Origin of the sequence: Catenuloplanes japonicus, assembly GCF_000717135.1 — a bacterium.
Classification (GTDB): Bacteria; Actinomycetota; Actinomycetes; order Mycobacteriales; family Micromonosporaceae; genus Catenuloplanes; species Catenuloplanes japonicus.
This window is the reverse complement of the sequence record NZ_JNXY01000002.1, coordinates 115343-172422: the sequence shown is the minus strand read 5'-3', so window position 1 is coordinate 172422 and position 57080 is coordinate 115343. Positions and strand designations below refer to the sequence as shown.

Here is a 57080-nt window from a genome sequence, read left to right as displayed (position 1 = left end):
GTGCTGGAGGGCGCGCTGATCCGGACCGGGTTGCGTGACCCCGCGTACACCACGCTCAACCTGACGCTGGACGAGGACGGCGTGCCCGCCCGCCTCGACATCACGCTGCCCGGCGCCGTGATCAGCCTGGTCGTGGCCGGCACCGGCATCCGAGAAATGATCAAGGTGCCGGAGGCCGGCGCGTTCCAGCCGTTCGCGCTCTAGCCTCTGAGGCCGCATTCGCGCAGGTAGTCGTGGGTGCGCGCGGCGACCTCGGCGTGGCCACGGTGTCCGGGCGCGGGCTCGTGGGCGACCACGACGAACGCGTCCCGCCCGCGGGCGCGCAGCGCGTCGAGGACCGGGCGCAGGTCCGGGAGCCCACCGGGTGGCTCGCAGCAGGCGCCGAGCATGACCGCCTGGTCGTAGGGGAGCCGCGCGCGGTGGGCCCGGATGGCCAGCGCCGCGTCGACCTGCTTGACGTGCAGGTAGCCGATCCGGTCCGGGTGGCCGGTGATCATCGCGACCGGGTCGCCGCCGGCGTAGGCGTGGTGCCCGGTGTCCAGGCAGAGCGACACGTACGCCGGGTCGGTCTCGGCCAGGAACCGGGTGATCTGCGACCCGGTCTCGACGAACGTGTCCGGCTGGGGCTGGAACCGCAACGTCAGCCCGTACTCCCCCAGCACGTGTTTGCCCAGCTCGTTGGCGGCGCGAACGAGCACGTCCCAGCCGTCCTCGCCCGGCGGCTCCTCGCCCGGCACCGGCATGAAGATCAGGTCGCGTGCGCCGGTCGCGGCCGCCAGCTCGGCCGCGAGACGGGTGTGGGCCAGCGCGTCGCCGAACTCCCCGGCCCGGTGCAGGCCGCCGCAGCCCTGCACGGTCCCGGCGCAGACCCGCAGCCCGCGGCGGCCGAGCTCGTCGTTGAGCCGGGCCGGGTCGGTCGGCAGGTAGCCGTAGGGCCCGAGCTCCAGCCAGGAGTAGCCGGCGCCGGCCAGCTCGTCGAGGAACCGGTCCCAGCGCGGGAACGGCCCGTACCCGGCCCACTGGACTCCCCACGAGCCGGGACAATTGCCCAGAATCAGGTTGACCACCGTGCACCTCCAGCAGCCCCCGCCTCGTCGCAGAGAGCCACCTCGATGCAATAGCGCTGGACACGCTACGTCAATAGCCGGTTACGTTATGCGCACAAATTGCATGATCCAGTTCGTCTCCCAGGTGCCCTGGTCGTCGGCGTAGGCCTGCTCCCAGCGCGCGGTGTCCGGCCCGATCACGGACCAGACGAACCGGCAGCCGACCCGCACGCCGTCCACCTCGTCCTCGCCGTGGAACACGCCGGTCCCGTCCGCGCCGAACCGCCCGGTCATCGGCAGCGCGAGCCGGCCGGTGCGACTGTCCGCCCAGTGCAGCGTCCACTCGTCGCGCGCCGGGTCGTAGAGCCGCAGCGTCGCGCCCCGGAACCCGCGCGTCGGGAAGTCGATCTCTTCCACGTTGCCCGCGCCGCCGAACAGCGGCCGGCATTCGGCCGTGCCGGGAAACTCGCCGTCCGGCCGGATGTTCGTCACCCGCCAGCGCCCGGCCAGAAAATCAAAACCCTTCGCCTGTACGGTCATCACGTCACTCCACAGTGGATGTCGTTGAGATGTCGTGAGCACCGTAAACGGGCTTCCCTGACAGGGAGTGTCAGTGGAGAATCGCGGGATGCGCGCGAGCCGTCTGGTGTCCCTGCTGTTGCTGCTGCAGTCACACGGACGGCTGACCGCGGACCGGCTCGCGGCCGAGCTGGGCGTGTCCGTGCGCACCGTCTACCGCGACGTCGAGGCGCTGTCCGCGGCCGGCGTGCCGGTCTACGGCGAGCCCGGCCACGACGGCGGATACCGCCTGGTCGACGGCTACCGCACGCGGCTGACCGGACTGACCGGCGACGAGGCGGAGGCGCTGTTCCTGACCGGCCTGCCCGGCCCCGCCGCGGACCTCGGGCTCGGCGCCGTGCTGGCCGCGGCCGAGCTCAAGCTGCGCGCCGCGCTCCCGGACGCGGCCCGGACCAGGGCGGACGCGTTGCGGCAGCGGTTCCACCTGGACCCGTCCGCCTGGTACGCGGACGGGCCGCCACCGCCGGAACACCTGCCCGCGGTGGCCGACGCGGTGTGGGAACGACGGCCGCTGCGCCTGCGCTACCGCCGGTGGGCCGCACCGCAGACCGTGACCCGGACGGTGCGGCCCTACGGGCTGGTGCTGAAGGCCGGCGCCTGGTACCTGCTCGCGGACGGCCGGCACGGCGTGCGCACCTACCGCGTCTCGCAGATCGCGCGGGTGACCGTGCTGGACGGCACGTTCGCCGTACCCGCGGAATTCGATCTTGCCCTGAGCTGGCGGGCATATCTGGACGCGTTCGACGTGCGGCGCCACCGGGACCACGCCCGCGTGCTGCTCACGCCGAAGATCCTGGACCGGCTCGCGGACCTGCTGGAACCGGCCGTGGTCCGGGCCGCGCGGGCGAGCGCGGAGGCCGCATCGGACGGCCGGTGGCACGTCACCATCCCGATCGAGTCGCATCAGCACGCGCGGGAGACGTTGCTGCGGCTGGGCGCGCACGCGGAGGTGCTCGCGCCCGCCACGCTCCGGGCCGCGATGGCCGCGGAGGCCACCGCGCTCGCCCGTCGCTACCGGTGACCGGTTCCCGTCAGAGGTGGTTCTGCTGCATCGCCTGGTTGGTGAGCTGGCGGGCGAGGCGGGCCGCGACCGCGCGGGCCTCGATGTGCAGGCGCGCCACGTTGAGGCCGTCGTCGCCGAGCACCGCCAGCAGCGCGAGATCGCCGATGGCGTAGACCGCGAAGTAGCCGCCCTGGCTGCGTACCGTGCACTCGCTGAAGTTGCCCTGGTTGAGCGCGGCGCCGCAGGTGCGCCCGATGCCGTAGGCAGCCGCGGCCAGCGCGGCCAGGTCGTGCGGCTCCGCCTGGGTGATCAGGTCGTGCAGCACCAGCAGGCCGTCCACGCCCGAGATGATGCTCCCCTTGACGCCGGTGACCTGGGTACGAAGGGAGGCGAGCTCGGTCCGGGCGGGTTGGTACGGGTCATGCGGTGCGGTCATCGTCACGATTTCTCTCCGGCGGCAGGGGGCGTGGCGTCTCTGGCGTCTCTGGCGTCTCTAGCGGTGATCACAGGTTGCGCAGGGCGGACATGATGCGGTCCAGGGTCGGCGAGTCGTTCGTGAACGGCTGGTTCAACAGGCTGAACAGCGACGGCACCTCACCCTCGGCGGGCTGGACCGGCAGATCCAGGCCCGGATCGGGTTCCGGCGCCGGACCGGCCGTACGGCGCGGAAGCAGCTCTCCCCCGTCACCGGAGGTCACAAATGTGAGCGTATCCCCGGACGGGGCCCCCACGGGTCCGGACGTGGTCATAGTCTCCCCAGGCCAGGGCGGGTCCGACGGATTCCCGTCGATCGGTTGGTACGGCGGCGGCTCACTGACCGGGAAGTCAGCATCCTGCGGGACGTAGCCGGGCCAGGCCGCATCCGGCTCCTGATAACCGGGCAGGTAACCGGCCTCCAGCACGGCCCGCGCCGCGGCATCGGCGGCGGCGTGCGCGGCCTCGTCCTCGGCCGCCAGCGCACGCTCGTCCTCCGCGTCCTGCGCCGCGAGCGCGGCCCCGGGCCGGCGGGCGACGCCGTAGGGGTTCAGCGGCTGCTGCTCGGCCGGCGTGTCATAGACGGTCTGCGTCGGCAGGTCGTAGGTGCCCTGATAGACGTCGTCGTAGGCCGCGTAGCCGTCCGGCGGGTAGGCCTCCGGCGGAAAACCGTTCCGGGGGTACGCCTCCGCCGGGTAGCCGCCCTGAGGGAAGTCGTTCTGCGTGCCGGTGTCCGCGGGGAACATGTCCTGCGGGTAGGCGTCCTGCGGGTAAGCGTCTTGTGGGTAAGCGTCTTGCGGGTACGCGTCCTGCGAGTAGCCGTCCTCGGCCGACGGGTGGTAGATCGGCAGCAGCGGGACGTCCGCGACCGGCGGGGCGTCGAAGTCCGGCAGGATCTGGGCGGGCGGCGTCAGCGGCGGCTCCAGGCCCTCGCCGGACTCGGGCGTGGGGACCACGGACGCGATGCCGATCGCGGGCGGCTCCACGGCCTCCGGGATCGGTTCCGGATGCACCCCGGCCACGGGCATGTCCAGCTCGGACAGTGTGTCCAGATCCAGGTCCAGGCCGGAGGCGGGCAGTTCGAGCGCGGCGGCCGGGACGTCCAGCTCGGAGGGCGGCAGATCCCGCACCGCCGGCGATGGTGCCTCCGGCGCGAACGGTGAGGGGAACTCCAGGGCCTCGTCGTAGGACGGCAGCTCCGGCGCGGGCTCGAAGAACGGCGGCAGGTTGGGCACCGGGCGCTCGGGGGCCTCTGCCTTCGGTGCGGCGCTGTCCGACGGCTCATCACCGGTCGGCGGCGTGTCTGCGAGCGTCTCGGGGCGCTCGCCGACCTCGACGAGCGCCGCAGCCTCTCCGTCGGACCGTGGCTCCGCGGCCGGCCACAGCTCCTCGAAGGACTCACCCCCGGCAGACGCGTGCGCCGAAGGCGTTTCGGGCACGGCAAGGCTGTCGAGCGGGGCAAAGGTGTCGGGTGCGGCAGGCCCCTGCGCCGCAGGCGACTCGGACTCGACAGAGATCCCGGACTCGGCAACATCCTGCGCCGCAGGCGACCCGGACTCAACAAAGGCCCCGGACTCAGCAACATCCTGCGCCACAGGCAACCCGGACTCAACAAAGGCCCCAGACTCGGCAAGACCCTGCGCCACAGGCAACCCGGACTCAACAGAGATCCCGGACTCGGCAGAGGTGGTCCCGGCCTCGACGGAGGCGGAGGACTCGGCCTGGCCGGACGCCTGCGGCTCCCCGACCGGCCGCAGTCCCTCGGACAACTCGGAATCGGCCGCTCGCCCGGCTTCGGATTCCCCAGACAGGCCCGGCTCGATCCCGACGAACGACTCGGCCGTGAAACCGGACAGGTCCGGCCCGATCCCCACGGACGAATCGGGCGCGGAGAGCGCCTCCGTGACCGATTCTTCCCGCCCCGATCGCGACATGGGCTGCGGCGCGGCGACGGAGTCAGCGGAGGACTCGGCGAAAGGCTCCGCCGGGTCAAAGCCGATGAACGCCGCGTCATCGACTCCGGCCGAAGACCCGCCCGACGCGGACGCCTCACTCAGCGCGGCCGGCTCGGGTGCTGATGCCAGGCTCTCGCCGGCCTCCCACGCATCCCGCCCCGGCTCCGACGCCTCAGGCGCCACAGACTCGGGCGCGACAGACTCGGGCGCGACAGACTCGGGCGCGACAGACTCGGGCACCACAGACTCGGACGCGAGAGACTCGGACGCGACAGACTCGGGCGTCACGGACTCGGGTCCAACAGGCCCAGACACGGCAGCCTCGGACACAGCATCCTCGGACACCTCGCCGGCATCCGGCACCGCGCCCGTATCGCCCTCTGCCGCCCCGGCCTCGATGATCGTGACCGCCTCCGCCGACGGCGCCGCCCCAGGATGCTCTCCGCGCGGATGGACGCCCCCGCCCGTACCCTCCGGCATCGCCACCGCGCCCACGACCAGCGGCGCCGACGGCGGCACCGTGATCCCCGCGGCCCCGGGCGACGCGCCGAGCGCGTAGGGCCCGTCGCGGTAGACCGTCGCCGCGCGCCGGAACTCGTGCCGCGCCATCGCCAGGTTCGCGCCGGAGCGCTGCAGCGTCAGGTGGACGACCTCCGTGCCGCGACCCGGCTTCTCGACCAGGCGCAGCACGTGGAAGTAGTCGGCGCTGGTGAGCAGCACGTCGTCGACGTCGCCGCCGGCGGTGAGTCGCAGCAGCTCGCGCGCGGCCTGCACCATCACGACCGCGACGGTGGCCGTGCCCTCGATCGGCTCGTCCGGTCCGCCGGGTGTGGAGGACCAGGCCGGCACGCTGGAGCCCTCCGCGACGAGCGCGACCCTGGTCGCACCGGGGATCTGCAGCGCCTCGGCGAGCGCGCGTATCGGGTGGTCGCCCAGGCCGCCCGCGTCCGCCGCAGCACCCGTCATCGCCATCGCCGTCCCGCGTCCGTCCGTCTCGCCACTTCGAAAGCCGCAACAAAAGCCGTCACCGGCACGTCGTTCCCCCGCGTACAGGCCCGGACGCCGGGCCGGGCAAGTCGCCGGGGCCCGCGTACCGCCGCGAACCCCGGGTGTGAAGTGAACTGCCCCGCACCGGCCGGCCCGTGGGCCGGCCGGAACCCGGGTCAGGAGGCGGAGTTGTCCTCCACCTGCTTCATCACCATGCGGGCCTGGGCGAACAGCATGCCGATGTTGACCTGCCGGCGGCAGACGACGACGGCGACCAGGTCCTGGTTCGACGCGCTGCGCATGAACAGGTGCACCAGGTTGTCGCTGTTGACCAGGATCTCCTGGAAGTAGTGGCGGTCGGACTGGACGCCCCGCTGCTGCTTCCAGATGTCCTCGATCATCGTCACGTTGCGGCCCTGGAACAGGTCGAACGTCGCGGCCGCCAGGAGGTCGAGAACCTCCGACGGGTGTTCGTCCAGCGTGTCCGCCACCAGGAGCATGCCGGTCGACATGTCGACCCAGCCCGAGGCGATGCACTCGGGGACCTGGCTCCGGAAGTCCCGGACCGTGTCGGTGACGATCTGGGACAGGCTACGTTCTGCCACTACGTTCCTTCTCTATCGCACCACGGCCTTGCCGCCGCGGTGTCCGCTCCGCGGCCTGACGGCCGCGTCCCCTCACAGCGGTGCGAGAGGCTCAGATCTCGAGCTCGAGCTCGATGCGCTTGAGCTGGTGGCGGGCCATGCCGAGGTTGGCGCGGCTCTTGGCGAGCGCCAGGTACATGAACAGCGCCTCGCCCTGCCGGCGCGGCTGCAGCAGCCGGATCAGGTGGTACTGGCTGTCCAGGGTGATCAGGATGTCCTCGATGCCGTCCGGCAGGCCGAGCATCTCGAGCGTGCGCAGCTTGCTGCGGACCACGTCGGTGTTGCCGGCGGCGGCGATCGTGACGTCCATTCCCGGTCCGCCGCCCATCACGCCGAGCGTGAGACCGCTGGTGTAGTCGACCAGCGCGACGCCGATGGCACCGTCGATCGACATCGCATCCTTGAGGGCGGTATCGATGTTTGCCACTTTTCCTCCGGTTGTTGCGACGGTCCCGCTCGCCAGACGGCGAATACGGAAGGTGGTTGGATCATGAGCGACCAGTGAAGCTTCGCACGGATTACGCGAGATTCGGAAAGCCGTCTCGAGTTATGCCTGACCAGGCAAGGCGATGATCGCCCGAATGACCCGGAGCAGAGCGGAACGGGCGGTTGCGCTATAGACTCCGAGTTGGTAGCGACTACACCGAGTGACCTCCTTTGACACTCTTAGTCAGCTCTCAACTCAACTTTGATTTAACACCACGAACCGGCTGACCGAGCGGTCCATCAGACAGATCGGAAAAAGCCCGGCAGCCTGGAATCGGCTGCCGGGCAACAAAAGCGACGGAATATGACAAACGTCAGCGACCGAGCCAGCCGCCGTCCACCGGGATCAACGCCCCGTGCACGTAGTCCGAGGCACCGCTGGCCAGGAAGACGGCCACACCGGCGAAATCCTCCGCGCGGCCCCACCGCCCGGCCGGGATCCGGTCCAGGATCGCCTTGCTGCGGTCGGGATCGCCGCGCAGCGCCTCGGTGTTGTCGGTCGCCACGTAGCCGGGCACGATCGCGTTGACGTTCACGCCGCGGCCGGCCCACTCGTTGGCCAGCGCGCGGGTCAGCCCGGCGATGCCGGACTTCGCGGCCGCGTACCCCGGAACGTTGATCCCGCCCTGGAAACTGAGCAGCGACGCAGTGAAGATGATCTTCCCGTGGCCACGCGCCACCATGCCGCGGCCCACCTCGCGGCTCAGCACGAACTGACTGGTCAGATCGACCTGGACGACGGTGTCCCAGTACTCGTCCGGATGCTCGGCCGCGGGCGCGCGCAGGATCGTGCCGGCGTTGTTGACCAGGATGTCCACCGGGCGCTCACCGTCGTGCAGCTCCGCGGCGAACGCGGCCACCGCGGCCCGGTCCGCGAAGTCGACCTGACGCACGGCACAGGTGCGGCCGAGCCGGGTGACGCGCGCGGCGACCTCGCTGCCCTCGGCCTCGATGTTGGCGCTGACCGCGATGATGTCCGCGCCGGCCGCGGCCAGCGCCTCCGCCATCGCGAGGCCCATGCCACGACGTGCGCCGGTGACGACGGCCAGCCGTCCGCTGAGATCAAACACCCGAGCTCCTCACATCATCCGGGGGTACGTCATAGACGATCACAGATCTAAGCCTCGCACGCGACCAGGACTTTCATCACGCCTCCGCCCTCGAGCGCGGTGAACGCGTCCGCGACGCCATCCAGCGGCACGACCCGGGAGATCAGCGCCGCCGCCGGGATGTCGCCGGCCGCTACCAGCGCGACCGCCTCCTCGAAGTCGGACCGGTCGTAGAGCCGCGCGCCGATCAGCGTCAGTTCGCGCCAGAAGAACCGGTGCAGGTTCACCTCGCGCGGCTGCCCGTGGATCGCGACCAGCACCAGGCGCCCGCGCACGGCCAGCACGTCCACCGCGGTGCCCACGCCCGCGGCCGCGCCGGAGACCTCGAACGCCACGGCCGCGCCCGCCCCGCCGGTCCAATCGGTCACGTAGCCGGGCGCGTCGGCGGGCGCGACCGTGCGCAGCCCGAAACCGTCGGCCACGCCGCGCCGGTACGCGTCCGGCTCGACCAGCAGCACGTCCGCCCCGGCCCGGCGCGCGACCAGCGCGATCAGCTGCCCGACCGGCCCGCCGCCGACCACCACCACGGTCTCCCCCGGCCGCACCGCGCCGCGCCGCACGTCGTGCACGGCCACCGCGGTCGGCTCGACCAGCGCCGCATGGTCCAGCGCGAGCCCGGCAGGCAGCCGGACCAGCGCGGACGCGGGCACGATCCACCGCTGCTGCAGCGAGCCGGCCGAGTCGATCCCGATGAAGTTGAGCCGGTGACAGATGTGCGTGTGACCGTTCGTGCAGGCGGGGCAGTCACCGCACCACGCGAGCGGCATCACGGTCACCGGATCGCCCGCGGACCAGCCCTCCACGCCGGGTCCCGCGGACGCGACGCGGCCGGACATCTCGTGGCCGATCACGGCCGGGCGGGTGACGCGCGCGTCCATCACGCCGTGCTTGATGTGCAGGTCCGTGCCGCAGATCCCGGTGTACGCCACGTCGATCTGCACCTGGCCGGGACCGGGTGGCGCCGGTGCGTACCCCTGGATCCGGAACGTCTCGTCTCCGATGTAGACGACTTGCCGCATGGCGGGCTCCTAGAGGTCGAGGCGGTAGACCGTGCGCGCGTTCGTGTCGAACACGGCGTCGTGGTGTTCCGGGGGGACGAACCGGCGCACGAGGCCGTGCCACTGCCGGTAGTCGGAGGCCAGGTTCAGCACCGGCCAGTCGCTGCCGAAGAGGCAGCGGTCCGGGCCGAAGAGCGTGAGCGCGTCCTCCAGGTACGGCAGGATCGCATCGGGCGTCCAGCTGTCGAACGACGCCTCGGTGACCAGGCCGGAGAGCTTGCAGGAGACGTGCGGCATCGCGGCCAGCTCCGCGAGCCCGTCCCGCCACGCCGCGCGGCCCTCGCCGGTCGCGACCGGTGGTTTGCCGAGGTGGTCCAGCACGATCGTGGTGCCGGTGCAGTCCGCGGCCAGCGTGATCAGGTCGCGGATCTGGTGGTGCCGGATGCAGGCGTCGAAGACGAGCCCGGCCTCGCCGACCGCGCGGACGCCGTACCGGAAGGCGTCCGTCACGGCGAAGCCGGGTTTCTCGCTCTGGATGTTCCGGCGGATGCCGACCACAAGGGGATCGCGCCGATATACCTCCACAAGAGACAGGTCGCCGGTCTCCAGTGGTGCGTAGGCGACGATCCCACGGACGCGTGGGTGCAGCGTGCGCACCCACTCCACCTCCGCCCGCGCCTGACTCGCCGCACAGTCCGCCTGCACCATGATCAGCTCCGGGACCTCGCCCGCGTCGTGCGCGAGGTCGTCCGGACCGTAGCGGCGGTCCAGCTCCGTCCCGGCCAGCCAGTCGTAGGTGAGCGCGGCCGGGTCCCAGAAGTGCACGTGCGAATCGATGGTCATGGTCGCTGATTCTCCGGCAGACCGCTGGTCCAGCCCACGTCCCGCACGCCGGCGAGGATGGATTCGACGCCGGCGAGCAGCTCCGGGTCGATCGGGTCCGCGATCCAGGAGACGTTGCGCGCGACGTTGGCCGGGTCCGCGGAGCCGACCACCGTGGTGGCCGCGCCGGCCTGGTCCGCGGTCGCCACCGCGAACTGCAGCGCGAGTTTCGCCAGGTCGGCACCGCGCGAACGGCAGTAGGCGGCGGCCTCGTCGCAGGCGCGGAGCACGTCCGGCGGCGCCGGGTGCCAGGACGGCGCGCCGCGGCCGCTGAGCGCGCCCATGCCGAGCGGCGACGCGTTGAGCGACGCGGGGAACCGGTCCTTGAACAACGCGAGCCGCCGGTCCTGCAGCGTGTACTCGCAGTACGTCATGACCGTGTCGATTCCGCCCCGGTCGACGAGCCAGGCCAGTGCCGGCAGGGTGTAACCGGTCACGCCGACGAACCGGACCTTGCCGGCGTCGCGCAGCGCGTGCAGCGCCGGGACGGTCTCGTCCGCGATCCGCCGCAGGTCGCCGAACTCGACGTCGTGGCACTGAATCACGTCGATGCGGTCGGTGCCGAGCCGGGCCAGGCTCTCGTCCACGCTGCGGGTGACCCGGTCCGCGCTGAAGTCGAAGTCGCGCTCGCCGTACCGGCCGACCTTCGTGGTGAGCAGGTAGTCGTCCCGGTCGACGCCGCGCAGTGCCCTGCCCAGCGCGGACTCCGCCGCGGTGAGGCCGTAGAACGGGGCGGCGTCGAACAGGTTGATGCCCAGGTCGAGCGCGGCGCGGACCGCGGCCTCGCCGGTGGCGGCGTCGACCGTGCCGTAGACGTTGCCGAGCGGCGCCGCGCCGAACGACAGCTCCGACACCTGCAGGCCGGTCGTACCGAGCGGGCGGCGCTTCACGCCGGGTCCCAGGGGCGCCGATAGGAGGGCTGCCGCACGCGCATGGCCAACGTCAGCGTCAGCGTGACCTCGGTCCCGGCCGGCAGCACCACGTCCAGCCAGGGGCTGTCAACGTTGAGGTGTGCGAGCGAGACGGCCGGCGGCACGTGCGTGTAACCGGTGTCATGGCCGGACCACGCGGTGTCCGTCGCGTCGAACGCCACGGACACGATGTCGTGCTCGCCGAACGCGCCCGCCTGGACCGTGACGACACGCTGCTCGACCGCGGACAGGTTGACGAGGGTCAGCACGGTCGCGTGCGGGTCGATCGCGCTGACCAGCGCGGCCACGTCCTCGGGCAGGCCGGGCCGCTGCCGGTCCGCGTCGAAGTACCGCACCCGCGCCTGCGCCAGCCCGCCGTTGTAGACGACCTGCGGACCGCCCCAGGTGAGCTGCGCCAACGCCTCCGTCACGACCGGATTCACGTTCTGCCAGAGGTGGATGTCCTCCTCCGGCAGGTCGCGGCCCGCGTTCTCCTCCAGCAGCGCGAGCCGGCGCCGTGCCTGCACGTGCGCGGCCTCCAGGATCGCCAGCGGGTAGCCGGGGTTGTCGCCGCGCAGGTAGGCGTACCACGGTTCCTCGTGGCCGGCCTCCTCCTTGTCGCGGAACGGGCGCACGATCGACCAGTCGTATCCGCTGGCCGCGCGGATCCGGTCCAGGCGCGCCGCGTCCTGGTCAGAGGCGCTGAAGTGCCAGATCGCCATGGGTACGGAGGTCTGCACCGGATTCCAGTCGAACCAGCCCTTGTCGCTGTGCCGGTAGGGCACCAGCAGCGTCTCCGCGTCCACCGCCTCGCCGAGGTGCGCGTGCCAGCGGGCCTTGATGCTGGAGTCCGAGTCCCGGAACCGCATCGTGCGGCCCTGGTCGAGCACCCGGTCGAGCAGGTTCCGGGCCAGGTCCAGATAGGACTCGTCGTCCGCGGCCAGCGCCGCGCAGATCGCGCCGACCACGGTGGCCTGGCCGATGCTGTAGAGCCCGTGCGGCCAGGTCCAGCCGTAGTGGCCGCCGTACCAGCGCCCGTCCAGGTAGCCGCCGACCGTGCCGTCCAGCGCCACGTTGTCCGGCACCAGCCCGCTGTTCGCGGCCGCGCGGTCGCGCCACGCGCCGACGTACCCGATGAGCCAGGTCTTGAATCGTTCTTCGCCGGTGGCGAGGTAGGCGTTGAGGACGAGTCCGGCCACGCTCAGGTTTCCCGCCGCGTCGCCCCGGCCGAGCCGTTTCTGCATCTCCGGGCCGAGTCGCGGGTCGGCGTCCAGCGGGAGCGCCGCGGAAGGCGAGATCCAGTCCAGCGGATAGCCGTACTGATCCGCCTCGCGCTGCAGCCACGGGTAGTACGGCGTGTCGGAGACACCGTCGCGGGCGCCGCCGCTGCCGTTGTGCGGCGCCTTGATGATCCGGTGCTCCGGGTCGTAGTTGCCCGCGGCCGGGTCCAGGTAGAGGTCCGCGAACCGGGCGGCCCGGTCCCGCCACGCCGCCGGGTCCGCCATCGTGAGGAAGTACGTGAAGAGCAGGCTTTCGCCCTGGTGGAACCAGTCGTAGCCGATCTCGAACTCGTCGCGGAACATGCCGAGCCGCGTCATCTGCGCGCTCAGTCCGTGCCAGTGCTTCGCCGACTGATCGAGCAGATCGTCCGCGCCGCCGAGCAGATAGAGCTGCGGCCAGTTGAAGAACGGCTCGAAGAAGTCGTCCGCGCCGTCCCGCGTGGTCAGCTCGCCGGAGTACCGCAGGGAACCGTCCGGCTCGGTGTAGACGGCCGCGAACCGCCGCCAGCCGGCGTCGAGCAGGCGGAACAGGGAGCGCTGCGCGAGGGCCCAGCCGGGCGGGCGCAGGCACGGCACGGTGGCCGTCAAGCGAGGGGTGGTCACGCGAAGCTCCTAGGACTTTGTCGCACCGGCGGTCATGCCGGCGACGAGGAAGCGCTGCGAGAAGAGGAAGACGATCAGCACCGGCGCGACCGAGAGCAGCGTGGCCAGCACCAGCGTGGGCGGCTGGACCTCCGCGTTCGCGCCGACGACCGGGTTGAACGTGGGCGTGGACGCGAGCATCTGGGTCAGGCCGACCTGCATCGGGTACGCGTCCGAGACCGGCAGCATCACGTACGGCAGGAAGAAGTTGTTCCAGTTGTTCGTGAAGCTGAAGAACGCGACCAGCGCGACCACGGGCTTGGCCAGCGGCAGCGCGACGCGCCAGAACGTGCCGGCCTCGGAGCACCCGTCCAGCCGGGCCGCCTCCAGCAGCTCCCGCGGGACCGCGGTGCCGAAGTAGATGTAGGTCAGGTACACGCCGAACGGGAAGAACGAGAACGGCAGCACCACGGACCACGACGTGTTGATGAGGTCCACGTAGGACAGTTCCAGGAACGTGGGCAGCACCAGCGCGGTGGCCGGCATCAGCATCACGACCAGCGTGACGATCAGCAGCAGGCGGCGGCCGGCGAAGCTCATCAGCGCGAGCGCGTAGCCGGCCGGGATGCTCACCACCATGGTCAGGACCAGCGCCATCAGCGCGTACTTCACCGAGTTCCCGAGCCAGGTGAGCACGGCGCCGTCCTGGAACGCGATCAGGCTGTTCCAGTTGTCCGTCAGCGACCCCAAGGACCCGGGCGCGTAGGGCGAGCTGTCGATCAGCTCGGCGGGAGACTTCGACGAGGCCAGCAGCAGCCACAGGATCGGGATGGTGAAGAACAGCGCGAACAGCGTCAGCAGCGCGCCGGTCAGGGCTTTAGTCGACATCGAACAGCCTCCCCCGGGCGACGAACAGCGCCGCGCAGGCGACCGAGAAGATCAGCAGGATGATGGAGAGCGCGGCCGACCCGTTGAAATCGTTCTGGTTGAACGCGTACAGGTAGGCGAGCTGATTGACCGAGTAGTCGGTGCCGACCACGCCGAAGCTGGCCTGGGACACCAGCTGCGGCTCGACGAACAGCTGCGTGCCACCGGCGAGCGAGAGGATCAGCATGTACGCGATCCACTTGCGCAGCATCGGCAGCTGCACGCGCAGCGCCGTGGTGAGCGCGCTCGCGCCGTCCATCCGCGCCGCCTCGATGACCTCGTGCGGGATCGTGTTCAGCGCGCCGTAGAGCACCACGATCCAACTGCCCGCGCCGGTCCAGAACGCGATGACCGTGAAGATCAACGGCAGGTTGCCGGGCGCGATGACCTGGTTGAACGTCTGCAGGTCGAACGCGGACAGCAGCCAGGCGACCGGGCTGACGGACGGATCCAGCACGAACAGCCAGAGCAGCACGCTCGACGCCCCCGCCAGCGCGCCCGGGATGTAGTAGAGGAAGCGCAGCGCCGAGCCGGCGACCCGGTTCCTGACTGAGTGCACGACCAGCGCGAGCGTGACCACGAGAACGGTCAGTGAGACGAGCCAGAGCACGAGGTAGGCCGCGACGTGCCCGACCGCGGGCAGGAACCGGAAATCCGCGAACGTCTTCGTGAAGTTGTCGATGCCCGCCCAGTAGCCCATGTTGGTGGTGAAGGCCAGGTAGAGCGCGTACAGCGCGGGCCCGATGCCGAACGCGACCAGCAGCACGACGTAGCCGGAGACGAAGAGGTGCCCGGGGGCCGGGCCGAAGCGCCGGCCCCCGGAGGTCACAGACCTCATTACTTCGTCACCGTGTAGCCGAAGACCTGCGCCTCCTGCTCGATCGCCTTCTGCCAGTCCGGCAGCAGCGACGTGACCGTCTTCCCGGCCGTCATGCCCGGGATCACCGTCTTCGCCCAGACCGACTCCGGGGAGAACTCCGGGGCACCCCAGCCCGGCCAGACCGCACCGGCCGCGGCCGTGATCGGCGCGCCGATGTCACCGGCCCAGTAGCCGCTGGCCTGCTGCTTCGCCAGCCACTTGACCGCGGCCGCGGAGTAGGCCGGGTAGCCCGGCGCGAGTTCCGCCTGGTAGGCGTCGTTCGTGGTGACCCAGGTGACGAAGTCCTTCGCCGCGTCCAGGTGCTCGCTGTGCGAGGAGACCCACCAGGCGCCGCCGCCGACGTTGCCGGTCACCGGCGCGGGCTGGTCCGCCCACTTCAGCGCCGGGGCCACGCCGATCTCGCCGGCCGGCGTCTTGATCGTGCCCTGGAAGACGGCGCCGCCGTACCAGTTCGGGCCCGGCAGCATCAGGACCTTGTCGCCCTGCGTCTTCGCGAAGTCCGCGCCGAACAGCGACAGCGTCGACATGGTCTTGTTCGCGATCAACGTGTCCAGCATCGAGGCCGCGCGGGCGCACTTCGCGTCCGTGGCCTTGACCGTGATCGCCTTCGCGCCGGTCACCTGGTTCGCCGGGCACTCGCTGCCCCACATGTAGACCTCGGGCGCCCACGCGTCCCCGGCCGTACCGATGATGTATCCGGGGTGTTCCGCCGCGACCCGGGCGCCGAGCGCGGTGTACTCCTCCCAGGTCGCCGGCACGGTGTAGCCGAACTGGTCGAGCAGTTTCTTGTTGTACCAGAGGACCACGTGCGCGAGGTCGTTGCGCAGGCAGTAGACCGTGCCGTCGACCGTGCACGGGTCCAGCGCGCCCTTGGCGAAGCCGTCGAGCGTGGCCTGGTCCAGGTAGCCCTTGTTGAGCGGCGCGGTGAACCCGGAGCTCGGCTGCGACGCCCACGCCGCGGTGTTGTTGTCGGTCGTGAAGGCCACGTCCGGCCAGCCCGCCTTCGCCTTGTCGAACAGCTGGACCTTGGTCTTCAGCGTGTTCGACCCGTTCGCGTTGCCGTCGTAGGTGACGATGTCGAGCTTCGCGTCCGGGTGTGCGGCCTGGTATGCCTTGGCCGCGTCCAGCCGGGTCGAGTCGACCCAGACCAGCAGCTCGCCGTCCTTCTGCGCCGCGGTGGTGAAGCCGTAGGGGCTGTTCGCGCCCGCGTCGTCCGTGGTCTTTCCGTTGCCGACCGGCTGGCCGCACGCGGAGATCGTCAACAACGCCGCCAGGGCGATAAATACCTTTTTAGGGGACATTGGGGCCTTCCCATCTACCCGCCGGTCGGTGCCTGATCCGGCGCGTGAGCTGATCGGTGGAGGCAGCGGGTCTGCCACGAACCCGCTTGTCGTACGTGTTACCGGCCCATTGCCGGGTATGACATCACACATATGACGTCGTAGCAATGGCCTATAGTGAGGCGGGTTCGCGTGGCGCGCCGGAGGGATCGATCATGAGCAGTCAGGTAGTCCCGCAGCCCCGTCGCCTGCCCCGGCCGGTCAAACTCGGCACCGCCGTGGTGGAGGGCCTGGTCGACGACATCGTGCGCGGCGTCATCGCGCCCGGCAGCTCACTGCCTCCCGAGGCCGACCTGTGCGCCGAGTTCGGCGTCAGCCGCACCGTCATCCGCGAGTCGATCAAGATCGTGCAGGAGAAGGGCCTGATCCGCATCGAGCACGGCCGCGGCACCCAGGTCACCGACCCCCGCCAGTGGAACCTGCTCGACGACCAGATCCTCACCGCCGTCATCCGCCACGACGAGAGCTCCCAGATCCTCGACGAGCTGGTCTCCGTGCGTACCGCCCTCGAGGCCGAGATGGCCGCCGCCGCCGCACAGCACGCCACTCCCACCGAGCGGGCCCAGTTGGCCGCCGCGCTCGCCGACATGGAGTCGCTGGTCGACCGCGCCCCCGACTTCTCCGCCGCCGACGTCCGCTTCCACGACATCGTGATGGCCATGTCCCGCAACCGCCTCGGCCGCACCATCGTGACCAGCATCCACGACAAGGCCCGCACCAGCATGAAGTACCACGGCGAGTACAACACCCCGGTCATGAAACTCACCGTCGAGGAGCACCGCGCCGTCTACCAGGCCATCCTGGACGGATCTCCCGACGCCGCCGCCTCCGCCATGCGCGCGCACATCACCGGCTCCTGGGCCCGCCGCCGCCCGTCAAACCCATAAAAATGCATATATGCCGATTTGGTCTCACATCACCTGCCGAGGCCTCCCGGCGACACCGGTCGTCGCTGGCGCTCCTCCCTGCCATTGCCGTGGCCGCAAGACCCCGACGGGCCTCCACCGCTGACGGCACACCCACAGCGGGATGCCCCGCCATCGCCTCGAACGCGTCGGCCGGCGCGGCCACACGGCACGAAGGTCACGGCGAGCAGCCAACGCACAACGGGGCCGCATGCACGGGGATTCGCCGCAGGCCGATCACACCTCACCCGGTCGGGCGACGCGGGGCAGACATCGCCAACCTGATCGATTAGGTTTGGTACCTGTCGGCTCCGACGATCCGGTTCCGCCGATCCTGGCCTGTCATAGAGGAGATGCTCATGCCCCGCCCCTCCGACCGCCCCGCGACTCGCGCGACCACGCCCGGTTCACGGCATCGGCGCTACCCTGAGGGCATGACGACACCCGCAGAGCACCAGCCCGCCGGCGGCGCCGACGACCTGCTCGCCGCCGCGGGCATCACCGTCACCGAGGAAGGCAAGCGGCGTGCCCGCGCCCGGCGCCTCGCCGCGGCCGCCTGGTGGACGCCGGAGCGCCGAGCCGCCCTGCGCGCCAAGCTTGGCCGTGACTCCGTCGCGTGACCGGCCGACCAGTAAAGTTGGTTCTCGACACATCGGCCATCGTCGCCTACACCCGCGGCTCCGTCGCCGTCGGTGAGATTCTCAGCGAACTCGCCGACGAAGGCGCGGTCGCCGGGCTGCCCGTGCTCTGCCTGGTCGAAGCCCGCCCTTCCGTCGTCGACACCGACCTGCTCGACCTGCTCGTCATTCACGACCGCACCGAGGTGCTCGGCCTGGCCGCCGACGACTGGCAGGCGCTCATCGCCGCGACCGAACTCGTCGGCCGCCTCGACATCGCCTCCGCGGTGCTGGCAGCCGACGAGCACGAGGACGCGACCATCATGACGGCACGGCCCTCGTGGTACGGCGGCCTCGACGGCGGCGGGCCGGTCCTCCCGATCTGAACCGGCAGCCTTCCCCCGCGACGGTGGGCCAGGGACTGAATCGGGTGACGGAGGCACGGGGGTCCGTATAGTTCCCGGGTGGGTTATTGGGGAACGATCGTCGTCGCGCGGCCGGACGGGCTGTTGAGCCGGGTACGAGAGCTCGGGTTCCGGGACCGGTGGGTGCGGGAGCTCGGGGACGGCTGGCAGCTGCTGGAGACCACCGGGTGGAACGATCCGCCGGACCTGTGCGGGCCCTCGCGGGAGCTGGCGGACTCGACCGAGTTTCCGGCGTTCACGGCCTACGTCAGTGACGGATCGTGCGCGGTGATCTCCGCGTCGGTGCCGGGACGGACCGGCGCGCTCACCCATCTCTGGGACACGGACGGGCCGTGCGGAGCGTTCACGCACTCGCCGGACGGCAAGCCGGAGCCTGCGGGCCGCACGGTCGGCGCGGTCGCGGACGAGCTGCGGGAGTGGGCCGCGGCCGCCGGTCTGACGCCGGACGCGGCGCGGCTGCACGCCGTGATCGCGCAGGACGGCGAGCGGACGGACGCGGACGACCTGGTGTTCGCACTGGTCAAGGCGCTCGGCCTGCCCCGGATCGGACGCACGTTGCCGTGGGCGTTCGACATCGACACGCGCCCGTTCCGGCTGGTCACGGACGAGACGTTCGGGCTCGGGCTGCAGGCCAGGTCACGGGCGCTGCGCACGGACACGCCGGAGGCCTGGGTCCCCGCGACGATCGCGCTGGAACGTGACCTGTGGGACGCGCTCTACGACCGGGACACGGACGTCGACGCGCTGGCCGGCCGCCTCCTGGACGTGCTGGACCTCTACGACGACCGCGACCCGTCGTCCGAGGGCGGCGTCCTCGGCGAACTGTTCCCCAGCCTCCGCGACGGCACCCTCAACCCGGACTCCCCCGGCAACGACCGCCAGTGGGCGGACGGCCGCGCCACGGGCTGACCCCTTTCCAGAGGGCCACGCCTTCGCGCCCGGCAAGGGCAATGCGCGCGCATTGCCCTTGCGCCCACGGATCCCGTTGCCCGCGGGAGCACGCGGAAGGTGACCCGCGACCAGCGGGGCATATCCAATGTGTTGATTGTCAGGTGATATCGGTCGCCCGCAGGCTGATCGCGGCCGCGATGCCGCTGATGCCCGGCCCGACGACGAGGGCGCGCGCCATCAGTGGATGGTGCCGAGCGCGGCGGGCGTGAACGCGGTGATCTCGCTGTCCCGGCCGGAGATCACCTTCGCCGCCCACTCCGGATCCGCGATGAGTGGCCGGCCGACCGCGACCAGGTCGAACTCGTCGGCCTCCAGCCGGTCCAGCAGCCCGCCGATCCCGGTCGTGGCCGCGTCCCCGCCGGCGAGGCTGGTCCAGAACTCGTCGGCCAGCCCGACCGATCCGACCGTGATGACCGGCAGCCCGGACAGCTTCTTCGCCCAGCCGGCCAGGTTCAGGCCGGAGCCGTCGAACGCCGGCTCCCAGTACCGCCGTGTCGAGAGGTGGAACACGTCCGTGCCCGCGTCCGCCATCACGCCGAGCGCGATGCCGAACTCCTCCGGCGTCTCCCAGTTGCGGGTGGTGAAGTTGTTGTTCTTCCACTGCGACAGCCGCATGCTGATCGGGAAGCCGGGCGAGACCGCGGCCCGGATCGCGGCGACGACCTCACCGGCGAACCGGGCCCGCGCCGCCACGTCACCGTTGTAGGCGTCCGTGCGACGGTTCGTACCCGGCCAGAAGAACTCGTCGATGAGATACCCGTGGCCGGCGTTCAGCTCGACGCCGTCGAAGCCCAGACGCTCCGCGGTCGCGGCCGACCCGGCGAACGCGCGCACCACGTCGTCGATGTCCGCCTGCGTCATGATGTGCCCGGCCCGCGGCGCCACCTCCACCGGCGCGCCGGAAAAATCGGTCGCGTAGTCCATCGGCACACCGGACGGGCCGAACGCGGGCGCGTCCGGGTGCGGAAGGTCGCCGGCCTTGCGGAACATGCCGACGTGCTGCAGCTGAGACCAGATCAGCCCGCCCTCCGCGTGCACGGCCTCGACCGCGCGGGACCAGCCGGCCAGCGGCCCGTCGCCGTACATCCGCGAGCCGTTGTCCATGTTCCCGGCCGTGGGGTGGTCGATGTACGTGCTCTCCGTGATGACGAGCCCGACCCCGGCCGCCGCGCGCCGGGCGTAGTAGGCGGCCAGGTCCCTGGGCGCCTCGCCGCCGGTCGAGCTGAACCGGGTCATCGGCGACATCACGATGCGATTGGGGATGGTGAGCCCGCCGACGGTGAACGGGCGGGAGAAGGCCTGAGCGGCGCGATTTGTCATGGAAAGTCTCCTTACGAGTGGCTCGCTCCCTACGCTAGGATCTGACGCGCACGTCAGATTCAAGTCATCGTGATCGGGACCACACGCGAGGAGATCCAGATGAAGATCGGCGAGCTCGCGACCAGATCGGGCGTCAGCGTGCGCGCGCTGCGCTACTACGAACAGCAGGGCCTGCTCGGCTCCGAGCGCAGCTCCGGCGGCACGCGGCACTACCCCGAGAGCGCCGTCGACCAGGTCTGGCTGATCCAGCAGTTCTACGCGTCCGGCTTGGCCAGCAAATCAATCCTCACGCTGCTCCCCCACATCGAGAGCGGCACCGTCGCCCCGGAAATGCTCGCGCTGCTCACCACCGAACGCGACCGCATCAACCAGCACCTCGCCGACATGACGGCCGTCCGCGACCGCCTCGAGGCCGGCATCGCCTCCGTCACGTCCGCCATGGAAAAAGGCCTGTCCTGCCGCCCCGCGAACAGCGCCTGGAGCGAGGTCTGAACTCCTCGCCAGAGGTCGCCCTGCCGCCGAACCCTCCTGCGATCGACAAGGACCCGGACCCGGCCTCCGCCACATGAGCGCCGGCGGCTTCGCCTGCAAACTCCCTGGCCTCATACTCAGAGCGCCCATCAGCAGGCCACCCGCCGCCGTCCCAGCACGGGCGCTCTCGCGACCGACGTTTCGGTATTCAGCGCCCGGGTGCACCCGACGGACCTCCAGGCACAACGAATCTGGCCGAACCGACTGTGCGCCTGTCGCCGGTCACGCTCACCCCTCCGTAACGACATCCGCAAAAACCACGATCAAATTCTTGATCTTCCCGCTTCCAGCGTGGTGGCGGTCCGCATGCTCCCGCGGGCCAACCTCGCTACGCGCCAAGGCTCCGCTAACGCTCCGCTTGCCGCTGCGCATCGGAGCCGGTTCCGCCGTGGCCGGGGAAGAGCACGCGAGTCCGGTCGTGCTCGGGCCGCGCGAGGCGCGTCCCGCGCCGTCGGCCGGGGCGTTTGCCACCCGGGGTGTGGCTGCGAAGCCGGCCCTGCGGCGCGGGAGGGGAATGCGCGATTCCCTGTCACATCCGCGGCACGCCGAGACGTGTCCCGCGCAGCTCACACGGGCGGCTAATTAGCGGATGGGTGCGGCTCTGAGCCCAGCCCCGCGCGGGACCGGCAGGGAGAAGCGCCGGCGACGACCAGTACCCAATGCCACTTAGCTTAAGTTGATCATGGGCTCTGAACTGGACTTTTGCAAAGCACTCAGTTGCGCTCGCGCTGCGCCACCCAGACTGAACACGGGGGCGTTCTCGCCGGTCAAGGGCTCGCGGCGCGCGCCGCGCCTCTTCAAGATCAAAATTAGCCAAGTGGCATTGGACCGGTGCCCGCGGGAGCGTGCGGACCGCGACCACGCTGGAAGTGAGAAGATCCGGATCTTGATCTTCGCGTTTGTGAGCATGGCGGAGATTTGTCAGGCGGCGGTCCAGCCGGCGTCGACGGCGAGGACGGCGCCGGTGACGAAGGAGGCGTCGTCGCTGGCCAGGAAGGCGATGGCGGCGGCGACCTCGTCGGGGCGGCCGATGCGTGGGATGGCGTGGTGGGCGTCGACCATGGCCTGCATGGCGGATTGGCCGCCGAGGTCGCTGCCGACCTTGCCGCCGCGGATCAGCGGTGTGTCGATCAGGCCGGGGGCGACGCAGTTGGCGCGGATGCCCTGGGGGCCGTGGTCGAGTGCCATGGCGCGGGTCAGGTTCTCCACGCCGGCCTTCGCGGCGCAGTAGGCGGAGCGCTGCCGCTCGCCGACCGTGCCGATCGCGGACGAGACGGTGACGATGGCGCCACTGCCCTGCGGGATGAAGACCTCCAGTGCGGCGCGGGCGGCGAAGTAGACGCCGTCCAGGTCGACGGCCATGATCGTGCGCCATTCGTCGAGCGTGGTGTTCGGGACGGTGTCGCACCGGTCCACGCCCGCGGCGGTGACCAGCACGTCCAGCCTGCCGAACGTGTTGACGGTGTGCTGGACGGCCGCGACCATACCGGCCGGATCGGTCACGTCGCCGGTCCAGAACGCGGCGCCCGGCACGTCGAGAGCGGCCAGCGCCGACTCGTCGCGGTCCAGCAGCATGACGGCCGCGCCCTCGCCGATCAGGCGCTCCGCGGTGGCGAGGCCGATGCCCGAGGCCCCTCCGGTGATGAGGGCGACGCGGCCCTCGAATCGCTCCAACGGCATGACGATGCCTCCCGGTGCTCAATGTATCGGGGACGTTAAGCGCCGCGCGGGGACGAGGGCAAGATTTGTCGTACAAATAAATTTTCTTGTCCGACAAATCCTTGCCGGGCCGCCGGGGGCGTGCCTACGCTCACCGCACCGCAAGCCACGGCGGCGTTTTCCCGGCCCATCCGAGGACAACCACATGACGCACGGCTACCGACAGGACCGGCTGCACGGACGTCTCGTGCACGACCTGGGAGCCAGGATCGTGCGGGGCGAGCTGCGTCCCGGCGCGCCGCTCCCCACGGAGGAGAAGCTCGCGGCCGAGCTCGGCCTGAGCAGATCCGCCGTCCGCGAGGCGTTCCGGGTGCTGGCCGCGAAGGGGCTGGTCGTCGCGAAGACCCGGGTCGGCACGCTGGTCCAGGACGAGTCGCGGTGGAGCCTCCTCGACCCGGACGTGCTGGGCTGGCGGTACGCCGCCGACCCGACCGACCGGCAGCTCGACGAGCTGAGCAGTCTCCGTTCCGCGCTGGAGCCGGAGGCGGCCCGGCTCGCCGCCACGGTCCGCGACCGGGCGCCGATCACGGCCGTCCGCGAGGCCTACGAGCGGATGGCCGCGTCCGTGACCCGGACCGACGAGTTCATCGCGGCCGACCTCGACTTCCACCGCGCGATCGTGGAGGCCGGCGCGAACCAGCTGCTGGTCCACCTGAACACGCTGATGTCCCTGGTGCTCGCGGCCACCCGCGAGATCCACACCCGCAACACCCGGCGCAACCGGCGGACGCTGCCGCAGCACCTCGCGGTCCTCGAGGCGATCGAGGCCCGTGACCCGGCGCTGGCCGCGTCGCTCATGCACGAGCTGGTCGAGGGCGCGCAGCGCGACATCCGGCGGGACCGGGGGCGCACCACGTAGAGAGGCATGGAACATGGGAGTGCTGGACGGCTATCGGGTCCTGGACCTGTCGATCGCGATGGCCGGGCCGCTGGCCGCGATGCGGCTCGGCGACCTGGGCGCGGACGTGATCAAGGTAGAGCCGACCGGCGGCGAGTGGCAGCGGCACGTGTCCGCCGGCGGCGCCACCGGCGTCGAGGTGAACGCGTCGTTCCTGTCCCTCAACCGCAACAAGCGCAGTCTCGCGGTGGACCTGAAGTCGGACTCCGGGCGCGCCGTCCTGCACCGGCTGATCGAGACGGCCGATGTCTTCCTGCAGAACTACCGTCCGGGCGTGGCCGCGCGGCTCGGTGTCGACTACGCCTCGGTCGTCACGATGAACCCCCGCATCGTGTACGTGTCGATGTCCGGCTACGGCGAGACCGGTCCCTACGCCGCACGCCCGGGGCAGGATGTGCTGCTGCAGGCGATGGGCGGCGCGCTGCACAGCTCCGGGCGGGCCGGTGAGCCGCCGCAGCCCGCGCCGTACTTCCTGGCGGACGCGATCACGGCGTACTCCGCGTTCGAGGGCGCGCTCGCCGCGCTGCTGCACCGGGAGCGCACCGGCGAGGGCCAGCTCGTCGAGGTGAACATGCTGGACGCGCTGGTCGCCATGCAGATGCAGGAGCTGTCCGTGCACACGGTCGGCGGCGTCCCGCAGACGCGTGGCGACGAGATCCATGCACACACGTACATTCGGGCGCCCTACGGGATCTTCCCCACGTCGGACGGGCACATCGCGCTCGCGTTCGCGGACCTGGCCGTGCTGTCGAGGCTGCTGGACGTGCCCGCGCTGGCGCGGTTCGACGCGGAGCGGGACGGGTTCGCGCACCGCGACGAGATCTCGCGCCTGGTCACCGACGCGCTGGCGACACGGGCGGCGGCGGAGTGGCTGGAGGTGCTGGGCGAGGCCGGCGTGTGGGCCGGGCCGGTCTACTCCTACGCGGACCTGGTCGACGATCCGCAGGTCAAGCACAACGGCACGTTCGTCACCTACGACCATCCGACCGAGGGCACGGTCACCACGCCCGGCTTCGCGTTCCGGATGAGCGCGACCCCGCCGGCCGTCACCCGGCCCGCGCCGCTCACCGGCGAGCACACCCGGGAGCTGCTGTCGTCGCTCGGTCTCAGCCCGGCCGACATCGACGGACTGATCGATCAGTCGGCGGTGACGGCCCGATGAACGCGCCACCGCACAACGCCGAGGGCGCACCACCGCGCGGCCCAGGAGACACGCCGGCGCGCGACCCGGCAAGCGCACCGCCGCACGGCCTGGGTGCCCCACCGCCGCCGGGCCCGGTCAGCACGCCACTGCGCGGCATGACCTGGGATCATCCCCGCGCCTGGCGACCGCTGGACGCGTTCGACGCGACCACGGTCACCTGGGACCGGCAGCCGCTCGCCGGCTTCGAGGCGCACCCGATCACGGACCTGGCCATCCGGTACGACCTGCTGGTCATCGACCACCCCGGGCTCGGCGCGGCCGTGGCCGGGAACGCGCTGCTCCCGCTCGACGAGGTGTTCACCCCGGCCGAACTGGCCGCCTGGGCCGCGACCAGCGTGGGCCCGACCTGGGACAGCTACCTGTTCGCCGGACGGCAGTGGGCGCTGCCCATCGATGCGGCCACCCAGGTCACCACGCTCCGGCCGGGCCTGTCCGCCCCCCGCGCCTGGGACGAGGTGCCGGACTTCGCGGCCCGCCATGCCACCGCGCTCTGCCTCGCCGGGCCGCACGCGTTCCTCGGCCTGCTCGCCATGCACGCCGCGTGGACCGGGGCCCCGACCGGCTGGACACCCCGCCTCGACGTGCTCACGGACGCGATCGCGCTGCTGCACCGGACCTGGCAGCACACCGACGGCGCGATCCTCGACCCGATCGACATCCACGCGCGCATCGCGGCCGGCACGCTGGACCACTGCCCGCTCGTCTACGGCTATGCCCAGTACGCCGGCCCGGTCACCTGGGCCGACGCACCGTCCTGGGGCGGCGCCCGTACGCCCGGCACCGTGCTCGGCGGCACCGGCCTCGCGCTCGCCCGCCGGGCCGCGGACCGCCTGGACGACGTGCGTGACTACATACGCCGGTTCATGACGGACGCGGTACAGACGGAGCTGATCCCCGCACACGGCGGCCAGCCCGCACACACGAGCGTCTGGGACGGGCCGGGCTACTACGCCGCCACGCGCACCTCTGTCGAGGCCGCCTACCGCCGTCCGCGCTTCGACGGCTGGATCGGCTTCCAGGACGAGGCGTCCGCGCTGACCCGCGACGCGATCACCGGTGCGCGCGCGCCGGAAGAGACCGCACGGACGCTGATCGACCGGTATAACGACCTACGGAAGGAGAGCACCGATGAGTGACGGCACGGTCCGCTTCGACGTCAGCGACGGCGTCGGCGTGATCACGCTCGACCGGCCCCGCAAGCTCAACGCGATGACCCGGGCGATGAGCGCGGACCTGCTGGACCTGGTCCGCCGCATCGACGCGGAGAGCCTGGCGCGGGTGGTCGTGGTGACCGGCGCGGGCGACCGCGCGTTCAGCGTGGGCAGCGACGTCGGCGAGGTCGGCGACTACGCGGCCCCGTGGGACTTCCGGAACCGCCGCGACTACTGCGACGCGCTCCGGGCGCTGCGGGTGCCCGCGATCGCGGCCGTCAACGGGTACGCGTACGGCGGCGGCCTGGAACTGGCCCTGTCCTGCGACATCCGGCTCGCGGCGGACACCGCGTCGTTCGCGGCCGCGGAGATCAAGCTCGGCTGGATCGGCGGCGGTGGCGTGTCCGCGCTGCTCTCCGCGACCGTCCCGGCCGGCGACGCCGCGCTGATGCTGCTCACCGGCGACCCGGTGCCCGCGGCCGACGCGCACCGGATGGGCCTGGTCAGTCAGGTCCACCCGTCAACACGTGTCCTTTCGGTCGCGCTGGAGCTGGCGCGCACGATCGCGTCCCGCGCACCGATCGCGGCACAATCCGCGAAGGCGAACCTCCGGGCCGCGCGGTCGATGGGCCTGGAGGCCGCCATCCAGTACGAACGCGAGATGCAGGCGATCTGCATGGCGACCGACGACGCCCGCGAGGGGCGCGCCGCGTTCGCCGAGAAGCGCACACCGACGTTCAGGGGGCTCTGAATGCTGATCATCCGGTACGAGACGGACGGCGCCACGCACGTCGGTGTGGCGGACGACGACGGTTCCGTGCGCCGCCTCGGCGTACCCACGCTGGGTCTGCTCCTGCAACGGCCGCTGGAGGAGATCAGATCCATGGTGGTCGAAGGCGGAACGCCCGAGCCCGGCCCGATCCGGCCGTTGCCGCCGGTGGACGGGCGGACCGAGGTGTGGGCAAGCGGCGTGACCTATGTCCGGTCGCGGGAGGCGCGCCGCGAGGAGAGCCAGGTCGCGGACGTGTACTCGCTGGTCTACGAGGCGGAACGGCCCGAGCTGTTCCTGAAGAGCGCGGCCTGGCGGGTGGTCGGCGACGGTGAGCCGATCGGCATCCGCCCGGACTCCACCGTGGACGTTCCCGAGCCGGAGCTGGCGCTGGTGCTCAACGCGCACGCGCAAACGGTCGGCTACACGGTCTGCGACGACGTGTCGTCCCGCTCGATCGAGGGCGAGAACCCGCTGTACCTGCCGCAGGCCAAGGTCTACGCCGGCGCGTGCGCTGTCGGCCCCGGCATCCGCCCTGCCTGGGAGCTGCCGGATCCCACCGCGCTCGCCATCACGCTCTCCATCCGGCGGGACGACACGGTCGCGTTCGAGGGCGCCACCTCCACCTCACTGCTGCACCGCCCGCTGGCCGGCCTGGTCGAGCACCTGTTCCGCTGCACGCACTTCCCCGAGGGCGCGGTGCTGTCCACCGGCACCGGGCTGGTCCCGGACCTGGACTTCACGCTGGCCGAGGGCGACGAGGTGGAGATCGGCATCGAGGGCATCGGCACGCTCACCAACCCGGTCGTCGCCGCGCTGCCCGCGGACTTCACCTGGCTGGCCACCCGATGAAGGAGCTGCGCGACGGCTGGCTGCGGCTGGAGACCGACTACCTGGACGTCTGCAACACTCCACTGTGGCTGCACGCGATCCGGCAGGACGGGCGGCTGATCCTGCTGGACAGCGGCGTCGCGTCCACGCCGGAGGCGGCGCTGCGCGGCGAGCTGGCCGCGGCCGGCCTGGACATCGCCGGCCTCGACCTGGTCATCAACAGCCACGCGCACCCGGACCATCGCGGCGGGAACGCGGCCCTGAAGAAGCTCAGCCGGACCGAGTTCGCCGCACCCGCGGCCGAGGTGGCGTGGATGGAGTCGAACTCCACGCTGCTGGACGAGCTGTGGGGCGCGAACCCGGCCGACTTCTCACTCAGTGAGGCGGATCGCCGGGACGTGACGACGATGCTCGGCGACGACGTACGCGTCGACCATCTGCTGCGCGACGGCGACACGCTCCACGGCCTCACCGTCGTCACCACCAGCGGCCACTCCCCCGGCCACATCGCGGTGCACGACGCGGATCGCGGCCTGCTGTTCACGTTCGACGACGTGCAGGGCCGCGGCACACCGCTGCCGGACGGCCAGCCACTGCTCGGCCCGCTCTACCACGACGTCGACCGATATCGCACAGGCCTGCGTCGTCTCCGGAACCTCGACTTCGACCTGCTCGTCCCGTCCCACGGCGAGGCGCTGGACCGCGAGGCCGGCCTCGCCCGGATCGACGAGAGCCTGGCCTGGGTCGACGAGGCCACGGAGTTCACCCGCGATTTCCTGGAAGACCGGGACGAGGTCCGGCTGCGCGACCTGGCCCACGCGCTCGGCACCACCCTCGCCCACTTCGGCGGCGTGAACCTGCAGACGATCTCGATGGCCCGCGCGCACCTGGACCACGCGGTCAGGCAGGGTGCGGCGCAGCCGGTGTGGCGGTCACGCCGGCCAGCGCCATAGCGAAGACGCGCTCGCGCTGGGCGTCGTCGACGTACGACCCCGCGGTGATGCCGCTGACCATCCGCAGCACGTCGTCGAAGCTGACGTCCGCGCGCACCGCGCCGGCGGCCTGCGCGCGGTCGAAGAGGGGCTGACCGGCCGCGTACATGTCCGCGCGGCAGCTCACGAACATGGCGGACTCCATGGTCAGCGCCTCCTTGATCGCGCGCTTGGTCGCGGCGTAGCCGACGAACGCGCGCAGCCAGGCCTGCATCGCCTCCCACGGCGGCCGGTCCGCGACCTCGCCCGCGAGACGGCAGAGCTGCTCGACCTCGCCGACGTACACGGCCTCGAACAGGTCCTGCCGGGCCGGGAAGTTGCGGTAGAGCGTGCCGATGCCGACACCGGCCCGCCGCGCGATCTCCTCCAGCGAGGCCTCGGTGCCCTTCTCCGCGAAGACCTCGCGCGCGGCGCCGAGCAGCGCGTCGTAGTTGCGCCGGGCATCGGCCCGCTGTGGCCTTGTCCGCTCCATCACGTCGCCCTTCCGAGGACCGGGTTGAATCCGGAGGCACCCCTCCGCTAAGGTGGAGGCGTGCCTCCACTTTAACAGGCACCTCTCTGTCTTCCGAAGGGCCCGCCTCATGGCAACCACCTCATCCGGGCGCGTATTCGCGATCCTCGCGTCCGCGGCCGCCACGGTCTCGCTGATGCAGTCGCTCATCACGCCGGTCCTGCCCACCATCCAGCGCGACCTGCACACCGACGGCAGCACGGTCACCTGGGTGTTCACCATCTGGCTGCTCGCCGCCGCGGTCGCCACGCCGCTGCTCGGCCGCGTCGGCGACCTGATCGGCAAGCGCCGCGTCCTGGTCGGCGCGCTGCTCGCCCTCGCGGCCGGCTGCCTGCTCGCCGCGGTCGCGCCCACCATCGGCGTGCTCATCGCCGCCCGCGTCCTCCAGGGCCTCGGCGGCGCGGTCTTCCCGCTCGCGTTCGGCATCATCCGCGACGAGTTCCCGCCCGCGCGCGTCGCGTCCGCGGTCGGTGGCATGTCCGCCGTCATCGCGGCCGGCGGCGGCGTCGGCATCGTGCTGGCCGGGCCGGTCGTCACCGCGCTCGACTGGCGGTGGCTGTTCTGGCTCCCGCTCGTCGCCGCGCTCGCGGTCGCGGTCGCGGCACACCGCCTCGTGCCGGAGTCTCCCGTCCGTACCCCCGGGAAAGTGAACTGGTTCGCCGCCGCCCTGATGTCGGCGTGGCTCGTCGCGCTGCTGCTGCCGCTGTCCAAGGCGACGGCGTGGGGCTGGGGCTCACCGCCGGTGATCGGCCTGCTCATCACCGCATTCGTGCTGCTCACCGCGTGGATCGTCTACGAGTTCCGGTCCGCGAACCCGCTGATCGACATGCGCATGATGCGGCTGCCCGCGGTCTGGACCACGAACCTGGTCGCGCTGCTGTTCGGCGCCGGCATGTTCGCCTGCTACGCCTTCCTGCCGCAGCTGATCCAGACGCCGACCAGCGCCGGATACGGCTTCGGCGCCAGCCTCACCACCACCGGCCTGCTCATGCTGCCGATGCTGATCGCGATGGCCGCGGCCGGGTCGCTCAGCGGCCCGCTCAGCACCCGCCTCTCCGGCAAGGCCCAGCTGGTCACCGGCGCCGCGCTCGTCGCGGTCGCCAACGCGGCCATCGCGCTCTTCCACGACGCGGCCTGGCAGGTCTCCGTCGCCGGCGCGGTCTTCGGCCTGGGCCTCGGCCTCTCCTTCGCCGCCATGATCAACCTGATCGTCAACGCGGTCCCGCGCTCCCAGACCGGCGCCGCCAGCGGCATGAACACCAACATCCGCACCATCGGCGCCTCCATCGGCACCGCGGTCGTCTCCGCCATCGTCACCGGCCATCTCCAGCCCAGCGGCCTCCCCCAGGAGTCCGGCTACACGAACGCGTTCTGGCTGATGACCGCGCTCTCCGGCGCCGCCGTCCTGCTGTCCCTGCTGGTCCCGGCCGTCCGCCCGCACCGCACCGACACGGTCTCGACCCCGGTCGGGGAGTCGGCCGCGCTGGTCGAGGCGTAGTCTCCCGTCCCCGTCCGGCGTGCGCTCCCCGGCTCACGCCGGACACTCATCTTCCCGCTTCCGGCGCGGCGCAGCCCGCATGCTCCCGCGGGCGCTCGCACCACCCCGGGGACGACCCCAGACCCCGATCCCGCTCACGCGACAGCCCGGACCGCATCTCGCCGCCGGCACCCGAGTCGACCTGAAGACCAGACCCAGACACGCGACAGCCCGGACCACGTCTCGCCGCGGCATTCACGTTCACCTGAAGGCAAACCCAGACCCAGATCTTCCCGCTTCCAGCGCGGTGCAGCCCGCATGCTCCCGCGGGCAAACCTCGCGGCGGGCTCCACCTCCGCTGGCGCTCCGTTCCGCACGCCGCATCGGAGCCGGTTCCGTCGTGCACCGGTCAAGGCCGCGATTCCCGCGCCACTCCCGCCGCTGCCGCGCGTCGAGGCAGCGGGCGGCGTGTCGCGACGGACGGGAATGTCGTCGACAGCCAAGCCATGGGCACAGTGAGCCTTTTTCATCCTGGTTGGTGGCCTGCGTCGATGGGGTCGAGGACCATGATGGCCTGGATGATTGGGGTGGTCCGATGTGGACTGGAGCGGAGTTTGGTCAGGATCTTCCACTGCTTGAGTGTGGCGTTGGCGCGTTCGCCGATCGCGCGGAGTCGGGCGTGTCCTCTATTGGCGGTCTTCTCTCCGGCGGACAGTTTCCGTCCTCGTTCGTTGCGGTAGGGGACGTGGACGTTGTCGGGTGCGCCGAGGTAGGCCTTGTCGGCGAGCGCGTCAATGTTTTCCCTGTCCAGGGCTTCGATGATGCCGTGGGTGCGGGCAGCGGTGAGGTCGTGTGTGCTGCCGGGCAGGGCGGGTGAGGCCCACACCCATTCGCCCTGCGGGCTCGCGATCGTCTGGACGTTCATGCCGTGCCGGCGGTGCTTTCCCGAGTAGTACGGTTTCTGATCCGCGACCCGGTCGATCGGTATCAGCGTCCCGTCCAGGACCACGTACGGCAGCCGGCGGATGCGGCGCATGGCGGTGTCCAGGTCGGGTGCGGCCGCGGCGAGCAGAGTGATGACTTCCTGGACATAACGCCAGGCGGTCGTGGTCGAAATGCCGAACCCTGCGGCGAGACGGGCGTACGTATCACCGTTACGCAGATGGGCGAGAGCAAGCAACGCCTGATCGTGGGGCGTGAGCCGCCGCCAGCGGGTGCCTTGCTGCTGATGGTGCCTGCGGATACGACCGGCGAGGTGGTGCAGGGTACGGGTGGACAGCGTGATCGTGGACGGGTAAGACAGCATGTGCGGGGCTCCCGGCCAGGGGCATCGGATCTTGGTCGACTGCTGTCCTAACCGGAGCCCCGCACCCATCGATTCCCCAGAATCCGCTACACCCGCCACCACCTGCATAAACAGGATGAAAAAGGCTCAGTGAACCTCGCCGGCCGAGCCGGTGGAGGATGTATCGCGCAATGAGCGCGGAATAAATACGCGCGCATTCCGCACCGCAATTGTTACGGCAAGGTGAATGGATTACGACACCTCTACGCGTGCGCCAAAAATGGGCATGAAGGCCCGATTCGGAAAAGCGCGATTTCCCCGGTGTTCATGGAACTTCAATTCCGCGGCACAGCCTACGAAAGCCGCGACGACCCCCGCAAGGGCCTACGGCGACGGCCCGCTTCAGATAGTCCCGATTCTGACCGAGGGTAATCACGGTCCGTCGGCCCAAACACGTGTTCCACCCCGTCCCGGCCACGCAACGTTGACACAACCAGCCATCAAGGAAACACGTTTAGTAACCGCTCGCTCTCAGATAGTGGACGTCAGATCACCCGGTCGTTGCCCCCGTCCACGCTCACCTGGGTGCCGGTGGTGGCCGCGAACGCGTCCGTGCACAGCGTGGCGGTGAGCGCGCCGACCCGGGCGCTGGTCACCTCCGTACCCAGGAGGTTGCGGCGTTTGTACTGCTCAACCGTCATGCCGTAGCGCTCGGCGCGGGCGGCGAGCAGCTCCGGCGTCCACAGCCCGGTGTCGAAGACCGCGTCCGGGTGCACGATGTTGACCCGGATGCCGTCCGCGGCCCACTCCATCGCGGCCACCCGGGCCAGCTGCACCGCGGCGGCCTTCGACGCGGAGTACGGCGCGGCCTGCGGGCCGGGCGCGGGCACGTTCTTCGACGCGATCAGCACCACCCTGCCCCCGCGCGGCGCGAGCGCGAGCAGCGGGTGCGCGAGCGCGAACAGGTCCGCGACCGCGTCCGTGTTGACGGCCATGGCCCGCCGCCAGTCCGCGCGGTCGAGCTGCGCGATCGGCCTGCTCCGCGGGAAGATCCCGGCGGCGGCGACCATGATGTCGAGGCCGCCGAACGTCTCCGCGCCGACGGTCAGCGCGCCGGCCAGCGCGTCCGGATCGGTCACGTCCGCGACGACGCCTCGGTAGCCGGGGCCGGGCAGCACCTGTGCTACGGCCGGCGAGACGTCCACGCCGATCACGGCGGCGCCGCGCGCGTGCAGGGCGAGCGCGCAGGCCCGCCCGATGCCGGAGGCGGCGCCGGTGACCAGCGCGACCTCGCCGGCGAGCTCCGGAGGCGTACCCCGGCGGCGTTGTTTTGCCTGTTCGAGCGACCAGTATTCGACGTCGAAGAGGTCGGGCGCGCTCAGCGCGCGGTAGCCGCCGAGCCGCTCCGCGGCGTCGATCACGTCCATCGTGTGCCGGTAGATGTCCGCGGTCGCGATCGTGTCGGCCGCGCGCACGCCGGCCGTGAGCATGCCCAGCTCCGGCGCGAGGAGCACGCGCGGGGCCGGGTCCAGCGGCGTCAGGCCGGCGGCCCGGTCCCGGTGCGCGTCGACGTAGCCGCGATAGGCCTCGGACCAGCCGGCGACGTCCGTGCCGATCAGCGGCAGCGGGCGGGTGCGCAGCACGTGGTCCGGCGTGGCCGGGCCGCGACCCGCCACGTCCGCGAGGTCCGGCCGGGTGACGAACGCGCGGATCCGATCGTCGTCGTGCCTGCTCAGCAGCATCGGCCGGCCGGCGGCCGCGGAGATCTCGCGTCGCAGCCGGGCCAGTGCGGCGGGCGCGACGACCGGCGGCGTGACCGCCTCGGGCGTGACCGTGGTCAGCTGCGCCGCGGCCAGCGTGACCAGCGCGATGTGCGCGCGATAGGCGGTGCGCGCGTCCGGCCCGAAGGTGAACAACCCATGATGCATCAACACCAGACCACGGGGGTACGCCCCGGGCGTCACCAGCTTCGCGCAGAGCTTGGCCAGGTCGAAGCCGGGTTTCGCGTACGGCGCGATGAGCACGTCAGGCCCCAGCGCGGCCCGGATCCGCTCCGCCCCGTCCGGCTGGTTGCCGAGCGCGAGCAGCGCGTCCGCGTGGCTGTGCAGCACGACCGGGTGCGGGAGCAGCGCGTGCAGCAGCGTCTCCACGCTCGGGTCCGGCGCGGACGCGTCGAGCGAGGCGCAGCGCAGCGCGTTCATCATCGCGTCGTCGTCCAGCCGGTCCAGCGTGAGCAGCATCCGGAGCAGGTCCAGGCGCAGCGGCGCGAACCCGGCCGGCTCGATCGTGGCGAGATCCCCGCCGCTGCCCTTGACGTGCAGCACGTCGATCGGGGTGCCGTCCAGGTCGATCTCGCGCGTCTTGACCGAGGTGTTGCCGCCGCCGTGCAGCACCAGGCCGGGATCGCGGCCGATCAGGCGGGACGCGTAGACGCAGGCGGCGAGCGGGTCGAGGCCGTCGGCCTCGGCGTCGTCCCAGCGGTCGGCCGGTTCAGTGATCATCGTGTCGGTCTCCGGCGGTGTCGCCGGGGCGGACCCCGGCTCCGTCATCGGGGCGGGCGGCGGCTCTGCCATCGCGGCGGGCGGCGGCTCCGTCATCGGGGCGGGCGGCAGCTCTGCCATCGCGGCGGGCGGCGGCTCCGTCATCGGGGCGGCCGCCGGCGGACGGCAGGATGATGCGGCGCTCGGTGACGATCGCGGTGACCAGGTCGGCGGGCGTGACGTCGAACGCGAGGTTCAGCGCCGGGGTGCCGGCCGGCGCGGTGCGCACGCCCGCGAAGCCGGTGACCTCGTCCGGGTCGCGCTCCTCGAGGTGCACGTCCGCGCCGGTCGCGGTGGCCAGGTCGATGGTCGACTCGGGCGCGGCGACCACCATGGGCGCGCCGATCCGGGCGGCCGCGAGCGCCAGCGGGTACGTCCCGATCTTGTTCACCACGTCGCCGTTCGCCGCGATCCGGTCCGCGCCGACCACCACGGCACCGGCCAACCCCCTGGCCAGCACGGTCGCGGCCGCGGAGTCCGCCACCAGCGTGTGCGGCACGCCGAGCCGGCCCAGCTCCCACGCGGTCAGCCGCGCGCCCTGCAGCAGCGGGCGCGTCTCGGCCGTGTAGACGTGCCGGAGCGCGCCGGCGTCGCGCAGCGCCCGGACCACGCCGAGCGCGGTGCCCCACTCGACGCAGGCCAGCGCGCCCGCGTTGCAGTGCGTCTGCACGGCCACGTCGCCGCCGACCGCCTCGATCAGCCAGGCCGCGCCTCGGCGGCCCAGCGCCTCGTTGACCCGCGCGTCCTCGTCCAGCATGCCGACCGCCTCCGCGATCACCGCGTCCGGCCCGTCGTCCAGCCGGGCCAGCGCGCGGTCCACGCCCCAGGCCAGGTTGACCGCGGTCGGCCGGGCGCGACGGACCCGCTCGGCCGCGGCGCGGACCGCGGCCGGGTCGCCGGGGTGGCGGACCACCGCGAGCGCGACGCCGAGCGCACCGGCCGCACCGAGCGCGGGCGCACCACGGACGGCGAGCCGCGCGATGGCGTCGACCAGGCCGGGGATGCCGTCGATCCGCAGCGTGACCATCTCGTCCGGGAGACGGGTCTGGTCGATAGCGATGATGACACCCTTATCCCAATCTATGGTACGCATTTCACCCCTTACCCAGATATCCGTAAGGGCGATGCTAGTCGGGTACATCAATGGTGTGATACGTCATCCTGGCGACAGTAATTCGGGGTAGCCGTTTGATTACCGAGCGGCTACGGTAAATGCGTTGCGGCCACAAGCCGTGTCACTGCCGCGCGCAGTCCTCACCCCGTCGGCGTCGATCGCCGTCGGATTTATCGTGCCCAGACTCAGCGGGGGAGAACAATGCGCACCGACGCCGTCACGGACATTTTCACGCTCGGCCCGACCGGCACCAACTGTGAGCGGGCGGCCGAGGAGTGGTTCCGCCGCTCCGGTGTCTCCACCGGCACGGTGCACCTGCACGCCACGCTCGAGGACGCGCTCGAGGCGATGCCGATGGACGGGCACGCCGCGCTGCTCGGCTGCGTGGTCTATCCGGACCTGCACAACCTCGTCTTCGAGAACCTGCACCGCATCACGCTGGCCGACCAGTTCCTGATGCCGACGTTCAACATGGTGCTGGCCTCGCGCGACGGCAGCAGGCCCGGCACGGTCGCCACCCACCCGGCGCCGCAGAGCCTGGTCCCGTCCGGCATGACGAAGAAGCTGACCACCAGCAACTCGCAGGCGGCCCGCGAGTGCGCGGCCGGTCTTACGGACGGGTGCATCAGCACGCTGCCCGCGGTCAAGGCGCACGGCCTCACGCTGGTCGAGGACTTCGGGCCGGTGCAGATGGGCTTCACCCTCCACGTCCCGGTGCGTGCCGCCGTGGCGACGGCGGCCTGATGCCGTCGATCACCGACCGGGACGGCTGGATCTGGCAGGACGGCGCGCTGTTGCCGTGGCGCGACGCGACGCTGCACGTGCTCAGCCACGGCCTGCACTACGCGAGCGCGGTCTTCGAGGGCGCGCGTGCGTACGACGGCCGGGTCTTCGCGCTGACCGCGCACCACGAGCGGCTGCACGCCTCGGCCGCGCACCTGGGCTTCACGCTGCCGTTCGACGTCGCCACGCTGGACGCGGCCGCGCAGGAGGTGCTGGTCGCGAACGGGATCACCGACGGGTACGTACGGCCGATCGCCTGGTGTGACAGCGACAGCCTGTCCATCACCGGCGGCGGGCGCGTGCACGTGGCGATCGCGGCCTGGACGTGGCCGAGCGTGTTCGCGGACGGCGCCCGGGAGGCCGGCATCACGCTCGGCACCAGCCGGTGGCGGCGCCCGATGCCCGGCACCGCGCCGTGGCGGGCGAAGGCGTCCGGCGTCTACGAGATCGGCACGCTGGCCCGCCGGGAGGCGGAGACGGCCGGCTTCGACGACGCGCTGCTGCTCAGCCACGCCGGCGACCTGGGCGAGGCCACCGGCGCCAACCTGTTCCTGGTCATCGACGGCGCGCTGCACACGCCGGTCTGCGACGGGTTCCTGGCCGGCATCACGCGGCAGACCGTCCTCGGGCTCGCGGCCGGGCTGGGCCTCCCGGTGCACGAGCGGCGGATCCCGCCGGCCGAGCTGGGGCGCGCCGACGAGGTGTTCCTGACCGGTACGGCGTACGAGGTGCAGCCGGTCCGCCGCGTCGACGACCGCGAGTTCACGCCGGGGCCGGTCACCCGCGCGCTGATGTCCGCCTACGACCGACTGGTCCGAGAAACCGCTCCTGGGGAAGAGGAAACCGTGGAACACGCCGTCCGACTGCTCGACGACCGGGTCATTCCGCTGGTCGACCGGTTCCGCGCGCACCAGGCCCGCAACGGCTCCGTCCCGGAGCCGGGCCCGGAGCACCGCGCCGCGGCCGAGGAGATCGCCCGCGTCGGCGGCGAGGTGCTGGACGAGCTGGGCCTGCACGGTCAGGCTCACGCGCTGCGGGCGGACATCGCCGGATGGATCGAGGCCGGCCTGGACACGAAGCCGGAGTTCGACCGCACCCGGGACGCGATCGTCCCGCCGGAGGACGGCGGGCTGCTGGTCTTCATCGGCCCGGTCCTGATGACGAACAGCCAGCCGCCGGTCTGGCACGGGTTCGAGGCGTTCGCGGTCCGCCGGCAGGAGCCGCGGCACCTGGCCGCGATGTCCGAGGCCTACCCGCACCCGAAGAACGTGTGCCAGTCCACTGTCCTGCTCACCGGCAGCGGCGGCGCGTCCACCGGGAACTGCCTGGTGTTCTTCCCGGAGAACATCCCGGCCCGGCAGAAGCCGGACCGGCAGCTGTTCGCGGTGTTCTTCTTCAACAAGTTCCGGCGCATCCACGAGACGTTCGCGATCCCGGCCGCCCGCGCCGCGCTCGCGCCCGACTCGATGATCACCTCGTCCGAGGGCCTGTCCCCGGCGGACTGCTACGAGGCGCGCGCGGTCTGGGGCTACCTGCACGACTACTTCCACCATCAGGGGCCGCGGCCGTTCGACGAGCACATCGCGGTCAAGCTGAACTGGTTCGTCGGCCTGCTGGAGGAGATCAAGGTCGACTGCCAGACCATCCTCGCCTGTGTGGACGCGAAGCTGCCGCTCGCGGACGAGCAGGTCGCGATGGTGCTGCTGGAGCGCATCTTCCGCTACCCGCTGGACGAGCGGCCGGAGAAGGTGTTCGACTCCGGCACCGGCGTGCTGCTCTACAGCCGGCTGCGCGAGCAGGGCGTGATCACCCGCACCGGTGACGGACGGCTGCGCATGTCGTTGTCCGAGGTGTACCCGGCGCTGCGCGAGCTGGTCGAGGAGATCCTGGTCATCGAGCGCACCATTGTGGACGATGACGCGTATCGTGCCGAGGCCAAGGCGTTCGTGCGTCGTTACCTTCCGGAGGGTGCGGAGGGCGACAAGTACGCGTTCACCGAGGACCAGGAGATCCTGCGCGCGTACCGTCCCGACGTGCCCGCGCTGACGTTTGGAGTGGCCGAACTGTGACGACCCGACCGGCCGTGGCGGCCCCCGCCACGGCCGCCTCACCGGTCCGGGTGACCGTGCTGACCGTGATCATGGTCGGCCTGCTCACCGCGGGCTGGTTCCTCTCCGGCCTGCTGGTGCGCGAGGTGCCGCCGCTGACCGTCGCCGCGGTCCGCACCGCCGCCACGTTCGCCGCGCTCACGCTGATCGTGCTGGCCCGCCCGGTCACCCGCGCCGCGGCCGGGATTGCCACCGGGCGGGTGCGGGCCGTCGTGCTGCTGGCCGTGTTCGGCTTCCTGCTCTACTACGCCGGCACCATGCTCGGCATCGCCCGGATCGGCGCGGCCGCGACCGGCATGGTGGTCGGGTTGCTGCCGTGCGTCACGTTCCTGGTCGGCCTGGCCGCGTTCGGCGAGCGGCTGCGTGCGGCGAAACTGGCCGGCGTGGTGCTCGCGGTCGGGGCCGCGCTGGCGTACGGGCTGCGGCACGGCACGCCGCCCGGTCTGACCTACACGGGCGAGGGCACGGTCATCACCGGCGTCGCGCTCGCGCTCTGCGGCACGATCGCGTACGCGGTCTACGGCTACTCCTACCGCGTCTGGATGGGCGACCTGCCCGCGATCGCGTCGCTGCCCGCGATCACCGGCGTCGCCACCGTGCTGCTGCTGGTCCTGGCCGCACTGGTCCCCGGCGGGCTGCGGCTGCCGCTCGACCAGTTGCCCGCGCTGCTGCTGCTCGGCGTGGTGTTCACCGCGCCGGTCTTCTTCGTCTCGCACGAGCTGGTGCTGCTGCGCGGGCCGTTGTTCACCAACTCGGTGGCGGTCTGCGTGCCGTTCCTGATCCGGGGCGCGGAGTGGGCGCTGGGCTCGGCGCCGTTCTTCGGGCTGGGCGAGCTGGCCCTGTTCGCGCTGGCCGCCACCGGCGTCCTGATCACCGTCCGCACGACGTCTCCGCCGTCTCGGTCGTCCCCGTCGTCTCCGTCGTCTCGGTCGAAGGAAGCTCAGTGACCCGTCCACTCCTCGCGCTCCTGCACCACCGTGTCGGCCTCCCCTGGATCTTCGAGGCCGCGGAACGCGAGGGCGTCGATCTGCTCTTCATCCCGCGTCCCGGCGACACCACCGCCCCGCCCGCCACGGAGGTGCTGATCGGGGACGCGCTCACCGACCCGGACACGCTGCTGGCCGCGCTCGCGGACCGGCGCCCGGACGGCATCCTGACCATGTACGACCCGGCCGTCCCGTTCGCCGCCCGCGCCGCCGCCGCGCTGGGCCTGCCCGGCGTGTCCGAGGACGCCGCCCGCCGGGCCGTCGACAAGCGCGCGCTGCGTGAGAGCCTGGCCGCGGCGGGGGCGAACACACCCGGATATGCGACCGTGCTGCCCGGTGGCGCGACCGATCGGGCCGCGCGGCTGCGCTTTCCGGTCGTGGTCAAGCCCGCGGCCGGGTTCTCCAGCCTGGGCGTGGTCCGCGTCGATCACCCGGACGAACTGCCCGCCGCGTTGCGCCAGGTCGAGGCGGTCGCGGCACAGCAGCTGCCGGCCTCGGCGGCGGCGCGCGGGACCGTGGTCGAGGAGTTCGTCGCGGGCGCGGAGTACGCGGTCGAGAGTTTTGTGCACGCGGGGCGTACCCACGTGCTTTCTGTGGGTTTCAAAGGTGAGCCCAAGGGGCCGTACTTCGAGGAGGGCGTCTACCGCGCCCCGGCCGTGCTGCGCGACGACGTGCTTGCGGCGATCGTCGCGGAGGCCGCGCTGGCTAACGCGGCGCTCGGCATCTCGACGGGCCCGGTCCACACGGAGCTGCGGCTGCGCGACGGTGAGACGCCGTTCGTGTTCGACGTGGGCGCGCGCATCGGCGGCTCCGGCGTCTCCCACTTCATCGTCGCCGAGTCCGCCGGCATCGACCTGGCCGCCGAGTCCATCCGCGCCGCCATCGGCCGTCCGCCGATCTCTCTACCGCCGCTGCCGGCACACATCGGCACGCCGTCCGCGACCGCCGGCGAGCCTCCGATGATCGCGCACGCGGGCAACTACATCGTCCAGACCGGCGGCACCGGACGGATCGCCTCCATCGACGGCCTCGCCGAAGCCGCCACCCACCCCGCCGTCCGCCACGTCGCCCAGTTCCTGTTCCCCGGCGACGAGGTCCGCGCCTACCCCGAGTTCTCCGGCTACCCCGCCTTCATCCTGTCCGTCCACCCCACCGCGGCCGCCCTCGAAGCCTTCCACCAGCACCTCGACGACTCCATTACCGTCCGCTACGCCCGCTGACCCCGCACCCTCACCACCCGAAGATCAAGATCAGAGGAAAGGGCAAAGATCAAAAACTGATTTTCCCACTTCGCGGTGGTTGCGGTCCGCATGCTCCCGCGGGCACCGGTCCCGCACTGGGCGGGTTCACACCAAAACCTGTCCGCGCCCACCTCCGCCGCGCCGGGCAACCGCCTCCGCCTCGCCGCGCGAACACCCCCGCCACGCCGCCCGACCGCCCGCACCTCGCCGCGCGACCACCCCGCCACGCCGCGCGACCACCCCGCCACGCCGCCCGTACCTCGCCGCGCGACCACCTCCACCTCGCCGCGCGAACACCCCCGCCACGCCGCCCGACCGCCCGTACCTCGCCGCGCGACTACCACCGCCTCGCCGCGCGACTACCTCCACCCCGCCGCGCGAACACCCCCGCCACACCGGACGACTGCCCCACCACCCCGCGCGACTACCTCCGCCACGCCGGACGCTGGTGCGCCCGAAATATCGATATATAGCTGGCATCCGACGGAGGGCAATGATCGTTGTTGCGCTCGCTGTCCTTTCCGGGGGCTGAGACGACAGTGAGCGCAACAACGATCATTTCGGGACGCGGCCGGCAGGCGACGCGCGTCGATCATCGCGCGCACGGCGGGAATCGCGTGCTTGTAGGCCAGGCCGCGCGAACCGGCTCCGAGAGCAGCGGCAAGCGGAGCGTCAGCGAAGTCTTGGTGCGAAGCGAGGTTGGCCCGCGGGAGCATGCGGGCCGCACCACGCCGGAAGCGGGAAAATGATCTGGATCTGGATCTTCGCTGAGCGGCGGCAGGTCACCCACGCGAGAACCTCAGGACCAGGGTCCTGGTATCGCTCCGGGAAACTCAGGATCAGCCCGGAGTGAGGATGCCCTGGATGCCGACGACGATCGCGATGATGCCGAAGATGGCGAGGATGAGGCCGAGGCCGGCGGACGCGTCGGGGTGGGCGAGCGAGCGTCGGCCGGTCAGCCGGTCCCAGAGCAGCAGGACGCCGACGCAGATGCCGATGATCTCGAAGTGGAAGACCTGGGGGCCGGAGAAGAGGTGGACGATCAGGTAGAAACCGCCGGTGACCAGCGCGACGACGCCGACGATCCAGCCGAACGCGCCGAGCCGGCCGGCGAAGCGGGAGAGGTCGTCACCGACGCGCGGGAGGCGGCGGAGCAGGGCTATGGCGAGCAGGAATCCGCCGAGGATGTTGGCGAAGTCGAGCAGCAGGGACATCAGGATCATGAGGGTGCCGTCCTCCGCACGGCCGACGACGCGGGTCGATTTGCGTCGATCGAGAGCCTAGCGGGGGTACGGCCGGTTCGCACTGGGAGCGGTTCCAGTGCAGGTCAGCCGCGTGAGGCGAGCCGGCCGAGCATGCCGCCGGCGAAGAGCAGCGCGGGACAGATCCAGACGGCGACCGGCAGCGAGGTCATCAGGTTGACGAATCCGCCGGTCCACGACGAGATCGTGTTGACGATCAGGGCAGGATCCATGGGTACCTCCAGACAGGGGGCGTGGCCCGCACCGATCGGCACCCCCGCTGCTCACCTGATGGGAACCTCGATGTTGTGGCGCTCTGACAGGATGCCCACATGATCGATAGGGCTGGCCTGCACGAGTGGCGGGTGATCGGCGCGGCGCGCCCGGCACTGCCGCTGTTGCTGACCGCGGGCCGGCTGGCCACGCCGCTGCGGAAGGTGCCGCGGCTCGGCTGGGTGGTCGCCGATCCGGTCACCGCGCGCACGATCCTGAACGATCCGGCACACTTCAACCTGCTCGGCGAGGGCGGCGTCGGCCACATGTGGGCGCAGCTGCTCGGCGACTGGGTGAACGACGTGTTCGACGGTCCGGGGCATCACAGCCTGCGGAAACAGACGCGCGACCTGTTCACGGAGGAGAGCGCGAAGCGCCTGGCGGACCGCGTGCTCGGGCCTCGGCTGGCCGAGGCCGGCGCGGACCTCGCGGCGGGCCGGACCGTCGACGTGGCGGACCTGGCGCGCGTGCTGGTCGGCCGGATCGTCGCGGACCTGCTTCATCTGCACACGGCCGGGACGGATCAGTCGTACCGGGAGATCTTCGCGACCGGCGAGCAGCTGGCCACGCTGGCCCTGCATGCGTCGACCAGCACACACCTGGCGCCGTCGACGATCACGCGCGGCCGGGAGATCGTCGCCCGCCTCACCGCGAACGTGCCGGAGGCGTTCCGCACCGCGCCGCCGACCACGGTGCTCGGCCGGTGCCGTGAGCTGGGCGTGGAGCAGCAGCACGCGCAGGGGCTGTCGACGCTGCTGATGGTGGCCGGCACCGAGACCGCCGCGAGCGCGATGGCGCGCATCGTGGCGCTGTTGCACGACACCGGTGCACAACACGACGTGCTGAAGGATCAAGAGCTGATCCCCGACGCGGTACGGGAGGGGCTGCGCGTGACCACGCCCGCGGCCGCGATCGGGCGCTCGGTGACGGCGGACGTGACGATCGCCGGCCGGACGCTGCGCGCCGGGGAGCGGGTGCTGATCCTGACGCACGCGGCCAACAACCGGGTGGGCGGCTTCTCGCTCGACCGCGGTTACCTGCCGGAACAACGGCAACTCTGGTTCGGCGCGGGACGGCACCTGTGCCTGGGCGCGCCGCTGGCCCGCGCGGAGATCGGCGGTCTACTGCGGATGGTGGCCGGGTCCGGGCGGTCGTGGACGATCCGGGGCCGGCGGTACCGGCGGCGGGTGCTGATCCCCTCCTACGAGTCGCTGCCGGTGACCCTGGCGCCCGCAGGCCCGTGAGCAGGGGCAACGACGATCAACGTGAGCTTGACGACGGTGAGGGTGCCAGCGGCCCCACTGTTTGCGAGGATCATGCAATGTCGTCGACCGCACACACTCCGTCGCCTTCGGACACCATTCCGGAAATGTCGGAAATTCCGGTAGTGCCGAGAAAGTCGGCTACCTGGCGGAGTCGGTGGGTCCGGCTCGCCGCGGTCGCGGCCTCGGTGCTACTCCTGGCGGCCATCGGGCTGCGTGGCAAACTGCCGGACCCGCGCGCGTTCACGGACGCGCTCGGCGGCGCGCACTGGGGCTGGATCCTGGGCGCGGTCGTGCTCCAGATCGTGTCGCTGGCGTGCTTCGCGTTCCAGGAGCGGCACCTGATGACCGCGATGGGCGCGTCGATCCGCAAACGCCGCCTCTTCGCGATCATCCTGGCCCGCAACGCCATCTCGATCTCCGTGCCGGCCGGCCCCGCCGTCTCCACCGGTTACGCGATCCGCGAGTACAACAGGGCCGGCGTCCCCAGCGAGATCGGCACGGTCTGCGCGATCGTCTCCGGTCTCGCCTCCATCGGCGGCCTCACGCTGCTCTACACCGGCGGCGCCGCCGCGCTGCTCACGCACAACTCCGCGACCACGCTCAACTGGCGCCCGCTCGCGGTCGTCGCCGGCCTGGTCGCGATCGTCGCCACGCTGGTCGCGCTCGGCCGCCGCCGCCCGTCCCGCGACCTGCTCGACCGTGTCCCGCCGTCCGGCCGCGTCCCCCGCTACGTCCACGGCCTGCTGCTCACCGCGCGCGCCGCCTGGCACGCCGGCGCCGGCCTGCGCATCCGCGACTGGGCCGCCGTGGTCGGCTACTCCGCCGTCAACCGCCTCACCGACCTGCTCTGCCTGATCGCCTGCACGCGCGCGCTCGGCCTGCAGATCAGCCTGATCACGCTCGCCACCATCTACCTGGGCGTCCAGATCGTCCGGCAGGTCCCGCTCACCCCCGGTGGCATCGGCGTCATCGAGACCGCGCTGGTCGCGGGCCTGACCACCGCCGGCGCCACCGCCATCACCGCCACCGCCGCCGTCCTCATCTACCGCGTCATCTCCTGCTGGCTCCTCATCCCCGCCGGCGGCATAGCAGCCCTGATGATCCGCCGCCGCTAGCACCGCACCCCGGCCACGGCCGAACCGCCGCATCATTTCGTCGCTTACCGAGCTTCGGCGTTGAGGTCCGGTGCTGAAACGCTTCCCCGGACTGCTGGCGATGCTGCGCGAGCGGAAGACCGAGCGGGAAACCGAACGCGAGCCCGCCCGCGGGCCGGAGAGCGCCGGCGCGCCGTGAAACGGCGCGGGCGGGTTTTCCGGTGACCAGCCACGGATCCGCCGGCCCGCGGGAGCACGCGGAGGGTGACCACGGCGTGAGCGGGAATATCCGGCTTTGAGAAAACGGGCCGCCGGGGAACGAATCCCCCGGCGGCCCGCGTGATCACTTCTGCTTCGGTGAGGTAACCGTGAGCACCGTGAACGGGGCGATCAGGTTCCACTCGGTGAGGACCTGGATCTTCACGCCGAGTCCGGCGACCTGGACCGAGCTCAACGGGTTCGCCGTCGACCAGTAACGGTTCGGGTCGGAGTCGTCGAACGTGGTCACGGCCGGGCGCGCGGGCACGACGAGCGGTGTGCCGTTGCGGTGGAACGTGACCTGGTCGGTGCGCTGCACGCCGAACGTGGCGTCGAACGGCTGGCGGCGGTTGCCCAGCCGCACGCCGTCCGGGAACACGATCGGGGCCGGCCGCGCGTCGACCGGGAGGACCCATCCGCCACCGGGGTGGTTGATGGTGTCGTTGTCCTGGAACGCGTCGTTCACGTACCAGACCAGCAGGCCGTCCTGGTACGGGAACTTCTCCACACGCAGCGGCTGCGTGCTGTTCCAGCCGAAGTTGTACGGCCCGGTCTTGAGACCCTTGTCGTAGCCGGAGTACGTGCGCCACTCCGCGATGTAGTACCGCGGCGCGATCCGCGTCTCCGTGCCGGTGAAGCGCGCGAAACCACCGCGCGCGGTCCAGGCGGAGGTGGCGGACTCGACGTCGTCGGTCCAGGCGGCGGTGCCGTTGACCAGCAGCGACAGGTCGTCCAGGAAGACGCCGGCGAAGTGCACGCCGCCGTCGGTCTGGTAGCGGTAGCGGAACTGCACGGTCTTCCCGACATACGTGCTCAGGTCGTAGGTCAGGTCGACCCACTCCCCCTCGGTGGAGCCGGTGACCGGCGTCCCGAGCCTCGTCCAGCGACTGCCACCGTCCGTGGAGACCTCCGCGTACAGGTAGTCGTAGCCGGTCTCGATCTCGTACTGCGCCTTGGCCGTCAGCGACGCGCTGGTCGCGGACGTGAGATCGAGCGTGCGGGTGAGCATGGTGTTGAGGTCGTTGGCCGAGCCGCTCCACCACTCGTACTGCCCGGAGTGCGGGGTGTTGTACTCGGTGACGACGGTCTGGTCGGGCAACGGGACCACGACGGCCTGCGGGAGCAGACCCTTCGCGTCCGAGGCCTGACCGAGCACGACCGTCTTCTTCTGGCCCGGTTTCACCGTGGTGTAGTCGAGCCAGCCGAGGAACAGCTTCTCCCACGCGCCCATGAAGCCGGGCGTGGAGCCGATGTTGGTCGGGTCGTGGGACAGCCACGATCCGCCGGACATCAGCGACCAGAAGGCGGTGCCGTTGTCGCCGCCCTGCGTGTCGTAGAGGTCGGGCAGACCGAGGTCGTGCCCGTACTCGTGGGCGAAGACGCCGAGGCCGCCGTTCTCCGGCTCCGTGGTGTAGTCGCCGATCCAGAAGCCGCTGTCACCGATCGGGACGCCACCGAGCAGGTTCGTGCCCGGTCCGGACTGGCCGTAGTCGCCCTGGTAGGTGTAGCCACGGTGGGACCAGATCGCGTCGCCGCCCTGGTCGCCGCCGCCGGCCTCCTCGCCCTCACCGGCGTGGATGGCCTGGAAGTGGTCGATGTAACCGTCGGGCTCGTTGAAGTCGCCGTCACCGTCGAAGTCGTAACGGTCCCAGACGTCGTACTTCGCGAGACTCGCCTTGATCTGGGCCGGCGTCTGACCGGCCGCGACCTGCGCCTGATACCACGCGGTGGCGGAGTCCTTGACGAAGTCCTGGTAGCCCTCGCCGCCCTCCCAGGTGTTGCTGCCGTAGCGCGCCTCGTTGTACGGCACGCCCACCCAGTTGGACACCTCGCCGCCGACCGTGTACTTCCCGCCGGACTGCGCGGTGTAGAACGTGGTCATCGACTCCTTCTTCGTGCTGAAGAGGAGCTCCTGGTAATAGGTGCGGCTGAAGTCGGACACCCACAGCGTGCTGTTGTCGTCCGTCGGCTGACCGTCGAGCACCCGGTCAGGAGCGGCGATCTGGTTGTGCAGCGGGCCGGGTGTGCCGCCGGTCTGCGGCAGCGTCTGCGTGCCGAACTCGACCAGGAACGTGAGCACCGGGTCGGTCTTGGTCTTCTGCTTCACCTCGACCCAGCGGTTCCCGCCGAGCCGCACCACCTCGGAGCCGTTGCGCTGCTCCGCGCTGACCTCGCCGCTGAGCAGCTTGGTGAGCGCTTCCTCGCGCGCGGCCTGGTACGACTCGCCGAGCGGATGCTCCAGATTGTCCGCCTTGACCGGCTGCCTCGGCTCGCTGTCCGCGGCCGGGGGTGAGGCGGTGGCGCTGATGGCGGGAATTGTCAGGAACATCGTGACCGTCGCGGCCGCGGTAGCGCCCGCAAGAACGGTTCTGATCTGACCGTGCAAGAGGGGGACTCCTTCCCCATGTGACGAGACTGGGAGCACAATCTCGGCCGCACGTTACACCCGTGATTCAGACATGCAAAGGTCTCCATTCCCGATCGGTCACCGTGACCCGCGTCATTCCGGGCCCCACGGGACGATTCGCCCGGCGATACTTTCAGGCGTGACACGGGAACCGAGGCTGGAAATCGAGTACTGCACCCAGTGCCGGTGGCTGTTGCGCGCCGCGTGGACCGCGCAGGAGCTGCTCACCACGTTCCAGCTGCGGCTGGGCGAGGTCGCGCTGATCCCGGGCACGGGCGGCGTGTTCGACGTCCGGCTCAACGGCGAGACCATCTGGTCGCGCGCATCGCAGGGCCACCCGGAGCTGACCGAATTGAAGCAATTGGTGCGCGACCGGATTGCACCGGACATGAGCCTCGGGCACTCGGACAAGCGCTGACTCAGAGCCTTTCCCGTACCCTCTCGACCAGCTTTTTCGCCCTTTCCAGATCGTGCACGGCCGCGCGTGCCTCGTCGAGGAACCCCGGCGGCGCCACCGGCAGCGAGGCAGCGGACTCCACCATGCCCTTCTCGTTGATCAGCCATCGGCCGGCGCGCCCGTGCATGGCCTGGCACAGGACGCCGACCAGCCGGAACAGGCAGCCGGCCCGGTAGACCGGATCCTCCACCTTCCCCGCGAGCGTGATCATGAAGTCGGCCTCCCAGAGGCCGGCGACCAGCGCGTCCCCCAGCGCGGGCGGATAGCTTCTCGTGAAGCCGGTGGTGTCGCCGCTCAGCGGGCGGCAGAGCGCGGCCTCGCCCGCATAGGTGTGCGAGTAGAACCCCAGCGGATGCCCCGGCTGGAACCCGATCTCGAACCGGCCGTCCTCGCAGTCGCGCCGGATCCGCTCCACGCGGGCGAGATCGCGGTAGATCCAGTCGACCCGCGCCCCGCCCACGGTCAGCCAGCCACCACCGTCCACCCAGGGCCCCCAGCCGCCGCGCGCGGTGACGTCGGTCGGGTGCCCGGTCACCTCCGCCGCGAGCCGCCGCAGATGATCGACGTCGAGGTCATCCCGGTAGTACAGCCCCAGATCCCAGTCCGAGTCGGGCCGATGCGTCCCCCGCGCCCGGCTCCCGCCCAGCACCACCGCCTCCACGCCACCGACGGCCGCCAGCCGCCCCGCGATCTCCCCCAGCCACTCCTCATCCACCCCCAGATCCCACCACGGGGGTACGACATCCGCGCCGAATTTCCCGGCCACTCGCGCGGCAGGTCACCGGACACGGGGGCCGCCGCGGGCGAGCCAGCCGGATTACGATCGGTGTGGTCATCGGCACTCTATGCGCCGGGGGTACAGCATGGCGGAGGGCAGCGACCGGGGGAATCGCGACACGACCGGAGCCCTGCCCGACGGGCGGGAGATCATCACCGGAGACATGTTCGGCGGCCGTTTCGCGCGCCTGCGCGACGTGTGGCTCGACCCGGGCCCGGTCTTCGACGAGGTCGAGGTCGGCCGGTTCGCCGGTCGCGAGTGGCTGCTCCGCCGCATCGACCGATTCATCGACCGCCACGACCGCGGGTATGTCGTCGTCCAAGGGCCCGCCGGCATCGGCAAGACCATGCTCGCCGCGCACCTGGCCGAGACCCGCGGGTGGCCCTGCCATTTCACGCGCCGGGCGAAGGGCCGCATAGCCCAGACCGCGCTGCGCAACCTGGCCGCTCAGCTCATCGCCGGCTACCGCCTGTCCGACCGGTTCGCGCCCGGTGGTGTCCTGCCGGAAGCAGCGGGCGAGCCGGGATGGTTCGAGCAGGTGGTACGCGCCGCGGCCTCGATCGCGCACGATCATGGCCATAAGCTCGTGATCCTGGTCGACGGCCTCGACGAAGCCGAGACGTTCGACGGCGACCTACCGCTCGGCCTGCCCGTCAGGCCGCCCCGCGGGGCGATCTTCGTGGTCACCTGCCGCAGTGGAAGCCCGCTGCTGGGCCTGCGTCTTCCCTGGGAACGCACCACCATCAACCTGACCGACCCGAAGAACCTCGCGGACATGCGCCTCTTCCTGGATGAGACGGTCGAGACCGACCCCCTGATCCGGGACGCGCTCGGGAATGCGGACGGTGACGCCTTCGTCTCGGGGCTCATGGATCGGTGTGGTGGCGTCTGGGTCCTGCTGCGCTACATCCTGGACGAGGTACGACTCGGGCTACGCGATCCCGGAGCGCTTGACCGGATCCCCACCGATCTCGCGTCGTACTACCAAAAGGCGCTCGGTCCGCGGCCGGCCGCCCCCGATGACAGTGCCCGGCTCCGGCTTCTCGCCACCCTCGCGGCCGCAACCGAGCCACTGCCGCTCCGTGTGCTCGGTGCCATGGCGGACATCGACTCGCTGTCGGTGGTGGAGCGCCTGTGCGGAGAGGTGCTGCGCCCCTTCCTGACCGCGACCGCCGGTGCCGACGGCCTGAGCCGATACGGCATCTACCACGTCAGCCTTCGCGAGTTTCTCCACGGCGGCGCGGGAAGGGACAACTGGCAGGCGGAAATGCTGGCATCCCGGTGCCAGGCCGCTCATGGGCGGATCGTGGAGCTGTATCTGTCCGCGTTCGGCGGCCTTGCGGCAGGGTTGCCGGTGCTGGCCGGCGATCCGGCGGCGGGCGGCATGCACGACGGATACCCGCTGCGGAATCTCGCCCATCACCTCGAACGGCAGAAACGGTTCGCCGACCTGCACACGCTGCTGGTCGCGGAGTCCGGTTCGGTCAACGTCTGGTGGGCGGCGCACGACCGTGCCGGGACCATCTCGGACTACCTTTCCGACCTCGCACGAGCCGCGCGGGCCGCGGTGCGGCAGACCGACACGGCGCTCGCCGCGGGACAGACCACCACCGGCCTGGGCAGGGAACTCCGGTACGCCGTCATGGCGGGCGCGGTACGGTCGCTCGCCAACAGCATCCCGGCCGAACTGGTGGAAGCGCTGGTCCGGCACGGCATGTGGAGCGCACGGCGAGCCGTTGCCCACAGCCGGAACCTGCTGCACGACATCGACCGGGTCGACATCCTGACGCGCGTTGCGGCCCTCACCTCCGAGGACGAACGCGCGGAGGTGCTACGCGAGGCGCTCGGCCTCGGCCGCCGCACCCACGATCCGGGACATCCTCCGACCGGCTTCTCACCGTCGCCCGCGCGATCGAGGCCGGAGATCACCGTGTCAGGGCGCTTGCGGCGGTCAGTGACGTCCTATCCGAAGCCGAGCGACCGGCGGTGATCGCCGAGGCACTCCGTGCGGCGCATTCCGTCGAGGATCCGGCCTGCCGTGCATCTGCGCTGACCACGGTCGCAACACACTCCGCTCCGGCCGACCAGGGCTGGCTGGCAGACGAGGTGATCGCCTCGGCACGGACGTGCACGGACCCGCTGGACCGGCTCTGGGCCTTGGCCGGCATCTGCATCGTCGCGTCACAGGAGCGGCGGACCGCAGTGGCCGCGGAGATTTTCGCGCTGCTCCCGACGTTGCCCGACGGTGAGAAGCGCTCCGGGGCGGAGGCGCTGGGGTGCGCCTCCATCGGAGCGGACTCCAGCGACCTGCTCAAGACCGCCAGGCGCATCCAGCACGAGCCGGCGCGGGCGGCCTTCCTCGAGACCGTCATCCCACAGCTGGCGGCGCCGCAGAGGGCAGCTGCCCTCACGCTGGTGGCGGGGCTCATGGATGCCGAGTTGCGAGAGTCGCCTCTGCTGGCGCTCGTCGAGGTGGGACCGCCGGATCTGCTGCCCCGCGTCCTGGACGAGGTGGCCCGGTTACCTGCCGACGTGCTCCGCGCGCGGGTGCTCGGTCAGATCGCGGATCGGTTGCCGCCCGAGCTTGTCAGCCGGGCGCTGGCGGCGGCCCAGTCGATAACTGACGAGTGCGGCCGGGCGCATCTGCTCGGCGCCGCCGCCGCGCTGGACGGTGCTGAGAACCCCGGCGCGCTGCTGTCCGACGCTCTGGAGAACGCCTGGCGGATCGCGGTGCCGACAGACCGGGTCGATGCGCTACTGTGCATCGCGCGCGCCCTGGACCCGGACAGCCGTGACCGTCTGCACCGGGATGTCTTCGCGCTGGCGCTCAATACGCCGATCGATGCCGGCCGACCGTACGCCTTGCGGGTCCTCTCCCAGGAAGTTCAACCGCCGGTGCTGCACAGGGTCGTGGCGGCGGCCGTGGAGACCGCCCGATCGCCGGAAGCGCCCGGAGTCCTCTACTGGTCGCTGATCCAGGCCGCGGCATTCGCGTCTCCGCTGCAGCGTGTCGCGTTGCTGGAGGAGGCGCTCCGGCACGCACGATCCGTTCGCAAGCCGTACGAACGAGCGTTTGCGCTGGCAAGCGTAGCCACCGCCGTGCCGGCAGCGGATCGGTCCGCCGTTCTGCGCGAGGCTGTCACGGTCGAGAGCACGCTCGCGGAGGTCGAGGCAACGAATGCAGAACGCCTCGCCCTGCGTGTCGCCAAGCTTATTCCGCCTCCGGCGCTCGCCAGGACCGCCACGATCGTGGCGGAGGTCCGCCGGGAGAACGGCAGGCCCTACGGTCTGGAGGAGATCATTCGGTTGGTGCCCCGGCAGACGGTCATGGACGGACTCACCGCGCTCGGTGCCGAACTGGCGCCGTACCCACGGCAACAGGTTCTCGGCAGCATTGCGCTCTACCTGACGGGCGAGGCCCGGGATCACGCCATGTCCATGGTGCTCGCCGACCCGACGCACTGCTACGGCCGCCGCGCGCTGGTCCGCCAGGCCCTGCACCTCTGGCCCGGCACGCCCGGCCCTGCCGAGATGGACATCCTGCGCCGTTGCTGGGACGGAACCGACCTGGACACGTGTCTCTATACAGCCGCCGCCGCACTGACGATTCTGCATCGCGCCGGCGGCGATGCGGCCGTCGATGAATGTCTTCGCGCCGCCGACGACGTGCGCCGATGGTGGCCACGCCTGGCAGCGGAGGACATCTACTTGCCACCGTCCCTGAGCACGTAGAGGCCCCGGCCGGCCTTGCGGGCCGTCGCCAGCCAGTCCGGAAAGCGGTCCTCCAGCAGCCACGCGACCTCTTCTGCGTCGTCGTCGCCGCTGGGCAGGAGGTCGTACTCCTCGTGGACGCGATCGACGTCGAAGGCGGCCAGCTCGGCGGAGATGCGCTCGACCTGGTCCGGATCGGCGTACATCGGGAAGGGCCAGGGGTCGTCGTCGCCATCGAACGGCCAGGGACGGGACCACAGGTCGGCGAGCGCGGTCAACCGCCACGCCCGGAACGCGGGTGTCAGCTCGTCCCAGTGCCGGCCGGGCAGCGTCGCCTTGCCCACCGGCGATGCTCCGGCCACCGCCGAGGGCTCCACCGCGTACGCCGTCAGATACTGCTCAGCCACGTCTACCATTCTGGTCGAGCAGGTCCGGGACCGGGCGCCGGGGTGTCCCCTCCGGGGCCGCGGTCGGGTAGCCGATGCGCAGCACGGCCTGCGTGAACCGGCCGCCGAACCGTGCGTTCACCCGCGCCCTCAGCTCGGTCACCTCCAGCGCCTGGTTGAGGAACTGGGCCGACAGCCCGTACACGGACGCGGTCAGCAGCACCCGCTGCAGCGCCTGGCCCGCGTCCACCCACGCGCGCGGGCTGTCGACCGCGGTGGTCAGCACCGCGATCGTCGGCGCGGATTCGAACATTACCGGCCTGCCGTGGCCGGTCCAGCGCCCGGCGATGCGCTGCCGCGCGTCCCGGGGGCCGAGCGCGGAGTCCGGTACCCCGTCGAAGCGGCCGCCGCCGGTCCAGGCGGCCATCTCGTCGCGGTAGGCGCTGGACATCAGCAGTCGCTCCGAGGCGACCCGGGTCAGTGTGAGCAGCGAGTCGCGGGTGAGCGGCGGGCAGACGGACAGCTCCGCGCCCTCGATGCTTGCGGCCGCGAACATCTCCCGGAGCGCGCCGCGTGACGGTGCGATGTCCGTGAACGGGGCACGGCTGGTGTGCCGGGCGCTGACGGCGCCGCGCAGCCGGAGCACGCTCGCGCGCGGGCGGCTGTTGGCCGCGGGCGAGACCGCGAGCACCACGCCGGGGGACGGCATCGCGCGATGCGACGGCACCCGCCCGTGTGCCCGGATCGCGAGCCGCAGGTTGAACGCGGCCGCGGCGACGCTCATCAGCAGCTGGCGGCCGTCCGGGTCGATGACCTCGAGGCGGCGGCTGTGGTCGGCGAGCACGCGGATCTCCGTGCCGTCGACCTCGAACCGCCAGGGCTGCGTGTTGTGCACGGACGGCGCCGCGATCGCGGCGGTCAGCCATCCGGGCGCGGCCGCCGGCATGTCCAGCGTGGACGCCCGTTCCGCCGTCACCGTCATGGTCTGCCTCCCTCGTCCCCCGCATCACACCCGCCCGCGAACGAACCCATCTCCGCCACGCCCGCCCGCGAACGAACCCGTCCCCGCCACCCTCGCCCTCGGAAGGACGCCGCCCCAGGGGCGAAGGACCCGTGACCCCGATCTCACCGGCCCTCCCCGGACACACAAAAGTGGCAGGCTCTGCCTCATGGCAGAATGTGCCACGAAGGAGACAACGCATGACTAACGCCGTCGCCGCACCCCCTGAACAGCAGAAACACCGCTGGACCGGGCGTCAGCTCACGGTACTGCTGGTGATCGGCCTCGGCGCGCTGCTGGTGTCGCTGACCCAGTCGCTGCTCGTACCCGTGATGTCCGATCTTGCGGTGGAACTGCACGCCGGCAGCGACGGCATCGCCTGGGTGCTCACCTCGACGCTGCTGGTCGGCGCCGTCGCGGTCCCGGCGTTCGGCCGGCTCGGTGACCTCTACGGCTCGCGGCTGATGGTGCTGATCGCGCTGTCCGCGCTGGTCGCCGGCTCGCTGGTCTGCGCGCTGTCGGACAGCCTGGCCGCGATGATCGTGGGCCGGTCGATCGTCGGCCTGTCCGTGGCCACGGTGCCGCTGAGCATCAGCCTGGTCGGCGTGATCCTGCCGAAGGAGCACGCGGGGGCCGGGATCGCGCTGATCAGCGCCATGCTCGGCGTCGGTGGCGCGCTCGGCCTGCCGACCGCGGGCCTGATCGCGGAGTACGCGGACTACCACCTGCTCTTCTGGGTCTGCGTGGCCGGCGGCGTGCTGGTCATCCCCGCGATCCTCGCCATGGTCCCGGAGCCGGAGCGGACCGCGCACGGCACCATGGACCTCCCCGGCACGGTGCTGCTCGGCGCCGCCATGCTCGCGCTGCTGCTGCCGCTGGCCCAGGGCGCACGCTGGGGCTGGACCGACCCGCTCACGATCGGCCTGCTCGTCGCGGCCGTCGTGCTGATCGCCGTCTTCGTCGCGGTCGAGCTGAGGACCACGTCCCCGCTGGTGGACGTGCGGACCACCGCGCGCCCGTCGCTGCTGCTGACGAACCTGGCCAGCCTGTTCGTGGGCTTCGCGCTGTTCGCCACGCTGATCGGCACCGCGTCCTACGTGCAGGCGCCGGTCGCAACCGGATACGGCTTCGGTGCGTCCGTGCTGGTCGGTGGCCTGTGCATGCTCCCGGGCGGCCTGATCATGCTGGTGCTGTCGCCGTTCTCCGCGCGCATCCCGGCCCGTACCGCGCTGATCGTCGGCTCTTCGATCATTGCTGGTGGCTTTCTGTCCCGGATCTGGCTCACCGGCAGCCTCTGGGAGGTGGTGCTGGGCGCCACGATCGCGGGTGCGGGCACCGGCATCGCCTACGCGGCCATGCCCGGACTGATCATCCACGCCGCGCCGCGGTCGGAGCTGGCCGCCGCGAACGGGCTCAACGCGCTGTTCCGCAGCGTCGGCAGCTCGCTGGCCAGCGCGATCGGCGGCGCGCTGCTGGCCGCGATGACCATGGATCTGGGCGGGCACGCGCTGCCGTCGCTCGGCGCGTACCGGCTGCTGTTCGCGATCTGCGCCGGCTCCGCGATCACGGCGGCGCTGCTGGCGCTGCTCATCCCGAAGCACGCCCACCTCGCGGACGCGGCGATCCCGGAATGAAGGCCGACCGGAAGATCCTCGAAGCGCTGAGCGGACTGCTGCTCGCGCTGTTCGTCGGCACGCTGGCCAGCACCGTCGTCTCCACCGCGCTGCCGCAGATGATCGGCGCGCTCGGCGGCACCCAGACGCAGTACACCTGGGTGGTCACCGCCACGCTGCTCACCGCGACCGCGTCCACCCCGATCTGGGGCAAGCTCGCGGACCTGTTCAGCAAGAAGGCCATGGTCCAGGCCGCGATCGTGGTGTTCGCGCTCGGCTCGATCGCGGCCGGATTCAGCCAGGACGCGGGCCAGCTGATCGCCGCGCGGGCGCTGCAGGGTGTCGGCGTGGGCGGGCTGCAGGCGCTGGTCCAGATCGCGATCGGCGCGATGATCAGCCCGCGGGAGCGCGGGAAGTACGCCGCCTACATCTCCGGCGTGACCGCGATCTCCACGGTCGGCGGCCCGCTGCTCGGCGGCGTCATCGTGGACACGTCCTGGCTCGGCTGGCGGTGGTGCCACTTCATCGGCGTACCCTTCGCCGTCATCGCCTTCGTCCTTCTGCAGGCCACGCTGAAGCTGCCGGTCGTGAAGCGGGACTCCGTGAGGATCGACTACCTGGGCGCGACGCTGGTCACCGCGGCGGTGAGCGTGCTGCTCATCTGGATCTCGTTCGTCGGCGACGCGTTCGACTGGGCGTCCTGGCAGACCGCGGCCATGGTCGGCGGCGGCGTCGTGCTGATCGGCCTGTTCATCCTGGTCGAGTCGCGCGCCGCCGAACCGGTCGTCCCGCTCGGCATCGTCCGGCAGCGCACCACCGCGCTCGCCATCCTCGGCAGCCTGGCCGCCGGCACCGCCATGTTCGGCGCCGCGGTCTTCCTCAGCCAGTACTTCCAGACCGCCCGCGGCAACACCCCGACCGTCTCCGGCCTGCTCACCATCCCGATGATGCTCGGCATCCTGCTCTCGTCGATCATCGCCGGCCGCCTGATCAGCCGCATCGGCACCATCAAGCCGTTCATCCTGACCGGCGCGATCTCCCTGACGCTCGGCTTCGTCGGCCTCGGCCTGCTCACCGACCCGGACCTGCCGGTCTGGCTGCTGGCCGCCCCCATGCTGCTGGTCGGCGCCGGCGTCGGCATGACCATGCAGAACCTGGTCCTCGTCGTCCAGAACGCGGTCCCGCTCAAGGACATCGGCGCGGCCAGCTCCACGGTCGCGTTCTTCCGCTCCCTCGGCGGCACCATCGGCGTCACGGTCCTCGGCGCCGTCCTGGCCCGCCAGGTCACCACCTCGCCGGCCGCCGGCACCGCCCCCGCCACGGCCTACGGCGACGCGATCGGCCTCATCTTCCTGATCTCCGCCGGCGTAGCGCTCCTCGGCGTCCTCGCCGCCCTCCTCCTGAAGCCCGTCACGCTCCGCACCAGCATCGACCTCCCCGAACCCCAAAAGATCACAATCAGCTGACGAGGGTACGGCCGCGTGGCCGGACGCCCGCTGCCGTGCCCATCGGGGCCCGGCAGCGGGCGTGCGCCGTTCCCGCCGCTCCACAACCACCCAGCGCGCTCTCGCTCCCGACGCCGTACCGTCACACAATGCGCGAAGTGGATCCCGAAGTCCTGGCCCGCTGGAGGCTGACGGCCGGACCGGCGCTGGGCCACCGGGAGAGCGGCACCTGGGCGGCCACCCGGGACGGCACCTCGATGGTGGTCAAGTACCTCGACGATGCCACCTTTCCCGACTGGCCCTACACGCTGCGGGTCGCGGACGCGCTCCGCGCGCAGGGCTGGCCGACGCCGGAGCCGGTCGAGGAGCCCATCGTCGTACCCCATGGGGCCTGGGCCTTGTTTCATCGGTTGCCCGGACGGTCCGTGCGGCAGGGCGGCGCGGACCCGCCCGCCGACCAGCGCGCCCGCGGCCGCCTCCTCGCCGAGCTGCACGCCTCCGCCACCGCCACCGGCATCACCGCTCAGCGCCGCGGCTTCACCGGTCCGGCCGAGGTCGTCGCGGATCCGGCGCTGGACCACCGGCTCCGCGTCTACGAACGCACCCACCCGGCCGAGGGCGCCGCGCTGCGGAAATGCCGGGAGTCGACCGCTGCCTGGTTCGCCGATCACCCCGTCGACACGCTTCCGCACAGCGTCATCCACGGCGACT

52 protein-coding genes (2 of these 52 running past the window's edge) are annotated in these 57080 nt (G+C 71.4%); 26 read left to right on the top strand and 26 right to left on the bottom strand.

The genetic code is table 11. The features are described 5' to 3' along the window. Positions 1-204, top strand: the end of a protein-coding gene (locus OP04_RS04780) for a hypothetical protein (RefSeq protein ID WP_033338250.1). Its footprint begins 519 nt before the window's first position; only the last 204 of its 723 coding nucleotides appear in the window; its start codon lies beyond the left edge, outside the window; it ends in the stop codon at positions 202-204. On the opposite strand, the gene OP04_RS04775 is transcribed toward OP04_RS04780, so the two are convergent. Together OP04_RS04775 and OP04_RS04770 are read right to left on the bottom strand one after the other, a co-directional pair. Further along, positions 201-1067: a sugar phosphate isomerase/epimerase family protein gene (locus OP04_RS04775; RefSeq protein WP_033338249.1), complete on the bottom strand. Its 867-nt coding sequence runs from the start codon at positions 1065-1067 to the stop codon at positions 201-203. The two genes, OP04_RS04780 and OP04_RS04775, sit on opposite strands and share 4 nt — an antisense overlap. Before the next feature lie 81 nt (positions 1068-1148). Next, a complete protein-coding gene (locus OP04_RS04770; protein ID WP_033338248.1) occupies positions 1149-1586 on the bottom strand; it encodes a DUF1579 family protein in 438 nt (145 codons plus the stop codon). 88 nt (positions 1587-1674) lie between these two features. On the opposite strand from OP04_RS04770, the gene OP04_RS04765 reads away from it, so the two are divergent. Continuing rightward, positions 1675-2646, top strand: a complete 972-nt coding sequence (locus OP04_RS04765) for a helix-turn-helix transcriptional regulator (protein ID WP_033338247.1) — start codon at positions 1675-1677, stop codon at positions 2644-2646. Between the two features lie 10 nt (positions 2647-2656). On the opposite strand, the gene OP04_RS04760 is transcribed toward OP04_RS04765, so the two are convergent. The 12 genes from OP04_RS04760 to OP04_RS04705 all read right to left on the bottom strand — a co-directional run bounded on the left by OP04_RS04760 (position 2657) and on the right by OP04_RS04705 (position 16005). Further along, complete coding sequence (locus OP04_RS04760; protein ID WP_033338424.1) at positions 2657-3064, bottom strand: roadblock/LC7 domain-containing protein; 408 nt, start codon at positions 3062-3064, stop codon at positions 2657-2659. A 67-nt stretch (positions 3065-3131) separates the two neighbouring features. Then, the gene (locus OP04_RS04755) at positions 3132-6023 is read right to left on the bottom strand and encodes a hypothetical protein (RefSeq protein ID WP_157239292.1); all 2892 of its coding nucleotides are present in this window, start codon (positions 6021-6023) and stop codon (positions 3132-3134) included. 197 nt (positions 6024-6220) lie between these two features. Next, positions 6221-6649: a hypothetical protein gene (locus OP04_RS04750; RefSeq protein ID WP_051797096.1), complete on the bottom strand. Its 429-nt coding sequence runs from the start codon at positions 6647-6649 to the stop codon at positions 6221-6223. A gap of 91 nt (positions 6650-6740) precedes the next feature. Next, the gene (locus OP04_RS04745; protein ID WP_033338245.1) at positions 6741-7115 is read right to left on the bottom strand and encodes a roadblock/LC7 domain-containing protein; all 375 of its coding nucleotides are present in this window, start codon (positions 7113-7115) and stop codon (positions 6741-6743) included. Positions 7116-7488: 373 nt separating this feature from the next. Then, complete coding sequence (locus tag OP04_RS04740) at positions 7489-8244, bottom strand: SDR family oxidoreductase (protein WP_033338244.1); 756 nt, start codon at positions 8242-8244, stop codon at positions 7489-7491. Between the two features lie 47 nt (positions 8245-8291). Next, positions 8292-9302 carry a (R,R)-butanediol dehydrogenase gene (locus OP04_RS04735; protein WP_033338243.1) on the bottom strand — a complete coding sequence of 337 codons (1011 nt, stop codon included), beginning with the start codon at positions 9300-9302 and terminating at the stop codon, positions 8292-8294. A 9-nt stretch (positions 9303-9311) separates the two neighbouring features. Then, entirely contained in the window at positions 9312-10124 is an 813-nt protein-coding gene (locus OP04_RS04730; protein WP_033338242.1) for an amidohydrolase family protein, read from the bottom strand. After that, positions 10121-11053 carry an aldo/keto reductase gene (locus OP04_RS04725; protein ID WP_033338241.1) on the bottom strand — a complete coding sequence of 311 codons (933 nt, stop codon included), beginning with the start codon at positions 11051-11053 and terminating at the stop codon, positions 10121-10123. Before OP04_RS04725 ends, OP04_RS04730 begins: the two co-directional genes overlap by 4 nt. After that, a complete protein-coding gene (locus tag OP04_RS04720; RefSeq protein WP_051797095.1) occupies positions 11050-12957 on the bottom strand; it encodes a hypothetical protein in 1908 nt (635 codons plus the stop codon). The genes OP04_RS04725 and OP04_RS04720 overlap by 4 nt, the downstream gene beginning before the upstream one ends. A 9-nt stretch (positions 12958-12966) precedes the next feature. Next, a complete protein-coding gene (locus OP04_RS04715; RefSeq protein ID WP_033338240.1) occupies positions 12967-13824 on the bottom strand; it encodes a carbohydrate ABC transporter permease in 858 nt (285 codons plus the stop codon). Further along, complete coding sequence (locus OP04_RS04710; protein WP_033338239.1) at positions 13814-14701, bottom strand: carbohydrate ABC transporter permease; 888 nt, start codon at positions 14699-14701, stop codon at positions 13814-13816. The genes OP04_RS04715 and OP04_RS04710 overlap by 11 nt, the downstream gene beginning before the upstream one ends. After that, positions 14701-16005 carry an ABC transporter substrate-binding protein gene (locus OP04_RS04705; protein ID WP_232323477.1) on the bottom strand — a complete coding sequence of 435 codons (1305 nt, stop codon included), beginning with the start codon at positions 16003-16005 and terminating at the stop codon, positions 14701-14703. The genes OP04_RS04710 and OP04_RS04705 overlap by 1 nt, the downstream gene beginning before the upstream one ends. Positions 16006-16238: 233 nt before the next feature. Here OP04_RS04705 and OP04_RS04700 point away from each other — a divergent pair, with 233 nt between their 5' ends. The 4 genes from OP04_RS04700 to OP04_RS04685 all read left to right on the top strand — a co-directional run bounded on the left by OP04_RS04700 (position 16239) and on the right by OP04_RS04685 (position 18939). Continuing rightward, entirely contained in the window at positions 16239-16970 is a 732-nt protein-coding gene (locus OP04_RS04700; RefSeq protein ID WP_063746540.1) for a FadR/GntR family transcriptional regulator, read from the top strand. A 452-nt stretch (positions 16971-17422) separates the two neighbouring features. Next, on the top strand, positions 17423-17608 hold the full coding sequence (locus OP04_RS04695) for a hypothetical protein (protein WP_033338238.1): 186 nt from the start codon (positions 17423-17425) through the stop codon (positions 17606-17608). Between the two features lie 17 nt (positions 17609-17625). Beyond that, the gene (locus OP04_RS04690) at positions 17626-17991 is read left to right on the top strand and encodes a hypothetical protein (protein WP_232323476.1); all 366 of its coding nucleotides are present in this window, start codon (positions 17626-17628) and stop codon (positions 17989-17991) included. Positions 17992-18069: 78 nt separating this feature from the next. After that, positions 18070-18939 carry a hypothetical protein gene (locus tag OP04_RS04685; protein ID WP_157239290.1) on the top strand — a complete coding sequence of 290 codons (870 nt, stop codon included), beginning with the start codon at positions 18070-18072 and terminating at the stop codon, positions 18937-18939. A gap of 219 nt (positions 18940-19158) precedes the next feature. Here the strand turns inward: OP04_RS04685 and OP04_RS04680 are convergent, their stop codons facing one another. Next, positions 19159-20301 carry an oxidoreductase gene (locus OP04_RS04680; RefSeq protein WP_033338235.1) on the bottom strand — a complete coding sequence of 381 codons (1143 nt, stop codon included), beginning with the start codon at positions 20299-20301 and terminating at the stop codon, positions 19159-19161. A 99-nt stretch (positions 20302-20400) separates the two neighbouring features. On the opposite strand from OP04_RS04680, the gene OP04_RS04675 reads away from it, so the two are divergent. Beyond that, entirely contained in the window at positions 20401-20793 is a 393-nt protein-coding gene (locus tag OP04_RS04675) for a MerR family transcriptional regulator (protein ID WP_033338419.1), read from the top strand. 960 nt (positions 20794-21753) lie between these two features. Here the strand turns inward: OP04_RS04675 and OP04_RS04670 are convergent. Beyond that, complete coding sequence (locus tag OP04_RS04670) at positions 21754-22512, bottom strand: SDR family NAD(P)-dependent oxidoreductase (protein ID WP_033338234.1); 759 nt, start codon at positions 22510-22512, stop codon at positions 21754-21756. 184 nt (positions 22513-22696) lie between these two features. Between OP04_RS04670 and OP04_RS56380 the strand changes: the two genes are divergently transcribed. From OP04_RS56380 to OP04_RS04640, 6 genes are read left to right on the top strand one after another with little or no spacing between them, the layout of a single operon-like run. Continuing rightward, positions 22697-23410 carry a FadR/GntR family transcriptional regulator gene (locus tag OP04_RS56380; RefSeq protein ID WP_033338233.1) on the top strand — a complete coding sequence of 238 codons (714 nt, stop codon included), beginning with the start codon at positions 22697-22699 and terminating at the stop codon, positions 23408-23410. A gap of 13 nt (positions 23411-23423) precedes the next feature. Further along, positions 23424-24611 (top strand): CaiB/BaiF CoA transferase family protein, encoded by a 1188-nt coding sequence (locus OP04_RS04660; protein ID WP_033338232.1) that lies wholly within the window; start codon positions 23424-23426, stop codon positions 24609-24611. Beyond that, positions 24608-25789 (top strand): type 2 periplasmic-binding domain-containing protein, encoded by a 1182-nt coding sequence (locus OP04_RS04655; RefSeq protein ID WP_051797092.1) that lies wholly within the window; start codon positions 24608-24610, stop codon positions 25787-25789. The genes OP04_RS04660 and OP04_RS04655 overlap by 4 nt, the downstream gene beginning before the upstream one ends. After that, entirely contained in the window at positions 25782-26555 is a 774-nt protein-coding gene (locus tag OP04_RS04650; RefSeq protein ID WP_033338231.1) for an enoyl-CoA hydratase/isomerase family protein, read from the top strand. The genes OP04_RS04655 and OP04_RS04650 overlap by 8 nt, the downstream gene beginning before the upstream one ends. Then, positions 26556-27425: a fumarylacetoacetate hydrolase family protein gene (locus OP04_RS04645; protein ID WP_051797091.1), complete on the top strand. Its 870-nt coding sequence runs from the start codon at positions 26556-26558 to the stop codon at positions 27423-27425. After that, positions 27422-28357, top strand: coding sequence for an MBL fold metallo-hydrolase (locus OP04_RS04640; RefSeq protein WP_033338230.1), 936 nt, complete (start codon positions 27422-27424; stop codon positions 28355-28357). Before OP04_RS04645 ends, OP04_RS04640 begins: the two co-directional genes overlap by 4 nt. Here OP04_RS04640 and OP04_RS04635 read toward each other — a convergent pair. Continuing rightward, positions 28305-28868, bottom strand: a complete 564-nt coding sequence (locus tag OP04_RS04635) for a TetR/AcrR family transcriptional regulator (RefSeq protein WP_051797090.1) — start codon at positions 28866-28868, stop codon at positions 28305-28307. The two genes, OP04_RS04640 and OP04_RS04635, sit on opposite strands and share 53 nt — an antisense overlap. Before the next feature lie 109 nt (positions 28869-28977). Here OP04_RS04635 and OP04_RS04630 point away from each other — a divergent pair, with 109 nt between their 5' ends. After that, complete coding sequence (locus tag OP04_RS04630) at positions 28978-30405, top strand: MFS transporter (protein ID WP_033338229.1); 1428 nt, start codon at positions 28978-28980, stop codon at positions 30403-30405. A 505-nt stretch (positions 30406-30910) separates the two neighbouring features. On the opposite strand, the gene OP04_RS04625 is transcribed toward OP04_RS04630, so the two are convergent. From OP04_RS04625 to mtnA, 3 genes are all read right to left on the bottom strand, one after another. Then, positions 30911-31690, bottom strand: a complete 780-nt coding sequence (locus OP04_RS04625) for an IS5/IS1182 family transposase (protein WP_033338228.1) — start codon at positions 31688-31690, stop codon at positions 30911-30913. Positions 31691-32214: 524 nt separating this feature from the next. Next, entirely contained in the window at positions 32215-34170 is a 1956-nt protein-coding gene (locus OP04_RS04620) for a bifunctional aldolase/short-chain dehydrogenase (RefSeq protein ID WP_033338415.1), read from the bottom strand. After that, positions 34160-35302, bottom strand: coding sequence for an S-methyl-5-thioribose-1-phosphate isomerase (gene mtnA / locus OP04_RS04615; RefSeq protein WP_085066228.1), 1143 nt, complete (start codon positions 35300-35302; stop codon positions 34160-34162). Before mtnA ends, OP04_RS04620 begins: the two co-directional genes overlap by 11 nt. A gap of 222 nt (positions 35303-35524) precedes the next feature. Between mtnA and OP04_RS04610 the strand changes: the two genes are divergently transcribed. The 4 genes from OP04_RS04610 to OP04_RS04590 are packed head-to-tail and all read left to right on the top strand — an operon-like array spanning position 35525 to position 40420. Continuing rightward, entirely contained in the window at positions 35525-36067 is a 543-nt protein-coding gene (locus tag OP04_RS04610) for a type 2 periplasmic-binding domain-containing protein (RefSeq protein ID WP_033338226.1), read from the top strand. Next, on the top strand, positions 36067-38175 hold the full coding sequence (locus OP04_RS54505) for a branched-chain amino acid transaminase (RefSeq protein ID WP_198153718.1): 2109 nt from the start codon (positions 36067-36069) through the stop codon (positions 38173-38175). Before OP04_RS04610 ends, OP04_RS54505 begins: the two co-directional genes overlap by 1 nt. After that, on the top strand, positions 38172-39161 hold the full coding sequence (locus OP04_RS04595) for a DMT family transporter (protein WP_033338225.1): 990 nt from the start codon (positions 38172-38174) through the stop codon (positions 39159-39161). The genes OP04_RS54505 and OP04_RS04595 overlap by 4 nt, the downstream gene beginning before the upstream one ends. After that, entirely contained in the window at positions 39158-40420 is a 1263-nt protein-coding gene (locus OP04_RS04590; protein WP_033338224.1) for an ATP-grasp domain-containing protein, read from the top strand. Before OP04_RS04595 ends, OP04_RS04590 begins: the two co-directional genes overlap by 4 nt. Positions 40421-41280: 860 nt before the next feature. Here OP04_RS04590 and OP04_RS04585 read toward each other — a convergent pair. Beyond that, the gene (locus tag OP04_RS04585) at positions 41281-41664 is read right to left on the bottom strand and encodes a hypothetical protein (protein WP_232323475.1); all 384 of its coding nucleotides are present in this window, start codon (positions 41662-41664) and stop codon (positions 41281-41283) included. Positions 41665-41768: 104 nt separating this feature from the next. Continuing rightward, positions 41769-41915, bottom strand: coding sequence for a hypothetical protein (locus OP04_RS52960; RefSeq protein WP_157239288.1), 147 nt, complete (start codon positions 41913-41915; stop codon positions 41769-41771). 99 nt (positions 41916-42014) lie between these two features. Between OP04_RS52960 and OP04_RS04580 the strand changes: the two genes are divergently transcribed. Together OP04_RS04580 and OP04_RS04575 are read left to right on the top strand one after the other, a co-directional pair. Next, complete coding sequence (locus OP04_RS04580) at positions 42015-43199, top strand: cytochrome P450 (protein ID WP_033338223.1); 1185 nt, start codon at positions 42015-42017, stop codon at positions 43197-43199. Between the two features lie 125 nt (positions 43200-43324). Continuing rightward, the gene (locus tag OP04_RS04575) at positions 43325-44335 is read left to right on the top strand and encodes a lysylphosphatidylglycerol synthase transmembrane domain-containing protein (RefSeq protein ID WP_085066227.1); all 1011 of its coding nucleotides are present in this window, start codon (positions 43325-43327) and stop codon (positions 44333-44335) included. A 322-nt stretch (positions 44336-44657) separates the two neighbouring features. Here the strand turns inward: OP04_RS04575 and OP04_RS04570 are convergent, their stop codons facing one another. Further along, positions 44658-46958: an immune inhibitor A domain-containing protein gene (locus tag OP04_RS04570; protein WP_198153717.1), complete on the bottom strand. Its 2301-nt coding sequence runs from the start codon at positions 46956-46958 to the stop codon at positions 44658-44660. Positions 46959-47118: 160 nt separating this feature from the next. On the opposite strand from OP04_RS04570, the gene OP04_RS04565 reads away from it, so the two are divergent. Next, positions 47119-47397, top strand: a complete 279-nt coding sequence (locus tag OP04_RS04565; protein ID WP_033338222.1) for a SelT/SelW/SelH family protein — start codon at positions 47119-47121, stop codon at positions 47395-47397. A 1-nt stretch (position 47398) separates the two neighbouring features. On the opposite strand, the gene OP04_RS04560 is transcribed toward OP04_RS04565, so the two are convergent. After that, entirely contained in the window at positions 47399-48151 is a 753-nt protein-coding gene (locus tag OP04_RS04560; protein WP_063746539.1) for a nucleotidyltransferase domain-containing protein, read from the bottom strand. A 148-nt stretch (positions 48152-48299) separates the two neighbouring features. On the opposite strand from OP04_RS04560, the gene OP04_RS04555 reads away from it, so the two are divergent. Together OP04_RS04555 and OP04_RS04550 are read left to right on the top strand one after the other, a co-directional pair. Continuing rightward, positions 48300-50204, top strand: a complete 1905-nt coding sequence (locus OP04_RS04555; protein ID WP_198153716.1) for an ATP-binding protein — start codon at positions 48300-48302, stop codon at positions 50202-50204. Further along, positions 50201-51946, top strand: coding sequence for a hypothetical protein (locus OP04_RS04550; protein ID WP_051797087.1), 1746 nt, complete (start codon positions 50201-50203; stop codon positions 51944-51946). The genes OP04_RS04555 and OP04_RS04550 overlap by 4 nt, the downstream gene beginning before the upstream one ends. Here the strand turns inward: OP04_RS04550 and OP04_RS04545 are convergent. Beyond that, positions 51919-52332, bottom strand: a complete 414-nt coding sequence (locus tag OP04_RS04545; RefSeq protein WP_033338219.1) for a hypothetical protein — start codon at positions 52330-52332, stop codon at positions 51919-51921. The genes OP04_RS04550 and OP04_RS04545 overlap by 28 nt on opposite strands. After that, positions 52325-53293: an Acg family FMN-binding oxidoreductase gene (locus OP04_RS04540; protein WP_051797086.1), complete on the bottom strand. Its 969-nt coding sequence runs from the start codon at positions 53291-53293 to the stop codon at positions 52325-52327. Before OP04_RS04540 ends, OP04_RS04545 begins: the two co-directional genes overlap by 8 nt. Positions 53294-53511: 218 nt before the next feature. On the opposite strand from OP04_RS04540, the gene OP04_RS04535 reads away from it, so the two are divergent. The 3 genes from OP04_RS04535 to OP04_RS04525 form a co-directional block, all read left to right on the top strand. Continuing rightward, positions 53512-54945: an MFS transporter gene (locus OP04_RS04535; RefSeq protein WP_033338218.1), complete on the top strand. Its 1434-nt coding sequence runs from the start codon at positions 53512-53514 to the stop codon at positions 54943-54945. Continuing rightward, positions 54942-56390 (top strand): MDR family MFS transporter, encoded by a 1449-nt coding sequence (locus OP04_RS04530; protein ID WP_033338217.1) that lies wholly within the window; start codon positions 54942-54944, stop codon positions 56388-56390. The genes OP04_RS04535 and OP04_RS04530 overlap by 4 nt, the downstream gene beginning before the upstream one ends. A 137-nt stretch (positions 56391-56527) precedes the next feature. Beyond that, positions 56528-57080, top strand: partial view of a phosphotransferase enzyme family protein gene (locus OP04_RS04525; RefSeq protein ID WP_198153715.1) — the 5' portion only. Its footprint extends 329 nt past the window's final position; only the first 553 of its 882 coding nucleotides appear in the window; it begins with the start codon at positions 56528-56530; its stop codon lies beyond the right edge, outside the window.

What these genes read in the sequence shown, in the direction of transcription:
- OP04_RS04635 (WP_051797090.1), bottom strand. Translation starts at nt 28,868, where the DNA reads ATGGAGCGGACAAGGCCACAGCGGGCCGATGCCCGGCGCAACTACGAC.
- OP04_RS04530 (WP_033338217.1), top strand. Translation starts at nt 54,942, where the DNA reads ATGAAGGCCGACCGGAAGATCCTCGAAGCGCTGAGCGGACTGCTGCTC.
- OP04_RS04695 (WP_033338238.1), top strand. Translation starts at nt 17,423, where the DNA reads ATGACGACACCCGCAGAGCACCAGCCCGCCGGCGGCGCCGACGACCTG.
- OP04_RS04715 (WP_033338240.1), bottom strand. Translation starts at nt 13,824, where the DNA reads ATGTCGACTAAAGCCCTGACCGGCGCGCTGCTGACGCTGTTCGCGCTG.
- OP04_RS04575 (WP_085066227.1), top strand. Translation starts at nt 43,325, where the DNA reads ATGTCGGAAATTCCGGTAGTGCCGAGAAAGTCGGCTACCTGGCGGAGT.
- OP04_RS04630 (WP_033338229.1), top strand. Translation starts at nt 28,978, where the DNA reads ATGGCAACCACCTCATCCGGGCGCGTATTCGCGATCCTCGCGTCCGCG.
- OP04_RS04640 (WP_033338230.1), top strand. Translation starts at nt 27,422, where the DNA reads ATGAAGGAGCTGCGCGACGGCTGGCTGCGGCTGGAGACCGACTACCTG.
- OP04_RS04645 (WP_051797091.1), top strand. Translation starts at nt 26,556, where the DNA reads ATGCTGATCATCCGGTACGAGACGGACGGCGCCACGCACGTCGGTGTG.
- OP04_RS04650 (WP_033338231.1), top strand. Translation starts at nt 25,782, where the DNA reads ATGAGTGACGGCACGGTCCGCTTCGACGTCAGCGACGGCGTCGGCGTG.
- OP04_RS04675 (WP_033338419.1), top strand. Translation starts at nt 20,401, where the DNA reads ATGAAGATCGGCGAGCTCGCGACCAGATCGGGCGTCAGCGTGCGCGCG.
- OP04_RS56380 (WP_033338233.1), top strand. Translation starts at nt 22,697, where the DNA reads ATGACGCACGGCTACCGACAGGACCGGCTGCACGGACGTCTCGTGCAC.
- OP04_RS04770 (WP_033338248.1), bottom strand. Translation starts at nt 1,586, where the DNA reads ATGACCGTACAGGCGAAGGGTTTTGATTTTCTGGCCGGGCGCTGGCGG.
- OP04_RS04535 (WP_033338218.1), top strand. Translation starts at nt 53,512, where the DNA reads ATGACTAACGCCGTCGCCGCACCCCCTGAACAGCAGAAACACCGCTGG.
- OP04_RS04620 (WP_033338415.1), bottom strand. Translation starts at nt 34,170, where the DNA reads ATGATCACTGAACCGGCCGACCGCTGGGACGACGCCGAGGCCGACGGC.
- mtnA (WP_085066228.1), bottom strand. Translation starts at nt 35,302, where the DNA reads ATGCGTACCATAGATTGGGATAAGGGTGTCATCATCGCTATCGACCAG.
- OP04_RS04670 (WP_033338234.1), bottom strand. Translation starts at nt 22,512, where the DNA reads ATGCCGTTGGAGCGATTCGAGGGCCGCGTCGCCCTCATCACCGGAGGG.
- OP04_RS04755 (WP_157239292.1), bottom strand. Translation starts at nt 6,023, where the DNA reads ATGACGGGTGCTGCGGCGGACGCGGGCGGCCTGGGCGACCACCCGATA.
- OP04_RS04625 (WP_033338228.1), bottom strand. Translation starts at nt 31,690, where the DNA reads ATGCTGTCTTACCCGTCCACGATCACGCTGTCCACCCGTACCCTGCAC.
- OP04_RS04580 (WP_033338223.1), top strand. Translation starts at nt 42,015, where the DNA reads ATGATCGATAGGGCTGGCCTGCACGAGTGGCGGGTGATCGGCGCGGCG.
- OP04_RS04585 (WP_232323475.1), bottom strand. Translation starts at nt 41,664, where the DNA reads ATGATCCTGATGTCCCTGCTGCTCGACTTCGCCAACATCCTCGGCGGA.
- OP04_RS04735 (WP_033338243.1), bottom strand. Translation starts at nt 9,302, where the DNA reads ATGCGGCAAGTCGTCTACATCGGAGACGAGACGTTCCGGATCCAGGGG.
- OP04_RS04765 (WP_033338247.1), top strand. Translation starts at nt 1,675, where the DNA reads ATGCGCGCGAGCCGTCTGGTGTCCCTGCTGTTGCTGCTGCAGTCACAC.
- OP04_RS04555 (WP_198153716.1), top strand. Translation starts at nt 48,300, where the DNA reads ATGGCGGAGGGCAGCGACCGGGGGAATCGCGACACGACCGGAGCCCTG.
- OP04_RS04700 (WP_063746540.1), top strand. Translation starts at nt 16,239, where the DNA reads ATGAGCAGTCAGGTAGTCCCGCAGCCCCGTCGCCTGCCCCGGCCGGTC.
- OP04_RS04540 (WP_051797086.1), bottom strand. Translation starts at nt 53,293, where the DNA reads ATGACGGTGACGGCGGAACGGGCGTCCACGCTGGACATGCCGGCGGCC.
- OP04_RS04655 (WP_051797092.1), top strand. Translation starts at nt 24,608, where the DNA reads ATGAACGCGCCACCGCACAACGCCGAGGGCGCACCACCGCGCGGCCCA.
- OP04_RS54505 (WP_198153718.1), top strand. Translation starts at nt 36,067, where the DNA reads ATGCCGTCGATCACCGACCGGGACGGCTGGATCTGGCAGGACGGCGCG.
- OP04_RS04730 (WP_033338242.1), bottom strand. Translation starts at nt 10,124, where the DNA reads ATGACCATCGATTCGCACGTGCACTTCTGGGACCCGGCCGCGCTCACC.
- OP04_RS04710 (WP_033338239.1), bottom strand. Translation starts at nt 14,701, where the DNA reads ATGAGGTCTGTGACCTCCGGGGGCCGGCGCTTCGGCCCGGCCCCCGGG.
- OP04_RS04610 (WP_033338226.1), top strand. Translation starts at nt 35,525, where the DNA reads ATGCGCACCGACGCCGTCACGGACATTTTCACGCTCGGCCCGACCGGC.
- OP04_RS04760 (WP_033338424.1), bottom strand. Translation starts at nt 3,064, where the DNA reads ATGACCGCACCGCATGACCCGTACCAACCCGCCCGGACCGAGCTCGCC.
- OP04_RS04680 (WP_033338235.1), bottom strand. Translation starts at nt 20,301, where the DNA reads ATGACAAATCGCGCCGCTCAGGCCTTCTCCCGCCCGTTCACCGTCGGC.
- OP04_RS52960 (WP_157239288.1), bottom strand. Translation starts at nt 41,915, where the DNA reads ATGGATCCTGCCCTGATCGTCAACACGATCTCGTCGTGGACCGGCGGA.
- OP04_RS04660 (WP_033338232.1), top strand. Translation starts at nt 23,424, where the DNA reads ATGGGAGTGCTGGACGGCTATCGGGTCCTGGACCTGTCGATCGCGATG.